The sequence below is a fragment of the Yersinia intermedia genome, from assembly GCF_900635455.1.
Classification (GTDB): domain Bacteria; phylum Pseudomonadota; class Gammaproteobacteria; order Enterobacterales; family Enterobacteriaceae; genus Yersinia; species Yersinia intermedia.
In genome coordinates, this window is the sequence record NZ_LR134116.1 from 3,402,489 (window position 1) to 3,460,159 (window position 57,671).

The window sequence follows — 57,671 nt, forward strand, 5'->3', positions numbered from 1 at the left end:
TTATTTGCCTTCTTATTCGCCGTAGCTGCTGGCACCATCATTGGCGGCCCTTTGGGTGATCGGATAGGGCGAAAATATGTTATTTGGGGGTCAATCTTGGGTGTAGCCCCCTTTACCCTTATTTTACCCTATGCTTCCTTGTATTGGACTGGGGTTTTAACTGTGATCATCGGCGTTATCCTCGCATCAGCCTTCTCTGCAATATTGGTGTATGCACAGGAGTTAATCCCTGGGAAAGTGGGGATGGTATCCGGCTTATTCTTCGGTTTTGCTTTCGGTATGGGCGGGTTAGGTGCGGCAGTACTAGGATATGTTGCTGATTTAACCAGTATTGAGCTGGTTTACCAAATATGTGCATTCCTACCATTACTGGGGATATTTACGGCCTTACTGCCTAATATAGAAGATAAGTAATAGTAACAGCCTTATAATCCCGACTGAGAGCGTTACTTTAGTCGGGATAGTTCCCTGTGTAATCTTGATGAAAACCGCAAATCCCCTACAAATAACCACTTCAGACAATTTCCATGCCAAACCAGACTTTTATCGATAAAAAATGAATTTTATCGCGCATTGATCGCATAAATACAATAAACTGGTGGCATTGTTGTGAAATGCTTGCTGCTCCGCATATCCAATATTCATTCAAAAGGCGGCAAGCCAGTGACAAATTTGTTGGGAGTAGATTTAAACGCTACTTGCAGCGGCCTAGCAAAGATCGGCCGAGTAACGAACGTAACCAACACACCTGCAATTTGAAAGATGGCAGGTATAACAAGAAGGAGTCTGGATGCACCACTCAACACCCTTAATCACCACGATCGTCGGAGGCCTTGTTCTCGCCTTCCTCTTGGGCTCTCTGGCCCACCGCCTGCGCATCTCACCCCTGGTGGGGTACCTTGCCGCAGGGGTGCTTGCCGGGCCATTCACGCCAGGGTTTGTTGCTGATACTTCATTAGCACCCGAACTGGCTGAAATTGGTGTTATTTTGTTGATGTTTGGTGTCGGACTTCACTTCTCGCTTAAAGACCTCCTCGCAGTAAAAGCTATCGCAATTCCCGGAGCCGTGGCACAAATAGCCGTCGCCACTCTACTTGGTATGGGCTTATCCCATTTATTAGGTTGGGATCTGGTCACCGGATTGGTCTTTGGGTTATGTCTATCAACCGCCAGTACTGTGGTATTACTGCGCGCACTGGAAGAACGGCAACTGATTGATAGTCAGCGAGGGCAGATTGCTATCGGTTGGCTGATTGTCGAAGATTTAGCAATGGTACTGACATTAGTATTATTGCCCGCGTTTGCCGGAGTCATGGGCAACGAAACCACCAGTTTGAGCCAATTATTTACAGAGTTAGCCATTACTATTGGTAAAGTGATCGCGTTCATAACCCTAATGATTGTAGTCGGCCGCCGGTTGGTGCCCTGGATACTGGCTAAAACAGCCAGTACCGGTTCACGAGAACTCTTTACGTTAGCAGTCTTGGTGTTGGCGCTTGGAATAGCCTACGGCGCTGTAGGGCTGTTTGACGTATCATTTGCTCTCGGTGCATTCTTCGCTGGAATGGTATTAAATGAATCGGAGCTGAGCCACCGTGCCGCGCAAGATACCTTGCCGCTGCGTGATGCCTTTGCCGTACTGTTCTTTGTTTCAGTCGGCATGTTATTCGATCCGATGATTTTACTGCGAGAACCATTAGCGGTGTTAGTGTCCTTGGCCATTATTATCTTTGGTAAATCAGCGGCTGCTTTCATACTGGTGCGGTTGTTTGGTCACTCAAAACGTACGGCTCTCACCATTTCCGTCAGTTTGGCACAAATCGGAGAGTTCGCCTTTATCCTGGCAGGGCTGGGTATTTCTCTTGGTTTAATGTCTGAACATGGCCGTAATCTGGTGCTGGCGGGGGCGATTCTTTCTATCATGCTCAACCCGTTACTTTTCACCTTGCTGGATCGCTATTTAGCCAAGAATGAAACGATGGAAGATCTGATACTGGAAGAGGCGGTAGAGGAGGAAAAACAGATCCCTGTCGACTTATGCAACCATGCATTATTGGTGGGATATGGCCGGGTAGGTAGCTTATTAGGGGCAAAACTTAACGCAGAAGGCATCCCGCTGGTCGTCGTAGAAAATTCACGCCCGCGTGTAGAAGCCTTACGTGAACAAGGTATTAATGCGGTATTAGGTAATGCTGCAAGCGCAGATATTATGTCATTGGCGCGTCTGGATTGTGCCCGCTGGCTCCTATTAACGATTCCAAATGGCTACGAAGCCGGTGAAATTGTCGCATCAGCCAGAATTAAGCGGCCAGATCTTGAGATAATCGCCCGCGCCCATTATGACGATGAAGTGGTTTATATCTCAGACCGCGGCGCTAACCAGGTTGTTATGGGAGAACGTGAAATCGCCAACAGCATGCTTAATATGCTAAAAATAGAAACGCTGACCGAAGAAGATAAAATGCCAGTTTGCCCGATTTAAAAACATATCTGTGTTTATAACTGAAGTTTTATACTCTAAATAATGCAAGTTGCGGGAAGGCAGCTACAAGCAAATCCCCAGGAGCTTACACGAGTAAGTGACTAAGGTGACAAATCTGCCGGGAGCAGATTTGAACGCCGCTTGCAGCGGCCTCGCCTTGCGAGGCCCAAGGATGGGCCGAGTAATAAGAGCAGCCAACGCGCATGCAACTTGAAGTATGACGGGTATCTTACCGCTCCCAGTACGACTCTTCTAAACTATCTTCCCGTTCAGGCAAGCCACGTGTTAAACGCGGCGAATGCTGGTTTAATACCTGATAACTGACCCGATTAGCATACTTGCACACTTGTGCCAACGAGGAGTAGCTAAGGTAACTTCGCACATGTTTGCTAGAGTTCGGAACGTTATTACGATGATAGCCATTAGCCGCAATATCATGCAGCACAGCGGACAATGCACCATCCCCTGCCCCGTTGGTATTCATTATTTTCTCAGGCCCGCCCATATAAGGCGCAATGTGAGAATAGATACGTAATGGATGATCACAATGCTCTTGGCGCATTGCCCGGCTAAATTCATACAGGTTAAATTCTGCGATAGCGCCAGGTAATAATGGATGCTGTGTTTGGCGCTTATTCGCCTCTTCAGTATATCCTGCCATATAAAGCCCATTCGGGCCGGCAGTACAAAGCACTAAATCCACCCAATTCAATGCCATATCAGAAGCCATCAACGGATCATTCAGGCCAGTAAGTTCATAAGCCTCATCTTCATTCATCGCCAATATAGAGACGTGCTCGCTGAGAAAATCACGCCACCACTGCGGATTATCTGCAATAACATATTTCGTCCCTAGGGTCATCACGACGGGAACATCATGTTTCTTCGCATAACTGATAGCCTGCATTGTAGCCGCCGGCATAGGTTCATCTGGCTTACAACGCACCAGATAAGCAGTCAGCACCAAAGCAGAAGCTCCCGCAATCACATCTTCAGGAATACTTTCAGGGCGTAGCTGATTCATTTGCCCCGGACTTATCGCAAAAGTCCGCTCACCATTATCGCTAATCAAGGTAAAACAGCGGCCAATAGCGCCATCAACTGCCTGCAAATAATTCAGATCGGTGCGACTTGAGGTATTACACAGATAACGATAGGCATAACTGCCAATTTTAATATTGCTACACATGGTGCCCAACAGGATGGAACGATCATCAGCAAGGACAGAATAGTTGTGCAACGTATTACCAATAGTTCCGCCAGCGAACTCATGAGTAATCAACCCATTAGCGGTTAGTTCCTGATAAAGGTTTTCAGCGATATCATCTTCAATCACTAAAGAGTGCCCTTGGCTCAGACCATAACGGGCAATAAATCCCTCATCAACCTTGGCTTCAATATCAACCAACGTCTGGTCAATACCAACGATATAAGAGGTGCTCACTTCATTTTCTGTTTGCGCCGGTTGCAATAAAGGGTCACGGGCATTAACCGGAAAATAGTGCTTAGATTTGCGTTTACCAGGAAATTTCATTGTTTTGAGTAAAAAATTGAAATGGGAAGATAAGGGATTTTAGCATATGAATTAACGTGAATCACAAGATAGGCAGTATTGTCGAAAGAAAATGATATCACATTAACATATTAAACTAACTCAATGGTTAGAAAAAATGGCGAGTAAAGATACTCATTCGACCACTGATTAAATCCAAGATAATCAACTTTACTCTTTGCTTTGAGCAAGCTTAGGAAGCTATTCCCCACGCGCACGCGCAAAGTGAGCAACCAAGACGAAACTAATTGAACCAATAAGGCCAGCAATAGCAAATAAAATTATAATCAAGCCACGCTTAGGAGCATCTCTTGTAGCCGGTTCTGTGGGTTGTTGTAAATACTTAAATGGCACTATATCCACTTTAGGGATTTCTAATGTATTCAGTTTATCCAAATATAGCTTACGGTTAAAAAGAGTCACATTTATGGATGCTAAATCAGTAATGGATTTCTCTATTTCCAGTTTGCTATTTAACACATCTGTGCCCATAAGGATAAGGAAGTCTGGGTCATTACTGACAACAGAACCGCTACTATAAATTGGCTTTTTAATACCAGCAGAATTTGCAATAGAATAGGCATTTTTTAAACGATTAATTTTCACTTCTTGATTGTTTTTGGCACGTAATAGTTCTTGAGAGTACTCATCCATTGCCATAGTTTTAGCAGAATCAACAGCACGCTGTATTTTTAGATTAATATCATTATTAACAATAGTCTTTATATAGTCAAGATAGCCTTGTAAAAGTTCATGAGCACCTTCCGGCGTAGTAGCACTAAAAGATAACTTATATCCTCCATCTATATTTCCGGGTTGGAGACTAACTAAACCAATACTACTATTAACTAACACACCAATTAATTCGCGCCTTACAAAACCATCACCTGTATTATTTTTTATCAGATACTTAAAGTAATCACTATTAAGTATATATTGTTCACGTAGATCTTCAGAATTGAAATTCTGAACGAAACTTGACATCAGATAAGCAGGTGTAATACCTAGTTTAATATCCAAGACGGTCAGACTGTTTGTTATTTTATCTAAAACCCGCATCTGTTCATTACCAGGAGGAGCAATGACTGTTACGCTAGTCCATTTTTGAGGGAGAAAGTAGGAAAAGACAAAACCACCAATCAAGAAAATCAATGTTATCAATATAATTTTAGTTTTTGATCTAAATACAATTTCAGACAACTCAAAGAGGTCAATTTCATTTTTTGAAGGTAATGTTCCAGAGATAATATAGCTACTTTTTATTCGAGTATCAACTTTGTTATTTACATATTTATCATTCATTAATTACTACCTATATATATTTATGAGTCAATATAAACCTAAACAAAGAATCAGTGCATACGAGCAGTTTAAGTGATTAACAAAAGAATTGCCACACAGAGTAAAATGGATTACGAGGCATGATTTGTTGATAGTACGAATGGTCATATCTCAACCAATAACTCTATCGTATACTCCCTCTGAGTCAGTTAGGTAGATTATTCTGCGGATCAGGTGGGTTTATGCAAATATGGCTTTGTGATGTTTTGAGTCCACGTACTTGATCGAGTAGCAGACTTGGTGAATTATCCATAGCTGAACCTCAGTTTGCAAGTCAGTCGGCACCAATGACCTGAAGTTAGCCCCTTAGTTTTCAGATAGATACAGTCCCATAGCCCCTTTTTTATCTTCAAGGTTGAGCGCCAGTACCGTATAAATGGTCTTACCGACATAACGCCCATTCTCTCGTATTTTATAGTGGATGGCATCTAGCCAGATGAAAGGGGAAATGGCTTCCTGAGGGCACTGTTACCACTGTTTAAGTTCGGGAATAACCTTATAAATTATCGCTCTAATGGCTGTACTCGAGATACTGAAGGCGTAAAGGCCTTCGATTTCCCGGCTGATATCGGTGTAGCTCATCCCGAGGACAAACAATCGGATAATCTTTTGTTCGATCTCGTTTGATAGCGTGGTCTGGTGTTTTCACCAACTGGGGTTAAAAAACCATTACGATCACGTGGAGTAGCCAGTTCGAAGCTAGCAGGGTTGGCTTGCCCGGCTGGATTAGCCTCAGTTCCACGCAGTGTTCGAAGGCCCACGGGTCCATTGCCCAGCAGGTAAATTCAGGTCCTGGTTCGGTTCTTATCGTCCCAGATATCCACGAAACAACGCAATACTGTCCAGAATGCACGTTACCCGAAGAGCGGAAATCCCGAAAACGACGGTGACTGTAAGGCATTCCTTCGTAAAATCATCCACGCAGGTCAAACATTTTATCCTACGTCCGGTTGCCAGCACGCCCATGACAGAATCCATTGACCAGGTCAGGTTAGGTGCCGTAGGACACAACAGAGACAGACGATCTGTTGCCAGTCCTTTACGGCGCCGTCTGCACTTTACTCCCAGCCCCTGCAGATGATCACTTGTGGTTAACATGAAGCACTCTCGCCTCAGAAACTGCCATATGCGCCGGTAGCCAAAACGTCTGCGCTCAAGTGCCAGTTCAGTGATGCGTCCAGATAAATGAGCATCAGTTCCCGAGCGCTGCACCTCATAGGGATGTCCTTATGTGGCTTATGAATACATTACTAACATCGCAGCGTATTAATCAACGGGGATCAGGTCAAACTAATGCCAACAAAAAACCAATTATATGTAATGGCACTAAATACTATATCCATTAGGATTATTTTTCTGCCAATTCCAGCTATCACGCATCATTTCATCGAGTCCACGTGTTGCCTTCCAGCCAAGCTTCTGCATTGCTAATGACGAATCAGACCAGCATTTAGCTACATCGCCAGAACGCCGTTCAACAATTTTGTAATTAATCTTAATGCCTGACACTTTCTCAAAGGTGTTAACAAGATCTAAAACTGAGTAGCCAATTCCCGTTCCTAAATTAAATATTTTAAAAGATGGGCCATCATCTTTATGATCTAAAGCAGCCAGATGTCCACTAGCGAGATCCATTACATGTATATAATCACGAACCCCCGTACCATCTTTAGTTGGATAATCACCGCCATATACAGGTAAGTAATCCAATTTCCCGATAGCCACTTGCGTAATATAAGGAAGTAAATTACAAGGTATCCCGTTAGGGTTTTCACCAATCATCCCAGATGAGTGAGCACCGACAGGGTTAAAATAGCGTAAGCAAGTAATTCGGAACTCTGGATTTACATGTGCAAGATCGCGTAATATTTGCTCAACCATCAGCTTGGAAGTTCCATAAGGATTCGTTGTTCCTCCAACTTTACAACCCTCATGTAAAGGAACTGTTTCAGGATAGCCATACACTGTTGCTGAAGAACTAAAGATAAAACTATTAATACCGGCCAAAATCATTTCTTGCAACAGAACTAGGCTGCCGGTCATATTATTCTCATAGTATGAGATAGGATCTTGTATAGATTCCCCAACTGACTTCAGACCTGCAAAGTGAATAACATCCGTTATCTGATGCTGTGTAAAGATCGCTTTGAGTGCATCCCTATTAAGAATATTTTCAACATAAAGCGTCGTTTTCTTACCAGCTAGAGCCTCGACACGACACAAAGACTCTCTCAGCGAGTTAGATAAATTGTCTATCACAATAACATCATCGCCTCGTTCTAAAAGAGCCAGTACGACATGAGAACCTATGTAACCAGCACCACCAGTAACCAGAATAGCCATTCCATCTCCAGAATTTTAGATCAACTTTATTTACAACTCGTTTAGTTGCACAATAAATTCAGGCTTCTATTATTCGTTTAAAAAGAAGTCCAGCCTCGAGTAATTTACTCTATTCACCCAATATATTTAACCAAGAGAAAATGACGAAATTTATTATTTCACGCTCTCCATAATATCTATAACTACAATCACACCATTCATATACAATATTTTATATTACTATAAGCAAATTATCTTTTTAATAAAAAAAAGCAATACCTCATTGGGAGAAAGTAAAACACCCACATTAGCAGCGGCCGCCAAGTCAATTTAATTATACGTCAAGAGAATTTATAATAACAATATATTCTCACTACCGACTTCATGAATGGTTTGTCTATGCCACATAGCGATATTGTGATAAAAATAGAGTTTTCATAATAGTTTATTGTTTTAATATATTGTCATGACTATTCTTTAAAATCTGCAGAAATAATTTCAATTAACCTCTCAGTGGCTTTATTTTCATCAAATTTCTCTACTGCAATCTTACGGCTTGCTTTTCCCATAGAAATAATGCGATTAGGGTTTTCAATATAAACAACCATTGCATTCACTAAAGCAGCCACATCCCATGGTGGGATTAAATATCCATTGTAACCATCAATAACTGTTTCCCGGCAACCAGGAACATCAGTAGTTATCACTGCTCTTCCTATCGACATTGCTTCTTGAGTACTTCTTGGAACTCCTTCTCTGTATGAAGGTAAGACAAAAACACTAACCTCCTCTAAAAAATGTTTAATTTCAACAAGTTGCCCTAAAAAACTAACATTACCTTCATTTTCCCATTCATCAACTTGAGCTTGATTTATTCCTCCTGGGTTATTATCAACAGAGCCTGCTATACTAAAACGTACCAATGGATATTTTGATTTTACTATTTTTGCAGCCTGAACAAATTCTCTTACACCTTTTTCAACAAGAAGCCGTGAAACCATTCCAAAATGAATACTCTTAACCTTGGGCTCAGTGTAAGCATATCCATCAAGATCAACTCCAATCCCACCGATAATGTCATAATCCTTAACTTTAATATTGCTGTGCAATATGAGATCACTATAATCATCTTTATTTAAAAATAAGACTTTATTTGCTAATGGAAGCGAAATTTTATATAACCAAGTTTGTACTTTCCTCAATACTTTTTTACGCCATGACTCCTCATGCGAATGTGAGGTGAAACAGAAACCTAACCCTTCCAGAAGTAAGTAAATATCATTTACACCTGCAACCTTAGCAGCAATTGAGCCAAAGATAACGGGTTTTGGAAAGAAACATAGGACAACATCAGGTTTTATTTTTTTTATTTTCTTCGACAATCTATATGTGTTTACAAAATCGGATAATGGATTCATTCCTGAACGTGAAAACTGATAAAAACTAGGTTTTGCTCCCATCTTTTTTATTTTATCAAAATTCTCTTGATCATTATCTATTGTCAATGTTTCAACACTTATACCACGCCCAGCAAGAACCTGAATAATTTTTTTCCTGAATAAAACTATCGTACTAGACTGATTTCCAATTAGTAGCACCTTCATATATTAAACCTTATAAATCTTCAGCCACTGTTGCACTATATTTTTTATAGAAAAATTATCAATAACTCTCTGTCTATTTCTTGATAAGATCGAACTAATTTCTTCGTCAGAATAATTAAGTACTTCAGTTATTTTTTCCGCCAGTGCTTTACTATCTGAAATAGGAACAACAAGTTGCGAGTTTCCCACAACTTCTGCAACACCTCCAGCATCAGTGACGACCAATGGTCTCTCACAAGACATAGCTTCCGCAACAACTAAGCCAAAGCCCTCCCAACGAGAGGAAAGTACAAATAAATCGCAGGCTGAATACCACTCTTCTACATTTTTCTGCATTCCAAGCCAATGGACACGTTCGTCGCAGTTTAAATTTATAGCCAATTTTTTTAACTGATCATCCAACTCCCCCGAACCGATTATTGCCAATTGAGCTTTTGGTACCATATCTAAACATGCAAATGCTCTAAGTAGGTTAGGATAATCTTTTGCTTCAGTTAATCGCCCAATAGCTAGTAACAGTGGCGTTGAATTTCCTACGCCTAGTTCGTTTCTTTTTATTTCGCGCCATTCAGAATTAAATATGAATTTTTTGTGGTCTATACCATTATGAAGTGCAACTATTTTGTCTTTCCTAGTAGCGCCTTTAGCGATGAACTCTTCCACTGCCTCCTGACTCACGTTCGTTGAGACATCGGCCAAAAAGTCAGTTAAGCGATATGCTAGCATTCGAATACGCCCCCCCTCATTTTTACTATGAGCGGTGCTTATCAAAATTGGAATATATGTAGTTAAACGTAATAAACGTGAAAAAATATTCGCATGAACCATATGGCTATGTATAATATCAGGAGAGAAACTTTTTATTATTTGACGGGCCTTCAGGTAGGACTTTACCACCCCCAGAAAAGTTCTTTTCATATTTAAATTAACTACTTTAATTTTCAAATTTTTAGGCTTACAAATCACCTCACCAGACAAACAAATAATCATGATATTATGCCCTTGGAAAGATAGCTCATCCGAAAGGTCACATAATTGCCTTTCAGCACCACCGAGACCAAGACCTGTAATTGTGAATAAAATATTCATAGTTCGTCATTACCTCGAACCTTTATCTTCTATTGAAGAAAGCCACTTTTCGTGTGCCAAATCATGAAGTCCATTATTATCATAGAATATATAAGAAGAATTCACTTCTAATTGATAAAATGATATAGGTGCATTTGGATTTCTAAAATAAGAAGCTAGATTAAAAACGATAAAAAGGGCAAATAAACAATATGCTCTAAATAGTTTGAGGCTTAACAATCTAGAAAACACATTACCTTGTAAAGAAAAGTATAATACAACAACAAAATAGAAGTAGTAAGAAATCCTGACCAAGAAAGGTATCGAGGAACTAAAAAGATGTATAATGGCACCAAGATAGATTAGTCTAACCAACAAGTCATCTTTATATTTTATATTTCTATGTTTTATATTAAAAAAACAAACTAGTATAAAAATAAAATCCAATATATTCAGAAAACCAAACTTCAATAAGACGCCATAAGACGATAAATAATAATTTATTTTTTCAAAAACAAAATTAAAACCCGCAAGAGAACTGAATAGATGACCAGATAAAAAAATCAAACAAAATAAGACTATAGCTAGCAGCAAAGAAATTAAAAAAAATGATTTATCATTTTTTATTTTCATGAGAAAGAATATAGGTATTATTGCTATAGCTGACGCATGAAAACATGATGCAACAATGACCCAGCGAAAATATCCTTTTTGTAAAAACACAAAACACAGGAACGAGTAAAACACTATAATACAAGCAATATACTGCCTAAGCTGTTCTAGAATCAAAGAGTAGCCAAAAACTAAAACTATAAAAGCAAAAAAATAAGGTTGATTACAGTTAACTTTGAAAAGAATAAAGGATAAAAGAAAAAAACAGATTAGATAGAATAGTAAAATTGAAGTTCCAAAATCTCCAAATGATAAATATAATAACAACTTGAAAAAATAAACAAAACCAAATTCAAAAATAGAAAATGGAGTACCTCCTTCAATGAAGGATAAAAAAATATATACTCCAATCATTTCCATTTAAATAGAATATAGAAAATGCCACAGATAACCATAGCACAGATAAAAATGAGATTACCACTTTAAGTCTAAAATTAACCTTATTCCATAGAGTAGAAAGAAGTAGTAAAGGAAACGAGACAAAAAGTATATACATTTTTATCGTCCCATTCGATCGAGTATATAGATCATTATATGCAGTGGATCAAAAAACTTTAACCACCGAGAATATTTAGGGAAACGAGAATTTAAATAAAAATAAAATTTATGATGTAAATAAGCTAAATAATGTTTTTTTTCCAATCTAAAATCATTTAGTCTAAATAAATCAGATAAAAGTTTTTTGTTAATTCCTAAACCACTTTGTGTGGTTACTTGATTAGAGTGTATTCTGTACTCTACAGTTATTACATCCAAGAAAACAACATCCCTCTTTTCACATATAAGCTTAAGCCAAAGGGGGAGGTCCTCTAATAATTCATACCTCTCATTAAAGATGACACCTTCATCTCTAAAAAGAGAGTTGTTAATAAATGCAGCTGGGGCAAGGTTATTCAGATGTAACATTGCTAAAAATTCTTTACACCAACTGGCTTTTAATTTTATTACATACTTTGTCCATCCTAATGGATAGATATTGCCAACTTCCACTCCGGAACCAAAAGTCTCAAATAAAGAAAAAATAACTATTGGCCGAATTTTAAACATATCGGAATACTTTACTAATTGGACAATTGCATCTGGTTTCATTATATCATCAGAACCAATAAATTTAACCCAATCTCCTTGGCAGTATGGAATAGCTTTATTCAAGTTTTTCGGTATACCTTCATTTTTACCACTGGTAATTAATATAATACGAACATTATTATTTGATTTTTTTTTATTTATCCACTCATTGCATATGTTTACAGTAGCATCGCTAGAATAATCATCAGTTATTATTATTTCAATATTTTTATATAGCTGATTGATACAACTATCCAACGTTTCTTCGATAAAATGCTCCGCATTATACGATGCAACTACTATTGATACTAATGGATTATACATAAAAATCTATTTCCAAAAAATAATCATACTGGTTAAAAATATTTGTGTCATTCCTTTAAAAGATATACTACGAATGTTATTAAAGATATTTTTTCGGTAACATTTCAAACCATATTGAATACCATTAGACCACGCATCTCTATCTATGCCTACATTTTTCCATTGATAGTATCTTGATGCTACTCCCCATAAAGTACCAGCTTGTAGCTTAAGAGCTTTTTTTATTAAGTGATTAGAGGAATCAAATTCAAAACAAATATATTTAAATAATATTTCAGAATTATAAATAACTTTAAAATAATTATCATTTATTCTGCGAACTGTAGAGTTAGGATTATTTACAAAAAAATATACTCCATCGCAATTAGTTACTACCAAGTTAGCCTTTGAATAACATATCCTAGCTATTACCTCATCATTATTTAAATAATTTACATTCTTAGTGTTCAACTTTTCGTAAGAAGCATAACTTTCTAATAGATTTTTTTTCCTGTATATTCCGAAACCATGCAACCCCCAAGAGTCTATACAAGCGTAAAATGCTTCTGCTCCTGAAACTAATGTTCTATCAGTATATAACTGAAAAGGTTTACCATTTTCAACTCTATCTGAATTACTTACATGTAATAACTTAAACAAAACAATATCAACCATAACTCCATTTTTTGAAAAAAAATAACTCATCGCGGAACTAATAGCATCTTGTGATAACGAGTCATCACAATCTACAAAAGCAATATAGTTACCATTTGCATTTTTAACTCCAGTTTTTCGTGCTTCGGCAGCACCCATATTATTTTGTTTAATATAGCGAACTTTATTGTCGTTTCTTTTTAAAGCTATTTTTTTTATTATATCCAGAGTATGATCTGTTGAACCATCATCAATAAATAAAATCTCAATAAATTTGTAACTCTGACTCAGTAGGACAGAACATATATGTTGTAAATTTTTCTCTTCATTAAACGTAGGAACAACAATAGTACATAACATATTACTCATTTGATATCTTTCCTAAATGAGCCATATAAACAAACACAACCACAATTAAATATAGTCCATAATTTAACATATAGGCTAAACTCACAGCTATCAAACCAGAAGAACTAATAAGTAGATATGTCAAAAGCGGAAACAGAGCACTGAATACTATTTCTAGAATTGCATTTATTTTAAAATAGCCTTTGGCAAGTAATATTGTCGCGAACAACCAACTGGTAATTCTTAGTACATCACCAATATTTTGATAGAAAAACAGAACATTTGCTCGATAAAAATCTTTTGAAAACAATAAATAAATAATAAAATCTCTCAAAAAATAAATAGTTAGAGACATTAAAACGGCCATTGGGATAACAACTAAAGCACCCTTTTTGAGAATACTTAGGTAGTCAGATCTTAATTTTGCGGCTGCTGTTTTTGGAAAATAGTACACAGTAAGGGCAGTTGTCAACACTGCCAGGTAAGCTTCAGATATTTTTGAAACAGCCTGCCAATAGCCAGCATCCGTTAATGATAAATGACTTGATAGTATAGAGCGAACTATAATTAGAGATATTGGCCCTGTAAATGCACCGATTACACCCATGAAAAAATAATTTCTCATTTCGAGTAATTTTTTTCGTTCTGTAGGCCCAAACCAATATTTAGCACTAAACCAATATTGTCGATACAGTAATAGCACTAACCAAAAACCTGCGATTGCATTATTTAACGCAGCAGATATAAGTGCACCAGTCAAACCATAAAAATAAACTAAAAAAGACATTGAAACGAGTGATGACAATATTGCGAGAACATTGGCAATAAAGTAACGCTTATAATCTGACAGCCCGTTTAATACACCTAGAAATAAGCTATTAGCCACATTCAGTGGTATAACTAGCAGAGCTAAAATAACTAACCAATAAAACTTCTCATTATGAAAAAGCCATATGGCTAATTTTTCTGATAATAAGACACCTATTATTATTATGACTGTACTTGCAGCAATCGATAACTTAAGAGCTGCACGCCAGAATAATGCGGCAGCACTATAGTCATGACTATTCTCAGCTGTATACCTATTTACACCTTGAGAAACTTGAGATGCAATAAATCCATTAATAAATGTAACAAAATTCTGTAACTGCCCCAAAGCAGCTAACCCCGAGGGCCCTGTATATACAGCTACTACCTTAGAAATAAAGAAACCACAAACAAGCCTTAACAAAGTCACAATCCCACTTAGGATAGTGACTTGCGTAAAATTCAATTTGGCCACCGGTTAATTACATTAATTACATGTTGAACATCAGATGAACACATACTTGGATCCATCGGAATAGATAGAACGCTTGCATGTAGTTTTTCTGAAATAGGATATGATAATGTCGCTAGCTCTTTATATGCGGCCTGCTTGTGTGGAGGGATCGGATAATGAACTAGAGTTTGAATATTATTGTCTGCTAGATACGCTTGAAAACTTTCGCGATTACTGACCTGAATAACAAACAAATGCCATACATGTGATAGCACCCCTCCATTCACGCTTGGTAGTATTATGCTATCAGAGATAATTTCGTTTAAGTAGCGTTTTGCAATTTCCATACGCTTTTTATTATTCAAATCTAGGTACTTAAGCTTAACACTAAGTACTGCTGCCTGAAGCTCATCTAACCGACTATTAACCCCTTGATATTTATTTTGATATTTTACGTGTGAACCATAATTTCTCAATGCATATAAAACCTGTGCTAAATCATCATTATTTGTAGTGATCGCTCCAGCATCGCCTAGTGCACCTAGATTTTTCCCTGGATAGAAGCTAAATGCACCAGCATCTCCCCATGCACCAACCTTCACTCCATCAACTACTGCGCCATGAGCTTGGGCACAATCTTCTAGAACCAGAAGACTATTTTCTTTAGCTATCAGAGTTAAATCAGCAATAGAACAAGCTTGCCCATACAAATGAACTGGCAATAATACTTTTGTCTTTTTAGTTATTAGTCGACGAATACAATTTGCATCAATATTGAATGTTTCAGGATTAGGTTCAACTAGTACTGGGATTAAATTATTTTGTGAGATAGCTAATATAGATGCAATATAAGTATTTGATGGCACCAAAACCTCATCGCCATCTTGCAAGAAACCGAGTTCTTTCCAAGCCCGCAATACAAGAATTAATGCATCCAATCCATTAGCCACGCCAATACAATATTTCACACCACAATAACTAGCAAATTCATGCTCAAATTTTTTAAGTCTCTCGCCCATTATATACCAACCAGAATCAAACACATCCTTCATAGCTAAGAGTATTTCATCTGACTGAGCCATGTTTATTCTTTTTAAATCTAAAAACTTTACCATTTCATTTACCATTAATTAAACGATTAAATTTTAATTTAAATTTTTCGTAACATGTACGTGTGAATTCGTAATTATTATTAATATCATCTTCACCGCAAAAAACCGCACCGGTTTTTTCGTGAAATGAAACAACTGTTTTATTTTTTTTATCCACTTGAAAATATGCGGAGTCAAATCCAATATGCTCGAAAGCGTACTGGTAAACTAAATATGCACTTTCTATTGCTGCTGTTCTAGTTTTGTTATTGTTTAATATCCAACTTCCCCAACAAAAACTTTTCCGACCTAAAAAATCATAGAGTCGCACTGTTCCAATGGAAAGTTCAGAGTCAAGCAACTCAATTATAAAATAAAATTCCTCGCCATTTTTTTCTCTATTTTTATATTTTTTCAACCATTCTCTTTGCTGTAATTCTGTACCAGTTACTTTTGATATATGCTCATTTAATTTCTCATCTATACGTAGTGAGTATATGAAGCTAGCATCATCAGGGCTTGCTAATCGAAGCTGAATAGTTTTGCCTTTTATCTTATCCATTCTTTTCAGCCTCTCTTATAAACTCGTCGTAATTTCGAATATAATCAGCCTCATCATAAAAATCATCAGCAAGAACCATCAAAACACAATCATCTGAAAAATCATACATCTCATGCCATATCATAGGCTCAATAGCAAGTCCTTGCGCCGGATTATCAAGGTAGACTTCTATTTTCTCGAACCCATCATCTAAAATTATTCTACATGCCCCACGAACAGGAATGGCCAATTGCTGAAGCTTATAATGAGCATGAAATCCACGGTGTACATCATTAATAGTTTCAAACATATAATACACGCGCTTGATAGAGAAAGGGATGTTTTTAGTTTCCTCAAGTGCGATAAGCTGACCTCTTTCATCACCATGCTTCTGTAATTGAATTAATTTGACGTCCATTATGTTCCTTAGAAATTAAACGTTTCAGGAAGAGACTACAAAAACCTCATAACAAGGACTGGTAGAAGATACTATTCATCTCTAGTCAAATCGACTTAAAAGTCCCTTTCCTGTAGCATATATACTGTTATGTAATGTACACCAGATTATAATATCAATTATATCACCAATTCTTATGCGACAATCTTCCTCACTCAAATACATCGCTATTATTTTTATAAAGCTCTTTCACTATTTTACTTTCAGTAATCTATAAAACAACGCAATTACTCTAATATACTTTATTTTTATTTCTAAGAGAAATAAAAATTATACAAAGTTCATTCAAAATAAACCATTAACATTTAAAATAGATAAGCTAATTTGGACATCAGCACCACAATTAATAGAGATTCCTCCCTCATTAATCTAATCTCTTTTATCGAAAAACGTTCAGAGACAGTCATTAGTTTTAGTTTAATTCTGCACCAGTTAACTAGCATTAATTATTATGTTAGATTTAGAATTTGAGCAATTAGTAAATATAAATCCATTGTAAACATTCTTATTAGTTATGACGCCATGTTGATTTTATTCTACTTCACCTGCAATTAATTTCTCCTACAAAAGAAAAAAGTACAGCATTCACAACTATATCCGATACTAATATCGTTACTGACACAGCATTGTTAAATTCAATTCCTAATAACTAAAATGTTAATTTAAAAATAGCATAAATTCAAACTCAGCTAATTTATATAAAAGGGGCATTAATATTTTGACTTTTCACACCAATAATATCGATATGCATGTCGAGTATAAAACTTTATTTAATTTCTAAAAGAAGAGATTATTCAATTAAAATCATGCAATTACGCCAAAAACATTGAATTATAGATATGCTACCGCCCTTGGCTTACAGCAACCAATGCGCTGATTTAAAAAAATATTGTAATCCAATGCCTTACCTAGAATCATATCACTGGTTCAGTTGACAAGACTGCTAAACGGCACTTTCTGAAAACATCAAAATTTGTGAAATTATAATATAGCCTTTAATTTTCTTACATATAACCCATTATTACAAGAAAAATCTGAAATATATCATTTTTGGATATTTCACTGTACTGGATAATTGACATCACGAAAATATGAAAATATCAATTCGGTTTATTCTGATTTAAAAATAAAAAACACTCAGTTAACTTTATTGAGTCTGAAAAATTTACTTCCACATGTAACTATTTCAACAAATATGAATATAGTCGTCATAACACCATTTTGCCACTAACACTACAAATGATCTCTAACTAGCTGTTCTAAAAGGTCTATATGCCCCTCATCGTCATTCAATGCTGGGATATACTCAAATTTCTCGCCACCAGCGTGCATGAAAATCTCCCTGTTCTGCTCCTTGATCTCCTCCAGTGTTTCAAGACAATCGGCAGAAAAACCGGGGCAGATAAGCTGAATATGCTTAATACCTTGAGCTGGAAGACTTTTTAGTGTCTCGTCTGTATAAGGGGTTAACCAAGGTTCGCGGCCAAAGCGAGACTGATATGTCATCATGATGTGTTCGGCTGGTAACGCCAACTTGCCACGTAAAGCACGGCTGGTATCTTCACAGCGTTGTGGATAATCATCCCCCAGTCGGGCATAGCGCTTAGGAATACCATGGAAGGAAAGGATTAATCTGTCAGGTTTACCATGCTGCACAAAAGTCCGTTCAACACTTTGTTGTAACGCCGAAATATAGGCGGGATGTTCTGCATAATCACGGATAAAAGAGACTGACGGCAACCGACGGTACCCTTTCAGAATACGGGCAACAGCGTCCCACACAGCCGCACTGGTTGAACAGGAATATTGCGGATAAAGCGGCAAAACCACCAGCTTAGTCACCCCTTGGGCTAACAACTTATCAATAGCATCTGGCAGATTTGGTGAACCATAACTCATGCCTAACTCAACGGGGATCTCTGGCATACGTGCCGCCAATGCTTTCTGTTGCCGCCGACTATAGACCAATAACGGTGACCCCTCTTCCATCCAGACTGATTGGTATAATTTAGCCACGCGAGGAGATCGAATAGGCAAAATGACGCCACGCAACAAAGGCCACCACAGCCATGGGGAAGTATCAACCACCCGGCGGTCACTCAGGAACTCAGCCAGATAGCGTTTTACTGCTTGCGGTGTTGGGGCGTCCGGTGTCCCCAAGTTGACCATTAATACGCCGAGCTTGCTTTGCATGATGCAAAATCCTTGTGGAGGATACTACGCCTATTATTCGAACTTACGAATAAGCCCGCAACCAGAACCGTAAAATGAGAAAGGCGACCTTAGGCCGCCTTAGCTATCTTACCATCCAGAATTAACCGAGGATAGTCGCCAGTTCTGCACTGACTTCTGCTACTTTACGGGTTCCGTCCAGTTTAAAATATTGCGTATTACCTGCATCAGCTTCTTTACGATAGTAAGAAACTAATGGTGCAGTTTGTTGATGATATTCGATCAGACGTTTGCGAACAGTGGCTTCCTGATCGTCTTTACGAATAGTAAGTTCATCGCCTGTCACATCATCTTTATTTTCAACTTTAGGTGGGTTGAATTTAATGTGGTAAACACGGCCTGAAGCAGCATGTACCCGACGCCCGACGATGCGTTCAACAATCAACTCGTCTGGCACATCAAACTCCAGCACATAATCAACCTTGATGCCGGCTTCTTTCATGGCATCAGCCTGAGGAATAGTACGTGGGAACCCGTCTAGCAGGAAACCGTCACGGCAATCGTCCTGGGTGATGCGCTCTTTAACCAATGCGATAACCAGCTCATCAGTAACCAGCTTGCCGGCATCCATTATTTCTTTCGCTTTCAGACCTAACTCAGAACCAGCTTTTACAGCGGCGCGCAACATATCACCAGTAGAGATTTGCGGAATACCGTATTTCTCCATGATGAATTGAGCCTGAGTACCCTTACCAGCGCCCGGAGCGCCCAGCAGAATGATACGCATTGCGTAAATCCCCTTGCTATGTAGTTTTTCTATGTGTTTTTACTTAGAGCCAGTCCATTAGAGCTATTTTATTTGCCATTTTGAACCAAGGCAGTGCTCAGAATCCTCACATACGATGTGTACGCTCCGGTTCTTCCGCGCTGCCCATGTCCAAACTGGCTGCAACAATGACGCTAACTGGGATAAGCTCTTAAAAAAATCGAAATTGCGGAAAACAAGCAACCATACCATTTTCAGGGGGGTTGGCTCAAGGCGCGCGAGGCCGGTTAGCGGGGGGGAATCTGTAATACCAAAGAGAAATAAAAAATTAACCTACTGAAAACAGATGAAAAAACGCCCCAGATAATGCACTATCCGAGGCGTTCTATTACTCAATTAAGCCGTTAATAACTGATTCATTCTGCGAATGAACTGATTAGGATCATCTAATGTTCCCCGTTCAGCTAATAGCGCTTGATCCAGTAATAACTCGACCCATTCAGCAAACTGTGTTTCGTCCGCCACATCAGCAGCGCGTTTAACCAAGCCATGTTCAGGGTTTAATTCAAAGATGTACTTCACTTCCGGTGCCTGTTGGCCGGCAGCAGCAAACAATTTCGCCATCTGTGTGCTCATTTCATCAGCATCAGTTGTCACTATCGCTGGAGTATCCGTCAAACGATGCGTCAGGCGGACATCTTTCACACGTTCACCCAGCAGGGTTTTAACGCGCTCAACGAATGGCTCCAACGCTTTGTCGGCCTCTTGCTGATCTGGACGCTCTTCATCTGCCAACTTATTCAGTGAATCATCTGCTTTGCTGACTGACTGGAAGACTTTACCGTCAAATTCGGTCAAGTAGCTCATCATCCATTCATCAATACGGTCAGATAACAGCAAGACTTCAATGCCTTTCTTGCGGAACAGTTCCAGATGAGGGCTGTTCTTCGCCGCAGCATAGCTGTCAGCAGTGATGTAATAAATCTTCTCCTGCCCTTCAGTCATACGGCTGACATAGTCTTCCAAGGACACAGTTTGCGCTGAGCTGTCGGTATGGGTTGAAGCAAAGCGCAGTAACTTGGCGATAGTTTCTTTATTGCTACCGTCTTCTGCTGGGCCTTCCTTAAGCGCCATACCAAACTGTTGCCAGAACTGCTGATATTTCTCAGCATCGTCTTTAGCCAGCTTTTCCAACATTTGCAGCACACGTTTAGTCAGTGCACTACGTAGATTCTGAGTAATGCGACTGTCTTGCAGAATCTCACGCGAGACGTTCAGCGGCAGATCATTAGAATCTATTAAACCACGAACAAAACGCAGGTAATTCGGCATGAACTGTTCAGCATCATCCATAATGAACACGCGCTGCACGTAAAGTTTCAAACCATGCTTATGATCGCGATTCCACATGTCCCACGGGGCCTGTGCCGGAATATACAGCAAGCTGGTGTATTCCTGCTTACCTTCAACGCGGTTATGGCTCCAACTCATCGGGTCGGTGAAATCGTGCGCGATATGCTTATAAAATGCTTTATATTCGTCGTCAGTTATCTCTGCTTTGCCGCGCGTCCATAATGCCTGAGCTTTATTGATTTTCTCCCAGGTGACCGTGCCGTCTTCTTCGTTTTTGCTTTGAATTTCAACTGGCAAGGCAATATGGTCTGAATATTTGCTGATGACTGAGCGCAAGCGCCAATCATCCAGATATTCGTCTTCACCTTCACGCAGATGCAGGGTTATCTCAGTACCACGCTCTTCTTTAGTGATATCAGCAATGGTATAGTCACCCTCGCCTGCTGATTCCCAAAATACGCCAGCATCAGCAGGCGCACCGGCAGCACGGGTACGGACGGTGACTTTATCTGCCACGATAAATGCGGAGTAGAAACCGACACCAAACTGGCCGATTAATTGGCTATCTTTGGCTTGATCTGAACCAATAGACTCAAGGAATGATTTAGTCCCTGACTTCGCGATGGTACCAAGGTTATCAATAACTTCATCACGGCTCATACCGATGCCGTTATCGCTTAGAGTCAAAGTACGCTTTTCTTTATCACAGGATAAACGCACTCTCAGCTCACCGTCGCCCTCAAATAATTCAGGATTAGACAGCGCGCGGAAACGCAGTTTGTCTGCCGCATCAGAGGCATTAGAGATCAGCTCGCGCAAGAAAATTTCTTTATTGGAATAAAGCGAGTGAATCATCAAATGGAGGAGTTGTTTTACTTCAGACTGGAATCCACGGGTTTCTTGACCTTTCATACTCATTAATTACCTCAATCCAAATTACCGACAGGTACATAAAATCGAACAATGAGTATCAGATGGGGCCAATAGGTGAAAGTTTCAAGTATGAGGGCAGAAAAAAACAGAGAATTGAGGGCGATTGACTTATTATCCCTAACGAATTTATTCGTAAGATAATCAATAACAAGACTGTCGCCCACAGTAAAGAATGGGATCAATACTTAATAGGATTACGCCCGGCCAGTGAATGCGATAATGTCGTACCATCAACCATTTCCAGTTCACCGCCTACCGGTACACCATGAGCGATACGGCTGGCTAATACGCCATACTGACCACACATCTGGCCGATATAGTTGGCAGTGGCGTCCCCTTCGACGGTCGGATTAGTTGCCAAAATGACTTCAGTGATGGTTTCAGTTTCAAGCCGTTTTTCAAGTAAATCCAAGCCAATATCGCCAGGACCAATGCCATCCATGGGGGATAAATGCCCCATCAGCACAAAGTAACGCCCGCCGAACTGGCCAGTTTGTTCAATAGCATGGATATCTGCCGGGCTTTCGACCACGCAGATCTGACCATTCTGCTGCCGGCGCGGGTTGGAGCAGATGGTGCAACGGTCTTGCTCGGTAAATGTACGGCAATCCGCACAGTGACCGATTTCAGACATCGCACGGGTCAATGACTGCGCCAGCCGCATTCCACCACTACGATCACGCTGTAGCAGTTGGAATGCCATGCGTTGCGCTGATTTCGGGCCAACGCCCGGCAGGCAACGCAACGCCTCCATTAATGATTCAAGGAGTGGACTGGTTTGCATCAGAACGGCATCTTAAAGCCTGGTGGTAATTGCATACCACTGGAGACAGAAGCCATTTTCTCTTTTTGCGTTTCATCGATACGACGAGCAGCATCGTTCAATGCCGCAGCAATCAAATCTTCCAGCATTTCTTTATCTTCTTCAACCAATAGGCTTGGGTCAATTTCAACCCGGCGGCAGTTGTGCGCCCCATTGATGGTTACTTTTACCAAGCCCGCGCCAGATTCACCGGTAACTTCCAATTTGGCGACTTCTTCCTGCATCTGCTGCATTTTTTCCTGCATCTGCTGGGCTTGTTTCATTAAATTGCCAATACCGCCTTTACCAAACATAGTCATCTCTCATAGCAAGGGGCCGCGTCAGTACACCATGCACTTATCGCAGCGGTTAAACCGGCCGGATACTCTCTTCATCCAATTCTGCATCGAAGAAACGACGCAGTGTCTGAATATTATTATCCGCAATAATCGACTGGCGTGCTTGTGCCAGTTTTTCTTCATAAATGGCCTGCCGCCATTCCAGCGGAGTACGTTCCGCCGGGTTGTCATCTTCGATAACGCTAAGTGTGACAGCATTACCGTGTAATTCACTCAATGCATCGCCCAGCGTTTTTTGTGCCGAGGGCGAATTTAAATGGCGCTGGCTAGAACGCAGGTGAAGGCAGATATTACCCGGTTCTATTACTTCTTTAAATGCATTCAGCGCAAGTTGCTGTACCAATTTCGGAATATGCAACTTATCTATCTCTGCCGCCCAAGGATCCCGCACCATAGCCTCTTCAGCCAACTTAGCAGAAAGCTCCGGTGTTTTTTCATGCTCTAACGCAGAGCGCAATGCCTTAGGCGTGGTAACTGGCTCAGCCACCGTTTCAGGCTGATTCTGCGCGGTCCAGCGATAAGCTTCTTTCTTGGCCGGTTTCTTTTCTTCGGTTGATTTAGCGGCCAGACGCTGCTGGCTGCGCTCAGTCACCGAAGCGAGACGCTCCAGTGCCGAGGTTGCCGGCCGCGCTTTTCCTGGCGCTGCCGGCTCATTCTTTTTTGGTGTGGTTGCCCCGGATTGCCGCAACAACTGGGTTCGCGCCTGAAGAAGCTGCGCAGTCGAATCGGGTAGTTGAGTACCCACGTCAGCGGCAAGCCCTAGCGGCGGTGCATCTTGCGATGGCACGGCTGAGTGAGTCGATACAGGTTGTTGGGTATTTTGGGCGTACTGAGGTGCGTTATTACCTGCAATGGCTGCTGGCGCACTGACAGGAACAATCTGCGGTTCAGCGATTATTGCTTTAGGATGAAAAGCCAGCGCACGCAATAAGGTCATTTCGACCCCCATGCGGCGATCTGGCGCATAAGCCAGCTCTTTACGGCCCATCAACAGTATTTGATAATATAGCTGGATATCTGTAGGCGGCAATGTGCGAGCCAGTTCGCGTAACCGAGGCTCAACCGTCGCATAATGGTTATCCAACATTGATGGCAGCAGTTGTACCATCGCAATCCGGTGCAGCAAGCTTAGGGTTTCAACCAATAAGTTTTCCCAATCAACACCACGAGATGCCGCTTGTTCTACCTGCGCCATCACTCGCGCACCATCAGCACTGACCAGCGCCTCGATAATCGCCAAGGGTTGCTCGTCATCCAGCGTTCCCAGCATTTGGCTAACAGTGGCTGTAGTCACATGCCCATCGCCCATCGCAACGGCCTGATCTGTCAGGCTGAGCGCATCGCGCATACTACCATCGGCCGCCCGTGCCAGTAACTGCAATGCACGAGCATCACTACTGATTTGCTCTGCCAGCAATATTTTTTCAAGCTGCCCACGGATAACCTCAACATCGATCACTTTGAGATGGAATTGCAAACAGCGGGAAAGGATAGTCACCGGCAGTTTCTGTGGATCCGTGGTCGCCAGCAAGAATTTCACATGAGCTGGCGGCTCTTCAAGCGTTTTTAGTAGCGCATTGAAACTGTGGCGCGACAGCATATGCACTTCATCAATTAAGTACACTTTGAAGCGGCCACGGGCTGGCGCATATTGAACGTTATCCAGCAGTTCTCGGGTATCTTCTACTTTCGTGCGCGAGGCGGCGTCTATCTCGATCAGATCAACAAAACGGCCTTGCTCAATCTCCAGACAGTTAGCACAGGTACCGCAAGGCGTCGCGGTAATGCCCGTTTCGCAGTTAAGACCTTTGGCTAACAGCCGGGCAATAGACGTTTTACCAACGCCACGGGTACCGGAGAATAGATAGGCGTGATGGATACGCCCTAATGAAAGGCCATTGGCCAGCGCCGTCAGGACATGTTCCTGACCAACGACGTCTGCGAACGTTTGGGGGCGCCACTTACGGGCAAGGACCTGATAGCTCATTAATACTTCATCATTGATTTATAAATAATATTTTAATCGCCAATAAAAAAACCACAATTTAACCTACATATATTGAGCGGTCTGTTTTTGAACACATTAACCCTGATAGCTACAGGCTGAATCTTAGTGTACCAGTACGCCCATCGTCATTCCCACAAATTTACTTTGTGGAAGTAGACTTGTCGATTCTTTGTGCCCTGCGATGCAGTAATAAATCATTCTTAGTTTCTGCAACAGAGAAAAAGGCATCCAAATCTATCGGCAAGATTTTAGTTGAGATCGAACAGCAGTAGCGTGTCATCACACTCTTGAATACCTGAAAGTACAGGCCAGAATGAACCGAGCGACCTGAGTATCAGACATTTAAAGCAAGGTGTGTGATGCTCAAACATTGGGTGAACGCTACGGTGCCCCTATCTGACCCGCAGATTGTAATGTTACGTCCCTGAACGCTGGATTTTGTACGGCATTTTAATGGATGCTGAAACAGGGCTACCAAGACGTTATAGTTAATAATCAGTAGTATCCAGTTTGGGTCAATTAACAATGGATGGATTTATGACAAGTAAAAAAAGAGGGATGGGCTACATTGCTATCGTAGTTGATGATTACGATAAAGCCATTGAATTTTATACCGAAAAACTGGGCTTTTTTCTGCGAGAAGATGAGATACAACCAGGGAAGCGTTGGGTGTCGGTCTCGCCGACAGAAGACAGTGAGTGTCGTTTATTGCTGGCTCGAGCATCCAATGACCAGCAAGCTGCGTTTATTGGTAATCAATGCGGTGGTCGAGTATTCCTTTTTCTTGAGACGGATAACTTCTGGCGTGATTATGAGTTGATGAAGTCAAAAGGAGTGACATTCTGCGAAGAACCTCGCAAAGAGGAATATGGCATGGTGGTTGTGTTCGAAGATATTTACGGTAATCGCTGGGATCTTTACCAAAAATAGTAAGCATAATTAGTATGTTAGGAACACAATAATGATAAAAATCATCTCAGTGAGAAGCCACCCTGAGTATAAAGATGAATCTATACGCTATTTTCAGAATAAGTGGGCCACGGAAGAGACTAAAATGCTTTATCAGGATTGCATCAGTCATTGTATTGAAGCTAAAAATCCTTTACCTCAATGGTATTTGATGGAGATGAATAATGAAGTTATTGGTTGCGCGGGGTTAATCACCAATGACTTTATTAGCCGTATGGATCTGTATCCTTGGTTATGTGCACTTTATATTGAAGAGCAACACCGGGGGCATGCTTATGGTCAATTACTGATCAAGCATATTGCTAAAGAAACCAAACAATTAGGTTTTGATACACTACATTTATGTACTGACCATATCGGGTTTTACGAAAAGTATGGTTTTACTTTTACTGGATTGGGTTATCACCCATGGGGCGAATCTTCACGTATTTATTCGCTGCCACTCTAATAAGTGAATAGCAGTTTGCATTGATAATATTTTTCCGATATTCATCGAATAATCTGGCGGTCACCGTTGATGACCACCAGATTGTTATACCTGGCATCTTTCAGTCCAGAGTGCTGTTGGCTGCATTCATTTACCAAAATCAACTACCTGGCGGGATATATTCACTTGCAGCCCACCTGCAACTCCACGTTCTTGGGAGGATAAAATCAATGCCCGCTGAACGAGACCAAACTATAGCAAGTGATCCCTTGCTGAGTTAGACGCGCTTCGCCGCCCAGTTCAGGTAAATCAATCACAAATGCGGCGTCAGTCACTTTACCACCCAGCCGACGGATAAGCTTAACCGTCGCCTCGATTGTGCCGCCAGTTGCCAGCAAATCATCAATCACCAAGACGTTATCGCCCGGTTTAATGCTATCGGTATGGATCTCAAGTTCGTCAGTGCCATACTCCAACTCATAGCTTTCGCTGATAGTTTCCCGAGGCAATTTACCGGGTTTACGCACCGGAACAAAACCGACACCCAGCGACAGGGCTACCGGCGCACCAAAGAGAAAACCGCGAGCTTCAGTACCCACTACTTTGGTCACGCCTTTATCCAGATAGCGCTCTACCAGCAATTCGATGCTGGCGGCATAGGCTAATGGATCTTCTAGCAAGCTGGTCACATCACGAAACAGTATTCCCGCTTTTGGATAATCGGGGATGGTTTTGATACTGTCTTTAATATATTGAAACTGTTGTGCTGTCTTAGGTGCAGTAGCGGTCATAATTTGTGCCTGATAAAACTGCTGTACATACTTAAGCGCGGTCAGTCGATGTTAAATGGCATCGGCTGAGTAACTTAGTCCCACTATCGATAATACTCCGATAGTCTACGTCACCGCATCCTTAACATTAAGGAGGCAACGAAGGATTACCCCGCGCACGAAAACGCTCAAATCTATGCAAACTGGCACTAAAATGCAACTGGTGTGAATTGCTCAGCGCCGTTTTTGTTGCGATAGGTCAATAACTGGCATTCGCCACATAAAGGCCAACAGTAGGGTTAACATGATAAGTAATATGCCTCTCACCCACCAGATTTTCACCAACCAAAGTGAAACAGCAAATGTAAGTATGGTAATGAATATTGCTTTCGACTTAGTGCCCGCAGGCAATGCTCGATGTTGTTGCCAGGTACGTATATAGCTGCCAAACCATGAACGATAGAGCAACCAGTGATGAAATCGAGGGGAGGATCGTGCAAAACACCAGGCAGCCAACAGCAAAAACGGCGTAGTAGGTAACAAAGGAAGCACGACACCTAACGTTGCCAATATCACTGCCAGCCAACCCACCGTTATTAAAAACCAACGAGACATAAGCTCCCTTTATTAGCACTTTAATGAGACGTTATCATTAACCCATGCGTTGACCATCATCAACAGATATTCTTGCCATAACTTACACGATACATCGGTATCTATTGTATTTCCCCTCCCTCGTGCTTGTATCTGCCACCATTCGAAGGCAAGCTGGCGGGAAATGCCCAGGAGAAGCGCCATGAGTACGGAAAAATTATTGCAGGTGCTTGAAAGCCAAATTGAAGCGCTGTCGGCACAAGTTGGCCCTCAGGCAAACACGCCGTCTCAGCAAGCCCGTTTTGATCTCAACCTGTTTGGTAATCATGGTAATCGGTTTCGCGATTATCTACAGGAAGTACGGAAAAATATGGCACAACTGAAGCAAGTAGTTGCAGAAAATCGCACACAACAGGTCGCTTTTCTGGCTGAAAAGCTGGTTGCTCAGATTTCTGCATTACAAAGAGAATTAGCCACTCAAAAATTAAGAAAATCAAATCCTGAGCCCAGGGATAACAAATTGGACCCTTACCATAAGCTGGCTGAGCATCAGGATTATGAGCGGCGGATACTGGCAATGATTCACGATAGAGAGAGCCAACTGGGTAAGCAAAGTTTGTTATCCGAGCAGCAGAAAATACAGAAGGAGCTCGCAGCACTTGAGGGGCGTCTAATGCGCTGCCGGCAGGCGTTGATAAGAATAGAGCGCAGTATTGAGAAAAAAGAGAACGGTTTTTGAATATTTGTCACATTTTTTGAATCATTGAGGTTCCGACAACAAATAGTTCTCTATAATGTTTTATGCCCGCCCTGTTTCAAGTGCAGATGTTGACGGCTTGCGCTCCCCCGAATTACTGACTGGAGTCAGCTCATCGGTGTTGCCTCGCTTATCACCTTCCAGCATGTTGAAATCTATTGGGTATGTTGAAATCTATTAGATATATAGTTTGAATCAGGTCAGGTGGAACCCGAGCAAGATATTCACACCTGACTTCCCGATTAACTGCAAATCAAATGTTGGTTAGATTATGTCAGTTGAAAAAGCACCACCAGAACTGCAACTGGCAGTAGATCTTATCTATCTGCTGGAATGCAATGAGATAGCGCCCGAGACAGCACTGGCGGCGTTAGCGATAGTGCAACTTGATTATCAGCGTAAGCTCCGCCACCAAAACTCAGATTGAAGATATCACTTCTGAGGTTCAACCAAGGCGATACACCAGAGTGTCGCCTCAGTGATACTCACTATATGAACCTACCCATAGCGACTCCATCAAGAATGGTGCGCTACTCTGTCTGTACAGACAAATACCTTAAGCAAGCGGCTTATTGATATCCGGTAAGTCAGGCTTGGTATCCCCCAAATCCGATTGCTCAGCCGGTAAGCCTTGTTTATCAAGCGGCCGACTGACTTCCTGAACCTCGGTACCATCCGGTTTGTGCAGATATACTTCCAACTGGTTAAAGGCGATATTAATGTCATTTTCACGACATAACTTATCAATAGCCCTGTTCAATTCATCCACCGTATAGCTGCGATCCCTGAGTTCACGGACATACAACCGTAACTCGTGATCAAGAGTGCTGGAGCCGAAGTTTAGGAAGAAAACTTGTGGTTCAGGATCAACCATAACGCGCGGATTCTCATGAGCGGCTTGCAACAGCACATCTTTTACTTTCGCCAGATCGGAACCATAGGCAACACCAACTTTAATGATGATACGCGTAATGGTATCTGACAGTGACCAGTTGATCAGGCGTTCGGTAACAAATGCTTTGTTTGGAATAATGACTTCTTTACGGTCAAAATCGGTAATTGTCGTCGCGCGGATGCGTATCTTGCTGACATTCCCAGAAAAAGTACCGATAGTAATGGTATCGCCGATACGAACAGGCCGTTCAAACAGAATAATCAAACCTGATACAAAGTTGGCGAAAATTTCCTGCAAGCCAAAACCCAAACCAACAGACAAGGCCGCTACTAGCCATTGCAATTTATCCCACGAAACACCGAGTGAGCTGAGCGCGGTTATCCCCCCGACAGCCGTAATAAAATAAGTCAGAATAGTAGTGATGGCATAAGAAGTCCCTTGGCGTAGTTGCAGGCGCGACAGCACCACGACTTCCAGTAAGCCTGGCAAGTTACGTGTCAGAACATAGGCAACCACCAATGCCATCCAAGCCACCAGCATATTCCCCAAAGTCACAGCCTGCGTTACGCTGGCACCGGCGACCGTCGAGGTGTAATGCCACAGAGATATACTGTCCAGATAGGAGATAACCGTTATCAGGTCCGCCCAAATCCAATAGAAACAAGTCGCAAAAATCAGGAAGAGCGCCATCGTTGTCAGGCGCAATGATTGTTGGTTAATTTGGTCCAAGGCCAATGGCGGCTCTTCAACCGGTTCACCACCTTCAGCCCCCTCTTTCACCAAACTTTGCCGCCGGGCAATTGCCCTACGATAGGCCAAACGCCGCGCAGCAACCCCTAAACCTCGAATTGCCGTCAGGTAAACGATATTCCACAGGAATAATAAATACAGACTATCTATCCAGCGGCCAGCCAGTTGCAACGTTGTATAGAAATACCCTGCCACCATTAATCCAATCAAAATGATGGGGGTTACCGCAACCGCAGTCACAATCACCAATCGCACCGCATGGGAATCTTTTTCACGCCAGCTATCACGACAGAATGGATAGACAAACAAGGCCAGCAGTGCCAGAGCAATAACAATAACAATTTGTCCAATGACATCATCGACCAATCGAAGCGGACTTTTCTCACCCAATTCTGACCAGAATATCACCGGCAACAATGCGCCCCCTAATCGCACCATTTGGCGGCGATAATGTGCACACCGGTCAGCCGCAATCATAAAGTGTCGCTCGGTAATTCCCCCTGGCGAGAGCATCCGATACGTCAGGTCAAATATCAGCCAGAACAGTGCCAAACGTTGGAAGAAGCTCCAGAGGAAGTCACTGAGATTAAAGTCTGAACGCAGACACCAGTAACCAAAACCTAGAATGATTAAGGCCCCTGGCAAGACTTTCAGTAAAGTCAGCATAATGGCATTTGGCGTATGCATTTGACTGTCGTGCTTAAGTTGCCCGACGTCAGCCGCCAGCCGATCCAAATGTTTATTGATAATGCTATAGCGTGACCGTATCACCCCCACCACAATCAACATAGGCAGTAGGAACATCACTGATTTGATCAACCCCGACAACACATCACCCGGTGACAGGCTAAAGTGAAAATTACTCAGTTCAGCTTTAAGCGCCCCCGGTAAGGCTTTTAGCCAAGACCAATCCATCGGTTTATTACTGCTAACCCAAAAAATCTGCTGTGTCAGGGTATGTTGCAGCGATTCATTGACGCTGAGTAACTGCTGTTGGTTTATTTGCAGATTGATAGCCAGTGTCAGTTGGTTACCCAACTGCTTATTCAACTGATCCAGTAGCTCACGGCGGATATCAACAATTTGCCCCAGAGCGTCTTCTACATCAGGGCTGATTTTCTCTTTACTGTCATTCATCAGGGTTTGGATATAGTCATCCCCCTGGAATAGCTGGTCACGTTGCTGGTTTATTTCAAATTGCTCCAAGCGCAAGTCAGCGATACGTGGCCCCATATTGGTTATCAAGCCAGCCGTGGGTAAATTGAGTTGCTGCTGGTACAGAATACGTGAAAGCAACAAACTACCGCGCAGTACGGTAATTTGTTCTTTTAAATTACGCTCCGATTGCAGTGCGCGATCCAGCCAGTTTTTAACTCTGATATTCTGTTGTACTAGAGTATTGCCTTCTTTCGTGGCATTAATCAGCCGCTGACTTAATTCTTTGTTAATCGACAGTTCTCGGCTAACTAACGGATCATTTTGGATGTCAGTGGCATCATTAGGTGCTTGTGCTTCTTTGGCTGTTTTTTCTGACAGGATTAACCGTTTACCGCTGACCACCTCTTGCAGTAGCTGAACATAACGCTCCAGTTGGTTTATGTGCGCAGTGGTGTAATCCCGTTGTTTTTGCAGCAAATCCTGTAGGGTCGTATTCGCTTCCAGATTTTTTCGCTGTAAATCCAACTGCGCATTTAACATCACTTGCTCAGTCAATAACTCTTGTTGCTGGGTTGGTCGCAAAACCTCTTGAGTTGGCGCTAATCCATTGAGTTGATTGCGAATTTGCATTAAACGCATTGATGCGTTATACATCGCACTCTGTACCCGCTCGGGCTGAGTTTGTAAGGAGATTAACTGGCTGTTATAAGCGGAGAGATCTTCCTGCGCTGATTGTAAATCATCCAGCGTTTCATTTAGCCGTGATTCCAATTGGCGCAATGAGTAACTTACCAAGGACTCACGGGTCAGCGTATCCGCAGTACTATTCTTAAGCGCATCCAGCCCCTCTGTTGCCTGACGTAATTTCACTGGTGCTTGTGCCAGTTGTTGTTTAAGTTGGCTGGCCTCTTGCTTAGTGCGCTCAATAGTATCGAGGTATTCCAACGTTTTCGTCAGATCTTGCTGTGCTAACTTTTCCGCGGGCGACAATATCTTTTGTTTTGATAATGCATCCAGTTGGCTTAATACCTCTGTGCGGGTCGGCACATCAATATTGATTCCCGATGCAAAAGTCGATGGCGAACATATAAAGGCAATTATAAGCAGGATAAGCATTACCTGAAGGCGCGATAAAAATGCACCCACTGGCGTCATAGCTGGTATGGATAAAGGTGATGAATATTGATTGTGGGATCTGCCGCTCATATTTGAACTTCATTTCAACAGAGAGACTGAAATCCTATCACGTTCAGTCCCGAGTCATAATAAGAAAAATCTTTCAGAGCGTTAATAGCTGTAATAATGCGGGCTGTTACGCAGTTGTTGCTGAATAGGATGTAACAGCCTGCAATATCGGTTGATTCGGGAATCATAGAGCAATCCCCCCACATTAATTAAAATGTGAGAACTTTATCCGCAGCTAACGTCCATTGAGCCAACTCAACCAACGTGCCAATTTCGACACCATCAACCAGCGTTAACCCACTCACCCCCCAGGCATCGGCGCAAGTTTTACATAACTTCACCGCAACATTTTGTGCTGTAAGAATCTCAAGCATTTGCTGTAAATTATAACCTTCGCGAGGCTGTTGCCCGTTAAGGCCAGCAATGACGGCGTCAGACATTAAAAACAGGCGTAAATCGAGATCGGCTTGTTGTTCTTTCAACGCAATAGATAAACGCAGTGCATTAAATAATGACTCATGGCCATAAGCGGCCCCATTGGCAATCACAACCAGTGAACGACTCATATAAACCTCCAGTTAATCTGATACCTTGCTATTTAGCCCTTTGCGCAACGCGCGGCTATGTCCTAGCATCTCCAGATAGGCATCAATTAATACCGGTGCCTCTTGTTTTATATCAAAACTTTCTGGCATAAAGAGCCAGTTTTCCATCAAACCTGTAATATAAGCTCTCATGATTATTGCAGCCTGGCGAGTATCAAGATTGACGGGCAATTGATTCGCATTAATACAACCTTGCAAAACCGACTCAATTCGCTCATAACTAGCTAAATCAAGAACTTTACGCGCGTCATGAACTGAGGTCATCTCACCGACAAACTCACATTTATGGAATACAATTTCCATTAGTGCGCGGCGTCGGCAATCCTCACGCGTAGAAACAAGAACATAGATAAGAATTTCACGCAGGATGCGGAGTGGATTATCAGGATATTTTGCCTGATACTCTAATTCGAGCTGATCAATTTTAGATTCTGATAGCTCCCAAACTTCGTTGAACAGGTCTACCTTATTCTTGAAGTGCCAGTAAATTGCGCCTCGGGTTACTCCTGCGGCGGCGGCAATATCGGTAAGAGAAGTGCCGGAAACGCCATGCGCAGAAAATTCCCGCACTGCGGCATCAAGAATTTGTTGCCGGGTCTCTTCGGCTTGCTGTTTGGTTTTTCGTGCCATAGCGTTGTTTTTTCGAGGGGGTGCGATTTACATACATTCACGAATGTATGTACCATAGCACGCACATATAATTTACGCAGCAATGGGTTTTAAAGCTTGTGATCCATTGGATTAAATTAAAAATCGGACACTTGAGGTTTATCTATGAGCAAAAACAGAGGGGTAATGCCTCTGGCTGCAATTCTGGTACTTTCAGGCAGCTTAGTACTTATAGGATGTAATGATAAAGATGCGGCGCAAGCCCATGCTCAACAGGCACCTGAAGTCGGTATTGTGACATTAAAAGCCGCACCACTGAATATCACAACCGATCTACCGGGTCGCACGTCCGCATTCCGTGTTGCAGAAGTTCGCCCACAAGTTAGCGGGATCATTCTTAAACGTAACTATGTTGAAGGCAGTGATGTCACCGCCGGAACATCACTTTATCAAATTGATCCAGCCACATATCAAGCCGCTTATGACAGCGCCAAAGGTGATTTAGCTAAAGCACAAGCTGCCGCTGAAATTGCCCGCTTGACGGTAAATCGCTACAAACCATTGCTAGGTACCAATTACATTAGTAAGCAAGAATATGACCAAGCCGTGTCTAGCTCGATGCAGGCTAATGCAAGTGTTCTGGCAGCAAAAGCTGCTGTAGAAACTGCACGTATCAACCTGGCATATACTCAGGTTACTTCGCCAATCAGTGGTCGTACCGGTAAATCTTCAGTCACTGAAGGTGCGTTGGTAACCAGTGGTCAGGCAACGGCAATGACGACAGTTCAGCAGCTTGACCCGATGTATGTCGATGTTACTCAATCAAGCGACGAATTCTTGCGCCTGAAAAAAGAGCTGGCTGATGGCACGTTGAAGCAAGAAAATGGCAAGGCCAAGGTTCGCTTGTTACTGGAAAACGGCGTTGAATACGCACAAACCGGTACATTGGAATTCTCAGGTGTCACCGTTGATGAAACTACCGGTTCAATCACCATCCGTGCCATCTTCCCTAACCCGAACGAGGCATTACTGCCTGGCATGTTTGTTCGTGCCCGTTTAGATGAAGGTGTCAGACCTGATGCGCTGCTGGTGCCTCAACAGGGAGTGACACGTAACCCGCGTGGCGAAGCAACTGCCATGGTTGTTGGCGCAGATGACAAAGTTGAAATGCGCACACTGGTTGCTAATCAAGCGATTGGGAATAAATGGTTGGTTACTGAAGGATTGAAAGCAGGTGATCGTCTTATTGTTTCCGGCTTGCAGAAAATCAGACCGGGCGTGCAGGTAAAAGTGCAGGAAGTTACTGACCCGGCGCAAAAAGCAGCTCCGGCTGATACAGCGAAGAAGTCTTAAAAGGAGCCGGTAATTCATGGCTAAGTTCTTTATAGATCGCCCTATTTTCGCTTGGGTTCTCGCCATCATTTTGATGTTGGCTGGTGCCCTTGCGATTATGAAATTACCCGTTGCGCAATATCCAACCATTGCGCCGCCGGCAATTACAATCTCCGCCAACTATCCTGGCGCCGATGCGACTACTGTTCAGAATACAGTAACGCAGGTTATCGAACAGAACATGAACGGTATCGATAACCTGCTGTACATGTCTTCCAGCAGTGATTCATCCGGTAACGTTCAGTTGACGTTGACCTTTAACTCAGGCACTGACCCGGATATCGCTCAGGTTCAGGTCCAGAACAAACTGCAATTAGCCATGCCATTACTGCCGCAAGAAGTGCAGCAGCAAGGTGTGAGCGTTGAAAAGTCCAGTAGTAGCTTCCTGATGGTTGCCGGCTTTATTTCTGAAGACGGCACCATGCAACAAGAAGATATTGCGGACTATGTGGGTTCTAACGTTAAAGATCCCATTAGCCGTACCCTCGGTGTGGGGGATGTTCAGTTGTTTGGTTCCCAATACGCAATGCGTATCTGGATGGATCCGCACAAACTGAATAACTTCAAACTGACACCGGTTGATGTTATTAACGCCATTAAAGTACAGAACAACCAAGTGGCGGCAGGTCAGTTAGGGGGGACACCACCTGTACCCGGTCAAGAACTGAACTCATCAATCATTGCGCAGACCCGCTTAACCAATGCAGAAGAGTTCAGTCAGATCTTGTTGAAAGTGAATACTGACGGTTCTCAGGTTCGACTAAAAGATGTGGCTATCGTTAAACTGGGGGCTGAAAGCTATAACATCATCGCCCGTTATAACGGTAAACCTGCGGCAGGGATCGGTATTAAACTGGCAACCGGTGCTAACGCCCTGGACACCTCTGCGGCAGTAAAAGCTGAACTGGCGAAATTACAACCCTTCTTCCCTAATGGGTTAAAAGTGGTTTATCCGTACGACACCACGCCATTCGTTAAAATCTCCATTAACGAAGTGGTTAAAACACTGATTGAAGCCATCATCTTGGTGTTCCTGGTCATGTATCTGTTCTTGCAGAACTTCCGGGCAACGTTGATTCCAACGATTGCAGTACCGGTCGTATTGCTGGGTACTTTCGCTATTCTCTCCGCCTTTGGCTATTCGATAAACACCCTAACGATGTTCGGGATGGTGTTGGCGATAGGTCTATTGGTCGATGACGCCATCGTGGTGGTAGAGAACGTCGAACGTGTGATGCAAGAGGAAGGGTTACCACCGAAAGAAGCCACCAAAAAGTCTATGGAGCAAATCCAGGGCGCATTGGTGGGGATCGCGATGGTACTGTCGGCGGTATTTATCCCGATGGCCTTCTTTGGCGGCGCAACTGGGGCAATCTATCGTCAGTTCTCTATCACCATCGTTTCTGCCATGGTGCTTTCGGTTCTGGTGGCATTGATTCTGACACCCGCACTGTGCGCAACAATGCTGAAACCGATTACCAAAGGTGAACATGGCCCGAGTACCGGCTTCTTCGGCTGGTTTAACCGCATGTTTGAGAAAAGCACCCATCATTACACTGACAGCGTTGCCAATATTTTGCGCAGCACTGGCCGTTATTTGGTGATCTATCTGGTGATTGTGATTGGTATGGGTGTGTTGTTCCTGCGCTTACCGACATCATTCTTACCAGAAGAAGATCAGGGTGTGTTCCTGACCATGGTGCAAATGCCTGCAGGGGCGACGCAAGAACGTACTCAGAAAGTGCTTAATCAGGTTACTGACTATTATCTCGACAAAGAAAAAGACGTGGTTAACTCAGTATTTACCGTTAACGGCTTCGGTTTCAGTGGTCAGGGTCAGAACACCGGTCTGGCATTCGTCAGTCTGAAAAACTGGGATGAGCGCCCAGGTGACCAGAACAAAGTTCCGGCAATCGTCGGCCGCGCATCTGCTGCCTTCTCGCAAATCAAAGACGGTTTGGTATTCGCCTTTAACTTGCCAGCGATTGTGGAGCTGGGTACCGCTACCGGCTTTGACTTCCAGTTAATTGATCAAGGTAACCTTGGGCATCAAAAATTAACTGAAGCGCGTAACCAACTGCTCGGCATGGCGGCGCAACACGCAGATATGCTGGTCGGAATGCGGCCGAACGGACTGGAAGATACACCTCAGTTCAAAGTGGAAGTTGATCAGGAAAAAGCACAAGCTCTTGGTGTTTCTATTTCCGATATCAATACCACGCTCGGTTCAGCAATGGGCGGCAGTTACGTAAACGACTTTATCGACCGTGGTCGTGTGAAGAAAGTTTATGTACAGGCTGATGCGCCTTTCCGTATGTTACCGGATGATATTGATAAGTGGTATGTCCGTAACAGCACGGGTCAAATGGTGTCGTTTAATAACTTCTCCACCGCGAAATGGGAATACGGCTCACCTCGACTTGAACGTTACAACGGTCTGCCATCCATGGAAATTCTGGGACAAGCAGCGCCGGGTAAGAGTACCGGTGAGGCAATGGACCTGATGCAAGAGCTGGCGGCTAAATTGCCAAGCGGCATTGGTTATGATTGGACAGGCATGTCTTATCAAGAACGTCTGTCAGGTAACCAGGCTCCAGCGTTGTATGCCATCTCACTGATTGTGGTGTTCTTATGTCTGGCTGCGCTGTATGAAAGCTGGTCGATTCCATTCTCAGTTATGTTGGTAGTGCCACTGGGTGTCGTGGGTGCGTTACTGGCGGCCTCGTTGCGTGGCCTCAATAACGACGTTTACTTCCAGGTCGGCTTATTGACCACTATCGGGCTATCGGCTAAGAACGCCATCTTGATTGTTGAGTTTGCTAAAGACTTAATGGACAAAGAAGGTAAAGGCTTGGTGGAATCAACGTTGGAAGCAGTACGTATGCGTCTGCGCCCAATTCTGATGACATCACTGGCCTTTATCCTAGGGGTTCTGCCACTGGTTATCAGTAGTGGCGCAGGTTCTGGTGCACAGAATGCGGTAGGTACCGGTGTGATGGGCGGGATGATAACCGCAACTGTACTGGCTATCTTCTTTGTTCCGGTATTCTTCGTGGTAGTTCGCCGTCGCTTTAGTCGAAAAAGCGAAGATGTAGAGCACTCACATGCGGTTGACCATAAGGCCAAGTAAACCTTACGTCACCACAATTGATGCAATACATCATTAAGAAAACCCGCAGACTTAGGTTTGCGGGTTTTTTATTTTCTGTACTTGAAACTCAAAAGTGAATAGCGCATAATTATTGTTATAGTATAACATAACAATTGGAGCTTTTATGAAACCCGCCATCCACCCTAACTACCGGACAGTGGTTTTCCACGACACTAGCGCAGATACCTATTTCACCGTGGGTTCCACCATTGCCACAGCACGCACGATTGAGCGCGATGGGCAGACCTATCCTTATGTCACACTGGATATCTCCTCAGCCTCACATCCGTACTACACCGGTAAACAAAAAGAGTTCTCCAAGGAAGGCAGTACTGCGCGCTTCAATCAGCGTTTTGGTCGCTTCCTGACTAAAAAACCAGCCAATTCTGAGAGTTAATCATGCAAGTACTGAGTTCATTACGTTCAGCTAAAAACCGTCATCCCGATTGTAAAATCGTTCGTCGCCGTGGTCGGGTATACGTTATTTGTAAAAGTAATCCACGTTTTAAAGCAGTTCAGGGAGGAACTCATAAGAAACGTTGATTTCCAGCCCGTCAGTGGATGGTTTTGATAAGCCCCGTTGCTGCCCAACGGGGCTTTTTTCAGTTAAAGAAGAGGCGCATCAAAAACGATTAAACGCCCAGCCTCTGAATACAATCAAAAGCTGAGCGGTAGCCGCTTGGTTTATGGTAAAAAATATCTTCTACGGCTACTTCATACTGCCCACAATGGTATCGACATTGTGTTTAAATGCTTCAGCATAAGTTGCTGCCGGGCCTCCGGCAGGTGATAAGGCTTCAGGATACAGTTCCCCCCCTGCTTTAGCACCACTGGCTGTGGCAATCTGTTTGACTAAACGTGGGTCGGTCTGATTTTCAATAAAATACGTTTTTATTTTCTCTTGTTTGATCTGTTTAATCAGCGCGGCTACATCGCTGGCACTGGCTTCTGCTTCAGTTGAGAACCCGACTGGCGACAAGAAGCTAACCCCATACTCTTGGCTAAAATAGCCGAAAGCATCATGACTGGTCAGGACTTTACGCTTATCCAGCGGGATCGCAGCAAACTGCGCTTTTGCATAAGCATCCAGTTTTTCCAATTGCTGGATATATTCTCCACCACGTTTACGGAAATAATCCGCATCCTCGGGATCGGCAACAATCAATGCATTCATTACATTGTTGGCATATTTGATACCATTCGCCATGCTGTTCCATGCATGCGGGTCCGTCACCATTTTGCCCTCTTCATCCATTTTACGCGTATCGACTCCCGTTGAGGCGACCACAACCTGCCCTTTATAGCCGGAAGCGCTAATCAGCCGCTCCAACCACCCTTCCAGCCCTAACCCACTGACAAACACCACATCAGCATTAGACAACTGTTTGCTGTTTTTCGGCATCGGTGCAAAACCATGTGGATCCCCATCCGGCCCAACCAATGTCACCACATTGACATGCTCGCCCCCCACCTGCTGGACGATATCGCCTAAAATAGAAAAACTGGCAACAGCTTCAACAGTTTTTGCCATCGCCAATGGGCTTGACAGCAGGGCAGCTACCGCCAGGCTAATAGGTAAACGCTTCATTTAACTCTCCTTTAATGACAGATACTTCTTAACGGCGCGCGGTTGCAAAAACACCACCACGCGTTCCAAATAGAATAGAAATAAAGAAAATCAGGCTGGCGGTAAGAACAATGGCTGGCCCGGCAGGTAAGGAGGCGTAATAAGACCACAACAAGCCAACAAAACTGGCAACCATGCCGATAACCATGGCAATACCCAGGGTATGAGGGAGATTTTTGGCCCAAAAACGGGCACTGGTGGCCGGCAACATCATTAGCCCTACCGACATCAGGGTGCCAAGGATCTGAAACCCAGCAACCAGATTGATAACCACCAGCGATAAAAACAGAGCGTGAACCACCATCAGCCAACGGCCCATACTGACCCGGAGAAAGACAGGATCGAACGATTCAATCACCAGTGCGCGATAAATCGCCGCTAAAGCCAACATCGACGCAGTCGTGATAACACCAACCATGGTCATGGCGCTGCTATCAATAGCTAAAATAGAACCAAATAACACATGGAGCAGATCCATACTTGAGCCACGCAGAGAGACCAACGTGACCCCCAAAGCCAGAGAACCAAGATAGAAACCGGCAAAGCTGGCATCTTCTTTTAATAGTGTTCGGCGACTGACCCAACCGGATAACATGGCGACAGCTAATCCGGCAATAAACCCACCAACCCCCATGGCAACTAATGACATACCCGAAATAAGGTAACCGATAGCCGCTCCTGGTAATACCGCGTGAGACAGGGCATCCCCCACCAGGCTCATGCGCCGTAATAACAAGAAAACGCCCAAAGGGGCTGAACTGAGTGACAAAGCCAGACAGGCGACCAATGCCCGTCGCATAAAGCCAAAATCCAAAAAAGGATCAGTAAGTAAATAAAGCAATGTCATAGATTGATAACCCTTTGCTGTTCGGGTTGCGGAACCAGAGAAGAGAGTGCACAAGATGAGCTGTGGCAGTGATGCCATTGTGCCAAAACCTGTTCAGATTGCTGCCAGCAGTAGGCTTGAGGCGTCAACCACAAAGCGCGGGGGAAATGCTCAGCAACCATCGCCATGTCGTGTAAAACAGCAATAATTGTGCGCCCCTCATCATGTAACTGACGAATAACGTCGAGCAGAAGTTGTACTGTTTGGCTATCAATGCCGGTAAAAGGCTCATCCAGTAAGATCAGTGGTGCCTGTTGAACCAAAAGACGGGCAAACAGCACTCGTTGCAACTGCCCCCCAGAAAGCTCACCTACAGGTTGGTGCGCCATATCCTGCATACTGACCGTACTTAATGCCTGTTTGATTCGTTGTCGCGATTGATAATTAATGCCACCCAGCAACCCACTTTGTGGCCAGCATCCCATCGCCACCACATCTTGCACGACGATGGGAAACTGCTTATCCAACTCAGCCTGCTGAGGGAGGTAAGCTATTTGAGGCCGAGTTTCTCCGCTAAAGGTTATTTTCCCCGCGACTGCGGGTTGTAAATCGGCCAATGTCTTGAGCAAAGTTGACTTACCTGCCCCATTTGCGCCGATGATGGCGGTTAGAGAGCCCGCAGCAAAACAACCATCAATTGGCGGAGTAAGTGCTTGCCGATCATATCCGATCTCAATATTTCTCATATTTATCATGGCAATATATTCGCCCAATAAATAGCGCCCCACAGCAGCAAGCAAAGTAAGGCGACGCCAAAGATGCGCTGTAGTGAAGAGAGTGAAAACAATGTCCAATAAGAAAGAGGGTTTACCCGAGTAAAAAAAGCGTATTTATTCATGATAGAACAGATCGCGTGTGTTTTGTTATATTATAACATCACATAAAATGAGTAAGTTCAAGAAAACATCAATAATTGGCGGGTTTAAAAAGTAACAAGCTTTAACGCTATAGCCAGGCCTTCCCCGGTGAACGGAAGCAAACCTGCCGCTGGTGACAAAACAGGCAATATAAACATGCTTAGTAACAGTAAATTAAACTATTTTTACTGTTACCTTACTGGTGCGGTCAGACATGGTTTTGGTATTCTAACCTTTACATTGTTCGATAACGCTCGCAAAATGATAAATTAAACAATCGAAAACGCGCAATGTCGCCCCCTTCTCTTGACCAAACCCGCTGAGCATTCTAGGTTAATAAGGAGTGGTTGAATTAATCGAGAGTAATAACTCTAAATATGAAAAACCCTATTTAGGTGGCGTTATTTTATTGGAAGAGGCTGTTATTGCGAGAAAGTGCACTAAATAACATCACAACACGTAACTGACAGTATTAGTTGCAAAATCGCCTTAAACTTGATTTTTTTGATTCAAATCATGCTCGTAGTTGTTGAAAAACAAATGCCAACGCACTTTTTGTTACAATAACCATGCAGGAATGAATTAATCTTACCACCATGAGCGGACAATTAATGAACAATGAAATAGCTGGGGACTTCACCTCAGGGTGTTACGCGATTTCATTACTCAAGAGTGTTATCAGTAATAATATCGGTGAAATTGAAGGAAGTTTAGTTTCCGGTTTAATGTATTATTCAGAAAATGCCAGGTACACGGAGGGTTCATTAGAAATTCTTGATATTTCTCACTTAGAAGAGAACTATTATTCAATGACTTACTGTTATCAATGGCATATCTTTAACCCCTGTTTAGATATCAATACTGAAGAATCCTTAACAGGTGCTGTAACATTTATTGTACATCCAGAAAAAATCACTTTTGATATAATTAACAATGATAGGCCTTCAACCGCCGATGAATTGTAAGATTAAGTAATAAAGTTGCGCGGTGAGCGAAGAAATGATTTATATTCATATCAAGACAAGTTTATTTGCGTTAACGATAAACTTATACAATTATATGATTATCTATCTACTCACATTGTGTTATCAACACCGAATTAAGACTTTACGGAGGGGATGATATGGATGAGTACTCGCCTAAACGGCATGACATTGCCCAGTTGAAGTTTCTATGTGAGAGCCTGTATGATGAAGGCATTGCTACCCTTGGTGACAGCCATCATGGCTGGGTAAATGACCCAACATCTGCCGTAAATCTGCAACTCAATGATTTGATCGAGCATATAGCTTCATTTGTGATGAGTTTTAAAATAAAATACCCGGATGACGGCGACCTTTCAGAGTTAGTGGAAGAATATTTAGACGATACATATACTCTGTTTAGTAGTTACGGAATCAATGATCCTGAATTGAGGCGCTGGCAAAAAACCAAAGAGCGCTTATTCAGACTTTTCTCAGGGGAATACACCTGTACCCTGATGAAAACTTAAGGGATAGCTACCCTATATTAATTTGTATATCGAGAAGAAAAATTACCATGACAAAAACTGACTACCTGATGCGTTTAAGAAAATGTACGACTATTGATACATTAGAACGTGTAATTGAAAAGAATAAGTACGAGCTTTCCGATGATGAGCTGGAATTGTTTTACTCAGCAGCAGACCATCGCCTGGCTGAACTCACAATGAATAAGCTTTACGATAAAATTCCTCCTACGGTTTGGCAACATGTGAAATAGTCCGCTTAACGCTGGTTAAGACACACAACGTTGAGCCGATAAACGTTATCGGCTTCAATGAACCAGGTGATTTGATCGTGTTTTAATTTGAGATAAATGCGTTGATAGGCCCACGGTATTGAAGGTTAACTTGAATCCCGCGATTTTGCATGCGGGTACTTAGGTAAAATCCGGTGAGTTATCAGACTAATGGAAGGGTATTTAAGTGAAATGCTTCGTCGATCTAATTTATTAAAACTCACCCTTATTGCTAATAATTGCACGATATTATTAGTCACTTGCTAGATCTCAAATGTAAATAGAAAGCCAACCCAATAAATAAAATAAGAAAATTCTTATCTTACCCTTCGCTAGTTCATTTGTATGACAATTACAACTAAGTAGTATAAGAAACTTAAGGTAGGGAGCCATCAACAAAAGCCGGCACTTTAGGTAAGCAAATAAAAGAAATAAACAGGAGAAAAAAGATAACGTCAGGAGCAGAAATGGTGGAGGCCCTGCCAGCTACATCCCGGCACACACCTCGCCTGCTACGGCTGCTTCCTTCCGGATCTGACCGAGTTCACAAGTTAGTGTTGCGAGAGAACCAACAGGACCTCCATTGACGTTAACGGCCCCTTGTACTCTGGAGCGGTGGGCATTATCGACCATGGCCCACCAAATAGCAAGACAACACGCGCTAACCGCTGGTTTCTTGCCCACTCGCCCTCAGGTTAGGGCTAAATCTATTTTCTGCTGGCACAAAAAGCATTGATGATGTTATTTATTCATCTCATTCTATTTATTCACCCTATTTTTCTATAGCGTCGCACTATCCGCCCATGCAGATAAAAAAGAGAATGCTGTGACATCATCAAAAATAGACAACCAAAGCCAGCATGAGCCTGAAGTATCAGATTCGCCCACTGAACCGAGTAACCCAACGTTCATCGACAGCTTTCGCCAACGGGTATTCCATGTGGTTGCCGCTATCCCTTATGGGCAGGTGACCACTTATGGCGACATCGCTCGGTTGATTGGTTCCCCCAGAGCCGCACGCCAAGTCGGTGGGGTGCTCAAGCGCTTACCGGAAGGTTCTGCCTTACCCTGGTATAGGGTGATTAATCGCCATGGCGAAATATCATTAATTGGTGATGATTATCTCAGACAAAAAAAGGCACTACTTGCTGAAGGTATTGATATTGATGGTTCGGGCCGGATTGATTTACAACGATATCGCTGGCAATACCGCTAATGAAAACGCCACAGAATAATGGCTATCCTGTGGCGCTATTGCCAAATTAATGGGCAATGACTGATCAACCAACTCATGGTCGGTTAAACATTACTGTATGGTTGCAGAACCCGTTATGGCAGGCGCGCCCTGTATTGTCGCAGGCCCCCCTGGGGTTGTTTCTATAGCAACAGAGGTTGCTGGAACCAGCAGCAGATTAGCCTGAGTCCCCGCACCACGGTTAATCACTTCCGCAATAGTATCGGTGATAAACAGTAACTGACCATTACGCGTGATCGCTGCACTTACAATAATACGTGCGTTTGGCTGAATGTCGGCTGGGTTAAACGGCAAAGCAAAAGTAAACGGTGCCTGTTTACCCTCAGTACGAATCGCCTTCTGGGCAATAACCCGTGATGGGGCATCAGCCAGTGAGGCATCCGACAGCGTAACCGTGACTACCGCATCCGGTGGTAAGGCAATGCGCTCGCGGATATTCACTGTCCCCTGTACAGCAGGCTGTGCAATGGGGGCGGCGGCAGCCGTAACACCTGCTGGCGCGGGAACTGGAACATCAGCACCTTTATGAGCACACCCGGCCAAACTCACCACTAATGCTGCCCCACCCGCGATCTGCCAGAATTTTATTGATTGCCAAGGTTTCATAGGTCGCACTCCTTCTTATTATTAAGATGCGGGCTATCTACCAAAAAGCCCGCGTTTAATAAGTGGCTTCAACCACCTAGCAAGACAATTATAGCACAATATTCTACTCCCCGCCGGTTTTTACCCAATAGAGGCATTTATCAGACTATTCCTTATCTGCTAATCCCTCAATTGAACAGCGCTTTCACAGCAATATATTGACGACCACCCAACTGATTCAGCACACTGTGTATGAACTCAAACATCAGGGGCCACAACATGAGTCAAGCATTAAAAAAACTACTCGATCTGCTCTTCCTTGAGAAAATTGAAGAAGGGATCTTTCGTGGCCAAAGTGAGGATCTGGGCTTGCGCCAGGTATTTGGTGGTCAGGTAGTGGGTCAGGCTATCTATGCAGCAAAACAAACCGTACTGGCGGAGCGGGCAGTACATTCATTCCACAGCTACTTTTTGCGGCCAGGGGACAGCAGCAAGCCCATTATCTACGACGTAGAAACGCTACGCGATGGTAACAGCTTCAGCGCCCGCCGGGTCAGTGCGATTCAGAATGGTAAACCCATCTTCTATATGACGGCGTCGTTCCAGAGCCCAGAGGAGGGATTTGAGCACCAAAATACCATGCCAGACGCCCCCCCACCGGAAGGATTAATGTCCGAAACAGACATTGCTCGCCAATTCGCACATATGATCCCCGAAAAAGTACGGGAAAAGTTTATCGGCCATCAACCAATTGAAATGCGCCCGGTGAAATTCCACAACCCATTACAAGGCTCGGTAGAAGAACCCAATCGCTATGTCTGGTTCCGCGCCAACGGCACAATGCCAGATGACCTGCAGGTTCATCAGTATTTACTGGGTTATGCCTCTGATTTTAATTTCCTGCCAACGGCCTTGCAGCCACATGGGATTGGTTTCCTTGAGCCAGGAGTGCAGATTGCCACGATAGATCATTCTATGTGGTTCCATCGGCCATTCCGCCTGGACGATTGGCTGCTGTATGCAGTAGAAAGTACTTCCGCTTCCGGCGCGCGCGGCTTTGTCCGTGGTCAGATCTACGACCGGGAAGGGATATTAGTGGCTTCTACCGTGCAGGAAGGTGTGATTCGTATGCATCGATAGCCGTTCTCAAAATAGAACAGGGGCGATGTTATATCGCCCCTATTGTTATCATCATTATTATTTTACTGCTATTTCTAGCTTACTGGTTGTATGCATTTTCACCGTGGCTATTAACATCCAGACCTTCACGTTCTTGCTCTTCGGGTACCCGCAGACCAACCAACAGGTCAGCAATTTTAAAGGCAACGAAGGCAACAACCCCAGACCAGACTAAACACACACCTACACTGAACAGCTGAACCCCCACCTGATGGCCCATAGTGACGCCAGCAGCGTAACCTGTACCACCCAGTGACGCAGAGGTAAAGACACCCGTCAGGATACAACCGATAATCCCACACACGCCATGTACACCGAATACGTCACAGGTATCGTCCACCCGCAGCCATTTCTTCAGCAGGACTACCCCCCACAGACCGGCAACACCACCTATTAGACCAATAATCAATGCACCACCAACACCGACTGTACCTGCCGCTGGCGTAATCGCAACCAAACCTGCGATACAACCAGAACACGCACCCAGCAATGAAGGCTTGCCACGTAAAACCCACTCGGCAAATACCCAAGACAAGATAGCACCCGCAGTTGCGACTACTGTGTTCAAGAAGGCTAGTGCAGCTATTTCGTTAGCGGCGCTGGCTGAGCCGGCATTGAAGCCAAACCAACCGATATACAGAATCGCAGTACCGGTAAATACCATAGGTAAGTTATGAGGCTTGAACGCTTCTTTACCAAATCCAGCGCGTTTACCCAGTAAGTAAGCACCCACCAAACCAGCAATCGCGGCGTTGATATGCACAACGGTACCACCGGCGAAGTCTAGCGCGCCATCCATTGCCAGGAAGCCACCACCCCACACCATATGTGCCATTGGCAGGTATGAGAAGGTGAACCACAGGACGGCGAAAATTAATACCGCAGAGAAACGAATACGTTCGGCGAATGATCCCACCACCAGTGCAACCGTGATACAGGCAAATGAAGCCTGAAACACCACATGGATATATTGATAGAAGGTGCCGCTCAGGCTGGTCAAACCAATACCTTTTAGCATCGCCATATCGAAACTACCGAAGAACGCATTACCGGTGCCAAAAGCCAGGCTATAACCGTAGAGTACCCACAGCACACAGATCAGAGCAAAGCTCACCATAACCTGAGTCATCATCGATAATACGTTTTTGGAACGCAGCAGGCCGCCGTAGAACAGGGCAATACCGGGAACAGTCATAAACAGCACCAGAGCGGTGCAAATCATCATAAAGGCATTATCAGCTTTGTCAGCTACAGCCGGCGCTGCGGCCATTGCCAAAGAAGGCAGCATCGCTACCGAACTCAGGCCCAACACGGATAAAAGTTTTTTCATCATCAACCCATCCCTATTCACTAAATTTGAGCCTGCAAATTACAGTGCTGCTTCGTCGGTTTCGCCGGTACGGATGCGAATAACACGTTGCAATTCAGCAACGAAAATTTTGCCATCACCAATTTTGCCGGTATAGGCCGCCTTACTGATCACGTCAATCACTTCATCCAATTGATCATCGGCAATTGCAATGTCAATTTTCACTTTGGGTAAAAAATTGACACTGTATTCAGCTCCCCGATAGAGCTCTGCGTGCCCTTTCTGGCGACCAAATCCTTTCACTTCGGTTACGGTCAGCCCCTGAATACCCACAGAGGACAAGGCTTCACGCACATCCTCCAGCTTAAATGGTTTGATAACCACGGTAACCAGCTTCATATTTGCCCCTTCTCGAATTAAGTCGAATTCATGTCTGCCACAAATGAAGTAAAGCAAAGGCTATGCCATAAGTAATGATAGATATAATTTAATGCGGAAATGGCGACGCTAGGGCAGTTAAGATACATGAGCCAGCCGTGTTGCGGCTGGATTCATGGCGTTGAATGATTTTTGTGCACCAAAATAGTGCGAGGCGCGTCACAGAAGTGCACAGCAGCATCAACGACCTATTGCACTGCCAGATTATGGTGCAGTATGGCAGCGGAATGGGCATTAACAGGGCCATTCATTGGCGATTTGGCTTAGGGAAACACTGAAAATAATGCGGGGCCGTGTAGCCCCACAGTTTATTAATTAACTCACCGCCGTTTCCACCTGATCAATGGCGGCTAAATCTTCGCTAACTAATTGCAACTGATACATTTGATAATAACGCCCATGGGCGGCCAGCAACTCTTGATGCTTACCCTGCTCCACTGCCACACCACGGTGCAACACCAATATGGTATCTGCATCAACAATGGTTGAAAGGCGGTGAGCAATCACCACCAGCGTGGTATTTTTTCGGATTAACTGCAATGCCCGCTGAATGGCTTGCTCAGTACCAGAGTCAATATTGGCAGTCGCTTCATCTAAAATCAGGATTTGCGGTGCCTGTACCAACACTCGCGCCATCGCTAGCAACTGTTTTTGCCCAACTGATAAGGTATTCCCCTGCTCACCAAGCAGGCTGTGCAGTCCATCGGGTAGTGCATGGACTAAGGGGGCCAGTTGCACCGTTTCCAGCGCTTCCCACACTTGCTGTTCAGAGATATCGCGGCCTAAAGTCACATTGGCAAAAAAGGAATCAGCCAAAACGACTGGGTCCTGTTGCACCATGGCCACCCCTTGGCGCAAGGTCTGATGGGATAATGCTGACAGAGGACGACCATCCAACAGAATCTCACCATGTTGCACCGGGTAGTAGCCCATCAGCAGGTTAGCCAGCGTGCTCTTTCCGCTGCCGGTATGGCCGACCAGAGCAACAAACCCATGCGAAGGCACATCAAGGGAGATATTTTGCAGCACCATTTTATCGCTACGATAAGCAAAGCTGACATTATCCACCTGGATACGGCCACTGGTCAGAGGGCGATCATCGGTACCATATCCTTGCTGGGCGCGGTCCATCAGATCAAAAATACGTTCTCCGGCCACCACCGCTTGCTGCATGATTGACTGCTGTGATGTAAGCTCAATCAAGGGTTCATTCAAGCGCCCCAGATAATTAATGAACGCATACAGTACACCCACCCCCACTGAACCCTCTGGACTGAAACCGAACAACAGTAACAAGCCGCACAGCACCAAAGCAGAAAATAGGCTCAGCAGTGGGCGCAACAAAAACCCTTCTAAGCGCAAAGTTTGCATACGCGCCATATAGTGCGCACGGCTGGCAGACTCCATACGCTCGCCAAAACGTGCTTGCTGGCGAAACTGCTGAATGACGCCCATACCGCTGATAACTTCATTAAAACCGTCGTTAATATCAGCCAAATAAGCCCGGACTCGCCGAACCACGGGGGTGCTGTAACGTTGATAAATAGCCATAACCACCAGTACTGCTGGGAAGATGCAAATAGAGATCAGCGCCATACGCCAATCCAGACTGAACATCGCCACCAACATCGCACCAATTAATGCCGCGCTTTTCAACACGGTTGATACCACCATTACATACAAATCTTTAATGACTTCGGTATCATTTGTGACGCGAGAAATCAATTGCCCGACCGGTTGGGTATCAAACGCACTGAGAGGTTGACGCAAAGCGGCATCCATCACTTCAATACGTAGGCGCTGCACCACACCTACGGCAGCTCGGTTAAAAAGCAATGCCTGAAAATAGTGCAATGCGGCTGCCAACAATTGCAACAGCAGGTAAGCCAATGCCAACCCACTGACCAAGCCAAGAGGTAAGGTACCTTTTGCGACCACATGGTCAATAAAATAGCTTATCAAGAGTGGGCCACTGACCTCAGCGGCGGCGGCAATCCATAACATCAATACCGCCAGTCCCAACGGCTTACGATAAGGAGAGCCATAGGAGAGCAAGCGCTTAAGTGTCGGCCAAAGTTGCTGAACTTTACTCATCGGTTTTGGCCTCCGACTCACCATCATCCAATGCGGCTTCAAGTTGTTGATAACGGTACATCTCCCGATACCAACCAGATTGACTGACTAATACGTTATGTGTTCCGCGCTGCATTATGCCGCCATGTTGCATCACTAAAATTTCGCTGGCTTCGGTCAACGCAGAAAGACGGTGCGCACTGATAATCACAGTACGATGCTCACCCCATTCACGCAGATTTTTTAGAATTTCATATTCAGTCTGACCATCCACTGCGGACAATGCATCATCAAGAATCAGGATTTCAGTATCCAGCAACAGTGCGCGGGCGATGGAAATCCGCTGTTTCTGCCCACCAGATAGCATAACGCCGCGCTCCCCCACCTCAGTGTCATACCCTTGAGGAAGACGTAAAATATCTTCATGCACGCTAGCTAAACGAGCAGCCCGTTCAATTTGTGCCTGCGTGGCATCGGGTTTACCCAGTGCAATATTACCCGTAACCGAAGCAGAAAAGAGGAAGGGCGTTTGGCTGACTACGGATAAACGGCCACGCCAGTCATGCAACCTAATATCAGCCAGCGCATGCCCTTGATAACAAATCTCACCATCATCAATATCAAATTGCCGCTGAATTAATGCCAACAAGGTGCTTTTACCAGACCCGGTAGGCCCGCATAGCCCCAGCATCTGCCCTGGCGCTAATTTCAGTGCTACATCATGTAACGCAGGCTGTTCGCTACCCGGATAATAGAAATGGCGAATATTCACCGCGAGCGTGCCGCGCCCATCGGTTAACTCAATATCACCATCTTTAACAACGGGTGCTTCTTCCAGCAAACTGCGAATACGGCTGTAGGCAGCACTGCCACGTTCAACGATATTGAACATCCATGCCAAAGCCAGCATTGGCCAAATCATCAACCCCAGATACATAACAAAACTGGTAAGTTGGCCCAAGGTAATGCTGTGATTAACCACCATCCAACTGCCGCCACCAATCGCCAATAAATTCGCAATCCCGATAGCAATATAGATAGTGGGATCAAACCGGGCGTCGATACGTGCGACATACATATTCTTGGCACCGGCTTCTGCTGCTACTTGAGCAAACTGGCGTGATTGATGATCTTCCAGGCCAAAAGCTTTAATCATGCGAATACTGGTCAGGCTTTCTTGTGCCTGATTATTCAGCGTAGAAAATGCCCCTTGGGCCGATTTGAAACGTTGATGCAGTTGGTCACCGTAATATTTGATCACCACCGCCATGACGGGCATAGGTAACAATGACAACAATGTTAATTGCCAGCTAATTTGGGTGCTCATCACAATCAGTACAGCACAACCCATCACCAGCGAATCCACCAGCGTCAGCACCCCCTCACCGGCGGCAAAGACCACGCGATCGACATCATTCGTCGCACGGGCCATTAAATCGCCGGTACGGTGACGTAAATAGAAACCAGGGGCCTGGCGGCTGAGTTGACGATAAAAGTTTGACCGCAATTCCACAGCCAATTGATAAGAGGCACCAAATAATAAAACACGCCAGACATAACGCAGCAGGTAAACCACAATAGCGGTTACCAGCATCACACCAATCCATAGCAGTAACATATTGGTAGACATCTGTTTTGTGCTGATGCCATCCACAATTACCCCTACCAGCTTAGGCGGCAACAATTGTAGGATAGCGATAATAATCAGCAGCAACACCGCTCCTACGTAGCGGCGCCATTCACGGCGGAAATACCAGCCTAGTTGTACAAACAATCTCACTCAGTTTTATTCCTGGTCTGACACCGAATTACATCGGTATTTCTCGCTACACGCGATAAGGGGGTAGAATTCCCCAGTAAAGTGGTTTTTAATCCAAGTATTCACTCAGGAACAGGTAACATGGTTGTATATTTAATTTTTTCCATCGCAAAGCTCGATGTCACATCAATCAGCCCCGGAACGCCATTAACCATGCGTTTGTAAAAATTGTCGTAACTTTTCATATCGGCAACTTCAACCTGCATCAGATAGTCATATTCTCCCGCCATCCGATAGAACGCCAATACCTCAGGCATTTGCTTAGTAAATTCAACGAATTTCTGATACCAGTCACTATTATGCTGCTGAGTTTTAATCAGTACAAATGCCGTAAGCCCCAAACCTAACTTTTCGCTATCCAGCAATGCCACTCGGCCACGAATAAACCCTTCATCCTCAAGGCGTTTTAAACGTTTCCAGCAAGGTGTGGAGGTAAGATTGACGGCTTCCGCCAGTACTTGCAGTGATTGAGTACAGTCTTCTTGCAACATACAGAGGAGTTTACGGTCAGTTTTATCTAACATATCGATAAACCATAGAATAAATTTCTACCATTTGGCGATAAAGAAGGAAAAATGGCAACGTTTTTTTTCTTTAATAACCGTTAATCTAGTCATCATTAGTTTACTACCTACATCGCAGGCCATGAAATGACCAACACTTGGGTAAAAAATGCTATCAGTGAAATAGAAGCTGACTTCCAACGCTCCGCTGATACTCACCTGATCCGCCTCAACCTGCCGGCTTTCCCCGGCATTTATCTCTATTTAAAAGATGAGAGTACCCATCCAACCGGTAGCCTAAAGCACCGTTTAGCCCGTTCACTGTTTCTTTATGGCTTATGTAATGGCTGGATTACAGAAGGAACAACGATAATCGAGGCATCCTCAGGAAGCACGGCAGTGTCCGAAGCCTACTTTGCCCGCCTGATTGGCCTGCCCTTTATTGCAGTTATGCCAAGTTGCACCGCCCGACGGAAAGTCGAACAGATCACATTCTACGGTGGCCGCTGCCATTTTGTTGAAAGCGCAGGGCAAATTTATGCAGCATCAGAACAACTGGCTCGTGAGCTGAATGGCCACTATATGGATCAGTTCACTTATGCTGAGCGCGCAACCGACTGGCGCGGCAATAACAACATTGCTGATAGCATCTTCCGCCAAATGGCGCGTGAGCCTTTCCCGGTACCTGACTATATCGTCATGAGTGCTGGTACTGGTGGCACATCGGCGACCTTAGGCCGCTATATCCGCTACCAAGGGCATGATACCCAACTGATGGTAGTCGACCCAGAGAACTCGGTATTTTATGACTGCTTCTGTAACCGCGACCGTACCGTTACCGGCAGTTGTGGCAGTCGCATTGAAGGGATAGGCCGCCCACGGGCTGAACCTTCGTTTATTCCAGAAGTGATCGACAGTATGTTGCGCGTACCCGATGCTGCCAGTGTTGCAACGATTCATTGGTTAGAGGGTATTTTGGGGCGCAAAGTTGGGGCATCAACCGGCACTAACGTCTGGGGCGCATTACAATTAGCCAAACAGATGCGTGAGCAAGGTAAAACAGGTGCGATTGTGACGTTGCTCTGCGACAGCGGCGAACGCTATCTTGATACCTATTACAATACCGAATGGGTCAGCAATAATATTGGTGACTTAGCGCCATTTAGTAATGAACTAAATAACCTGTAATTATCTGATAAAATTCGGTTTTCCCATCATGAATGACACAGGAAAACCGAATTTTGGAAGAAAAAAACCGGATGGTTATCCGGTTGGCTAATAGCTATCCTCAAGTCATCAGAGGGTGCAGTTAGGCAGCAAGCGAGTGATCGCACTGAGCTGATGCCAATCAGTGATTCAGGTGAGGGAACACCGTCAACACTGCTACAACTCCAAGTACCAAGGGGATAAACCTCAGAATTCGGGGGAATAGGTGAGGTGTGGTGAACTTAGCCAATGTTGCAAATAGTGAGCGACGCCTTGTTGTTCACAGCGCCCGATAACCTGTAACTGGGGTAACTCTTGCTTCAATTGCGGTAATGCATTTCCCATCACTAACCCAAGCCCAACCCGCGATAGCATCTCTTTATCATTCATTGCATCACCAAATGCCATGCAATCGGCCAGCGTTAAATTGAGACGATGGCTTAATCGTTCTAAAGCCGCCCCTTTGTTACATCCACGGGGTAACACTTCAAGGCAATCAACCGCTGAAAAACAAAAATCGGCTTCGCCGCCCATTTGCTGCTCAAGCTGGGTTTTAAGCTCGATTAACTCCTGATGTGAGGCAATAAAACAAATTTTATGGTTGCCGGTTAGAGGCAATGCACTCAGTGCCGTGAGTTGAAACTGGAAGCCACTGGTTTTATGCGCAGTCAGCAGCGCAGGGTCATTACAATCAGTAAACCAGCCATCATCACGGAAAATATGGATACTGGCGCGAGTCTGCCATGGGGTTCGTAACACAAACTCCACCAGTTCTGCCGGCAAATCCATACCGTATAATGCTTCACCCTCAACATCACAGACACGGGTACCATTGCCGGTAATCAAATAACCATTAATACCCGAATGGGATAAAATCCCTTTCATATCAAGATAATGTCGACCAGTAGCAAAGGTTAGGATCATCCCGTTTTCCACTAACTGATGTAACACATTCAATGTAGCACCACCAATTTTATGGTCGCGCATCAGTAAGGTTCCATCCATATCAAAAGCGGCTAAACGGTACATTTAAAACCTCGGAGAGAGTAAAACTGGTGGTATGAATAAAATTATGACGTACTATTTACGGAACTAATAGTGAACAATTAAATTAAACTATTCCGTATTTATAAACAGCCCGAATAGGCGTAATGGATGCTATCAGTTTGAACATGCACTGCACTGAGAGTGCCGGATCACGTTGTAACTCATCGCCACATGAGAATGAACCGTGCGGTCCCCTAGGTCCGTTAAAAATACAGGCACTTGATGAGCTCGTCCAAGAGTTAAAATAGCCAATAAAATAGCCAATAAAATAGCCTTAATGGGATAACATCTTAATTATGCGCATTATTCACCGACTAACCCAATATCAGCGCTTGTACCAAAAGTTCGGCGATCAACCGGCGGCTACCACCGTCAGTGAACTGGCAAGCCTACTATTTTGCAGTGAGCGACATGCCCGCACTCTGATTCAACAGCTACAAGCGAATGACTGGCTCAGTTGGCATTCACAAGTTGGCCGAGGAAAACGAGCACAACTGCAATGCCTGAAAAAACCTGATGCACTGCGCGCAACCTACCTGCAATTATTCCTTGAGCAAGGTGACCATCAGGCCGCTCTCGCACTCGCCCAACTGGAACCTGAACGCCTTCAAGCCTTACTAAACCCTCACATGGGTGGGCAATGGCAGGCAGATAGCCCAATACTGCGAATCCCTTATTACCGGGAGCTTGAGCCGTTAAACCCGATGACTGTTAGTGGCCGGGCAGAGCAGCATCTGATTTATACTTTACACGCAGGCCTGACCCGATTTAACACTGGGGACCCACTACCAAAACCGGATCTGGCTCATCACTGGCAAGTCAGCGATGATGGTTTAACCTGGCAATTCTTCTTGCGCAGCCAATTACGTTGGCATAACGGGGAACATATTCGCAGCGAACAGTTGTTGCAAACGCTGGCACTGTTGCGGGCAAATCCGCGCAACCAACCAAGTTTTGCTAATATCACCACAATTACCCTGCCCCATGCTTTATGCCTGCAATTTACGCTGCTGCATCCTGATTACTGGCTGGCACATCGGCTGGCAGATTTACCCTGCAAGTTGTTTCACCCCGACGCCCCGCTTCTGGGGGCAGGCCCATTTAAGTTAGCGACGTTCAACCCACATCTGGTTCGGCTGGTGCAGCACGAATTTTATCATTTGCAGCATCCTTATCTGGAAATCATCGAATACTGGATAACCCCAAGCCTTGTCGTGCAGTCCGCCGACGGGAGCTGCCAACATCCGGTACGTATCACGATTGGACAGGAGGATGAGTTTCCTTTAGCCCGCCCCGTTCAGCGCAGTATGAGCCTCGGTTTTTGCTATCTGGCTATTAATCGACATCTCAATAATCTTACTCCCCAGCAAATAGCCAAATTGCTGATGCTAGTGCAAACTTCCGGGATATTAGAAGAGCTGTCAATTCGCCGTGGTGTGATAACCCCCAGCCATGAAATGCTGCCTGGCTGGCCTATCCCCCAGTTTACATCCGATGAAAATCCACCATTGCCTGCCCATCTGATACTGACCTATCAACCGCCGATGGAGCTTGAGAGCGTTGCCGAACAACTAAAAACAGTATTGGCAACCCATGGTTGCACATTAGAAATCCGCGCCAGTCGCAATAAGCAGTGGAAAGATACTCATCAAATTGAAGAGGCAGACTTATTATTAGCAGACCATTTAGTCGGGGAATCACCTGAAGCTGCGATGGAAAGCTGGCTCCAACTTGATCCGCTGTGGCGAGGAATTCTTTCCCCAGAACAATTGGAACAGCAACAAAAAACACTGATCCAAATTCAGCAAACTGAACTTGCTGCTGAACGTTTCCGCCAATTACGGGAATATTACAATGATCTGATGCTGACAGGGCTGATTCTCCCGTTATTCAATTATCAATATCAGGTCAATGCCCCGCCACGGATTAAAGGTGTTACCCTAACCGCATACGGCTGGTTTGACTTCAATCAGGCATGGCTACCACCGGCGACCAATTGACAACCAAACGCAGGTTACTACCCTTTCGTCCGTGAACTGAGTAACATACTGCCAGTTCTTAATTTTGCTGTGGGCTGGCTCTTTCAACGCCCACTGCCGTACGAGGTCACAGCATGAAACGCGCCGTCGTTGTCTTTAGTGGTGGACAAGACTCCACTACCTGTTTAATTCAAGCATTACAACAATATGATGAAGTCCACTGCATTACATTCGATTACGGACAGCGCCACCGCGCAGAAATAGATGTTGCTCGCGCCCTTGCCACGCAGCTTGGTGCTAAAGCGCACAAAGTGCTGGATGTTGGCATGCTCAATGAGTTAGCGGTGAGCAGCCTGACCAGAGACAGTATCCCTATTCCTTCTTTTGATGAAGAAGATGCCAATACGGTTCCCAGTACGTTTGTCCCCGGCCGTAATATTCTATTCCTGACCTTAGCCGCAATTTATGCTTATCAGGTGCAAGCTCAGACGGTTATCACCGGTGTTTGTGAAACCGACTTCTCCGGCTACCCTGATTGCCGCGATGAGTTCGTAAAGGCACTTAATCATGCAATCGACTTAGGTATTGGCCGAGATATCGCTTTCGTTACCCCTTTAATGTGGCTGGATAAAGCAGAAACCTGGGCACTGGCAGATTATTATCAGCAATTGGAGCGTGTTCGCCATGACACCCTAACTTGCTACAATGGGATTCAAGGCGATGGTTGT

General features: G+C 44.0%; 51 protein-coding genes, 1 other RNA gene, 2 pseudogenes and 1 other annotated feature (2 of these 55 cut by a window edge). Of the genes and pseudogenes, 18 read left to right on the forward strand and 36 right to left on the reverse strand.

All coding sequences use genetic code 11. From position 1 onward, the window contains the following. Both rosA and ybaL read left to right on the forward strand, forming a co-directional pair. Nucleotides 1-414: the 3' portion of an MFS transporter RosA gene (gene rosA / locus EL015_RS15695; protein WP_032905625.1), read on the forward strand. It extends 801 nt beyond the left edge of the window; only the last 414 of its 1,215 coding nucleotides appear in the window; its start codon lies beyond the left edge, outside the window; its stop codon occupies nt 412-414. 376 nt (nt 415-790) lie between these two features. Continuing rightward, nucleotides 791-2,482 carry a YbaL family putative K(+) efflux transporter gene (gene ybaL, locus EL015_RS15700; RefSeq protein ID WP_032905624.1) on the forward strand — a complete coding sequence of 564 codons (1,692 nt, stop codon included), beginning with the start codon at nt 791-793 and terminating at the stop codon, nt 2,480-2,482. A 229-nt stretch (nt 2,483-2,711) separates the two neighbouring features. Here ybaL and EL015_RS15705 read toward each other — a convergent pair whose 3' ends face one another. The 20 genes and pseudogenes from EL015_RS15705 to dnaX all read right to left on the reverse strand — a co-directional run bounded on the left by EL015_RS15705 (nt 2,712) and on the right by dnaX (nt 25,136). Further along, nucleotides 2,712-4,016 (reverse strand): inosine/guanosine kinase, encoded by a 1,305-nt coding sequence (locus tag EL015_RS15705; RefSeq protein WP_005182364.1) that lies wholly within the window; start codon nt 4,014-4,016, stop codon nt 2,712-2,714. Between the two features lie 219 nt (nt 4,017-4,235). Further along, nucleotides 4,236-5,336, reverse strand: a complete 1,101-nt coding sequence (wzz(fepE), locus tag EL015_RS15710) for an LPS O-antigen length regulator Wzz(fepE) (protein WP_005182354.1) — start codon at nt 5,334-5,336, stop codon at nt 4,236-4,238. 222 nt (nt 5,337-5,558) lie between these two features. Next, a pseudogene (locus tag EL015_RS22105) lies at nt 5,559-6,091 on the reverse strand (transposase); the annotation flags it as partial. Next, nucleotides 6,082-6,593, reverse strand: a pseudogene (locus EL015_RS15720) (DDE-type integrase/transposase/recombinase); the annotation flags it as partial. The pseudogenes EL015_RS22105 and EL015_RS15720, both read right to left, overlap by 10 nt. 108 nt (nt 6,594-6,701) lie before the next feature. Then, nucleotides 6,702-7,718 (reverse strand): UDP-glucose 4-epimerase GalE, encoded by a 1,017-nt coding sequence (gene galE / locus EL015_RS15725; RefSeq protein ID WP_005182349.1) that lies wholly within the window; start codon nt 7,716-7,718, stop codon nt 6,702-6,704. A 449-nt stretch (nt 7,719-8,167) separates the two neighbouring features. Then, complete coding sequence (locus EL015_RS15730; RefSeq protein ID WP_005182344.1) at nt 8,168-9,301, reverse strand: glycosyltransferase family 4 protein; 1,134 nt, start codon at nt 9,299-9,301, stop codon at nt 8,168-8,170. 3 nt (nt 9,302-9,304) lie between these two features. Further along, nucleotides 9,305-10,390, reverse strand: a complete 1,086-nt coding sequence (locus EL015_RS15735) for a glycosyltransferase (RefSeq protein WP_005182342.1) — start codon at nt 10,388-10,390, stop codon at nt 9,305-9,307. A gap of 9 nt (nt 10,391-10,399) precedes the next feature. After that, nucleotides 10,400-11,401 carry an EpsG family protein gene (locus tag EL015_RS22180; RefSeq protein ID WP_126286795.1) on the reverse strand — a complete coding sequence of 334 codons (1,002 nt, stop codon included), beginning with the start codon at nt 11,399-11,401 and terminating at the stop codon, nt 10,400-10,402. 138 nt (nt 11,402-11,539) lie between these two features. Beyond that, entirely contained in the window at nt 11,540-12,433 is an 894-nt protein-coding gene (locus tag EL015_RS15745) for a glycosyltransferase (RefSeq protein WP_053012085.1), read from the reverse strand. Between the two features lie 6 nt (nt 12,434-12,439). Continuing rightward, the gene (locus tag EL015_RS15750; RefSeq protein ID WP_053012084.1) at nt 12,440-13,435 is read right to left on the reverse strand and encodes a glycosyltransferase family 2 protein; all 996 of its coding nucleotides are present in this window, start codon (nt 13,433-13,435) and stop codon (nt 12,440-12,442) included. Beyond that, a complete protein-coding gene (locus EL015_RS15755; protein WP_086018932.1) occupies nt 13,428-14,696 on the reverse strand; it encodes an O-antigen translocase in 1,269 nt (422 codons plus the stop codon). Before EL015_RS15755 ends, EL015_RS15750 begins: the two co-directional genes overlap by 8 nt. Then, complete coding sequence (locus EL015_RS15760; RefSeq protein ID WP_005182321.1) at nt 14,684-15,790, reverse strand: DegT/DnrJ/EryC1/StrS family aminotransferase; 1,107 nt, start codon at nt 15,788-15,790, stop codon at nt 14,684-14,686. Before EL015_RS15760 ends, EL015_RS15755 begins: the two co-directional genes overlap by 13 nt. Nucleotide 15,791: 1 nt before the next feature. Continuing rightward, nucleotides 15,792-16,328 carry a GNAT family N-acetyltransferase gene (locus tag EL015_RS15765; protein WP_032905623.1) on the reverse strand — a complete coding sequence of 179 codons (537 nt, stop codon included), beginning with the start codon at nt 16,326-16,328 and terminating at the stop codon, nt 15,792-15,794. Then, nucleotides 16,321-16,725 carry a sugar 3,4-ketoisomerase gene (locus EL015_RS15770; protein WP_005182319.1) on the reverse strand — a complete coding sequence of 135 codons (405 nt, stop codon included), beginning with the start codon at nt 16,723-16,725 and terminating at the stop codon, nt 16,321-16,323. Before EL015_RS15770 ends, EL015_RS15765 begins: the two co-directional genes overlap by 8 nt. A gap of 1,272 nt (nt 16,726-17,997) precedes the next feature. Next, entirely contained in the window at nt 17,998-18,960 is a 963-nt protein-coding gene (gene hemH / locus EL015_RS15775; protein ID WP_032905621.1) for a ferrochelatase, read from the reverse strand. Between the two features lie 118 nt (nt 18,961-19,078). After that, on the reverse strand, nt 19,079-19,723 hold the full coding sequence (adk, locus tag EL015_RS15780; protein WP_005182317.1) for an adenylate kinase: 645 nt from the start codon (nt 19,721-19,723) through the stop codon (nt 19,079-19,081). Nucleotides 19,724-20,098: 375 nt separating this feature from the next. Beyond that, nucleotides 20,099-21,967 (reverse strand): molecular chaperone HtpG, encoded by a 1,869-nt coding sequence (htpG, locus tag EL015_RS15785; RefSeq protein WP_005182315.1) that lies wholly within the window; start codon nt 21,965-21,967, stop codon nt 20,099-20,101. A 199-nt stretch (nt 21,968-22,166) separates the two neighbouring features. Then, nucleotides 22,167-22,772, reverse strand: a complete 606-nt coding sequence (gene recR / locus EL015_RS15790; protein ID WP_005182314.1) for a recombination mediator RecR — start codon at nt 22,770-22,772, stop codon at nt 22,167-22,169. Beyond that, nucleotides 22,772-23,104 (reverse strand): YbaB/EbfC family nucleoid-associated protein, encoded by a 333-nt coding sequence (locus EL015_RS15795; protein WP_019081276.1) that lies wholly within the window; start codon nt 23,102-23,104, stop codon nt 22,772-22,774. Before EL015_RS15795 ends, recR begins: the two co-directional genes overlap by 1 nt. Before the next feature lie 55 nt (nt 23,105-23,159). Continuing rightward, on the reverse strand, nt 23,160-25,136 hold the full coding sequence (gene dnaX / locus EL015_RS15800; RefSeq protein ID WP_005182310.1) for a DNA polymerase III subunit gamma/tau: 1,977 nt from the start codon (nt 25,134-25,136) through the stop codon (nt 23,160-23,162). Beyond that, nucleotides 23,766-23,829 (reverse strand) — a sequence feature (DnaX frameshifting element). Its footprint overlaps the gene before it by 64 nt. Before the next feature lie 558 nt (nt 25,137-25,694). On the opposite strand from dnaX, the gene EL015_RS15805 reads away from it, so the two are divergent. Both EL015_RS15805 and EL015_RS15810 read left to right on the forward strand, forming a co-directional pair. Next, a complete protein-coding gene (locus EL015_RS15805) occupies nt 25,695-26,087 on the forward strand; it encodes a VOC family protein (protein WP_032905617.1) in 393 nt (130 codons plus the stop codon). Nucleotides 26,088-26,118: 31 nt separating this feature from the next. Continuing rightward, nucleotides 26,119-26,574 (forward strand): GNAT family N-acetyltransferase, encoded by a 456-nt coding sequence (locus EL015_RS15810; protein ID WP_005182303.1) that lies wholly within the window; start codon nt 26,119-26,121, stop codon nt 26,572-26,574. 206 nt (nt 26,575-26,780) lie between these two features. Here EL015_RS15810 and apt read toward each other — a convergent pair whose 3' ends face one another. Together apt and EL015_RS15820 are read right to left on the reverse strand one after the other, a co-directional pair. Then, nucleotides 26,781-27,344: an adenine phosphoribosyltransferase gene (apt, locus tag EL015_RS15815; RefSeq protein ID WP_005182300.1), complete on the reverse strand. Its 564-nt coding sequence runs from the start codon at nt 27,342-27,344 to the stop codon at nt 26,781-26,783. 213 nt (nt 27,345-27,557) lie between these two features. After that, nucleotides 27,558-27,938, reverse strand: coding sequence for a DUF454 family protein (locus EL015_RS15820; RefSeq protein WP_032905615.1), 381 nt, complete (start codon nt 27,936-27,938; stop codon nt 27,558-27,560). Nucleotides 27,939-28,119: 181 nt separating this feature from the next. Between EL015_RS15820 and priC the strand changes: the two genes are divergently transcribed. Continuing rightward, nucleotides 28,120-28,656, forward strand: coding sequence for a primosomal replication protein PriC (gene priC, locus EL015_RS15825; protein WP_005182293.1), 537 nt, complete (start codon nt 28,120-28,122; stop codon nt 28,654-28,656). Between the two features lie 289 nt (nt 28,657-28,945). Next, nucleotides 28,946-29,101 (forward strand): pleiotropic regulatory protein RsmS, encoded by a 156-nt coding sequence (gene rsmS / locus EL015_RS15830; protein ID WP_005182289.1) that lies wholly within the window; start codon nt 28,946-28,948, stop codon nt 29,099-29,101. 129 nt (nt 29,102-29,230) lie between these two features. On the opposite strand, the gene mscK is transcribed toward rsmS, so the two are convergent. From mscK to acrR, 3 genes are all read right to left on the reverse strand, one after another. Then, nucleotides 29,231-32,632: a mechanosensitive channel MscK gene (gene mscK / locus EL015_RS15835; RefSeq protein WP_005182288.1), complete on the reverse strand. Its 3,402-nt coding sequence runs from the start codon at nt 32,630-32,632 to the stop codon at nt 29,231-29,233. 239 nt (nt 32,633-32,871) lie between these two features. After that, nucleotides 32,872-33,228 (reverse strand): DsrE/DsrF/TusD sulfur relay family protein, encoded by a 357-nt coding sequence (locus tag EL015_RS15840; protein ID WP_005182287.1) that lies wholly within the window; start codon nt 33,226-33,228, stop codon nt 32,872-32,874. A 12-nt stretch (nt 33,229-33,240) separates the two neighbouring features. Continuing rightward, a complete protein-coding gene (gene acrR, locus EL015_RS15845; protein ID WP_005182286.1) occupies nt 33,241-33,897 on the reverse strand; it encodes a multidrug efflux transporter transcriptional repressor AcrR in 657 nt (218 codons plus the stop codon). Nucleotides 33,898-34,041: 144 nt separating this feature from the next. Here acrR and acrA point away from each other — a divergent pair, with 144 nt between their 5' ends. From acrA to ykgO, 4 genes are all read left to right on the forward strand, one after another. After that, nucleotides 34,042-35,229: an efflux RND transporter adaptor subunit AcrA gene (gene acrA / locus EL015_RS15850; RefSeq protein WP_032905611.1), complete on the forward strand. Its 1,188-nt coding sequence runs from the start codon at nt 34,042-34,044 to the stop codon at nt 35,227-35,229. Between the two features lie 16 nt (nt 35,230-35,245). Beyond that, nucleotides 35,246-38,398, forward strand: coding sequence for an efflux RND transporter permease AcrB (acrB, locus tag EL015_RS15855; RefSeq protein WP_032905610.1), 3,153 nt, complete (start codon nt 35,246-35,248; stop codon nt 38,396-38,398). A 145-nt stretch (nt 38,399-38,543) separates the two neighbouring features. Then, the gene (locus EL015_RS15860; protein WP_032905607.1) at nt 38,544-38,816 is read left to right on the forward strand and encodes a type B 50S ribosomal protein L31; all 273 of its coding nucleotides are present in this window, start codon (nt 38,544-38,546) and stop codon (nt 38,814-38,816) included. Between the two features lie 2 nt (nt 38,817-38,818). After that, entirely contained in the window at nt 38,819-38,962 is a 144-nt protein-coding gene (gene ykgO / locus EL015_RS15865) for a type B 50S ribosomal protein L36 (RefSeq protein ID WP_002208618.1), read from the forward strand. A 166-nt stretch (nt 38,963-39,128) separates the two neighbouring features. Here the strand turns inward: ykgO and EL015_RS15870 are convergent, their stop codons facing one another. The 3 genes from EL015_RS15870 to EL015_RS15880 are packed head-to-tail and all read right to left on the reverse strand — an operon-like array spanning nt 39,129 to nt 41,627. Beyond that, nucleotides 39,129-40,007 (reverse strand): metal ABC transporter substrate-binding protein, encoded by an 879-nt coding sequence (locus EL015_RS15870; protein ID WP_005182278.1) that lies wholly within the window; start codon nt 40,005-40,007, stop codon nt 39,129-39,131. 28 nt (nt 40,008-40,035) lie between these two features. Beyond that, complete coding sequence (locus tag EL015_RS15875) at nt 40,036-40,893, reverse strand: metal ABC transporter permease (RefSeq protein WP_032905605.1); 858 nt, start codon at nt 40,891-40,893, stop codon at nt 40,036-40,038. Then, complete coding sequence (locus tag EL015_RS15880; protein ID WP_050073470.1) at nt 40,890-41,627, reverse strand: metal ABC transporter ATP-binding protein; 738 nt, start codon at nt 41,625-41,627, stop codon at nt 40,890-40,892. The genes EL015_RS15875 and EL015_RS15880 overlap by 4 nt, the downstream gene beginning before the upstream one ends. 773 nt (nt 41,628-42,400) lie before the next feature. Between EL015_RS15880 and EL015_RS15885 the strand changes: the two genes are divergently transcribed. The 3 genes from EL015_RS15885 (at nt 42,401) to ymoA (ending at nt 43,532) form a co-directional block, all read left to right on the forward strand. Further along, nucleotides 42,401-42,754 (forward strand): hypothetical protein, encoded by a 354-nt coding sequence (locus tag EL015_RS15885; protein ID WP_032905603.1) that lies wholly within the window; start codon nt 42,401-42,403, stop codon nt 42,752-42,754. 158 nt (nt 42,755-42,912) lie between these two features. After that, complete coding sequence (gene tomB, locus EL015_RS15890; protein ID WP_005182270.1) at nt 42,913-43,281, forward strand: Hha toxicity modulator TomB; 369 nt, start codon at nt 42,913-42,915, stop codon at nt 43,279-43,281. Nucleotides 43,282-43,328: 47 nt separating this feature from the next. Then, nucleotides 43,329-43,532 (forward strand): expression modulating protein YmoA, encoded by a 204-nt coding sequence (gene ymoA / locus EL015_RS15895; RefSeq protein ID WP_002208622.1) that lies wholly within the window; start codon nt 43,329-43,331, stop codon nt 43,530-43,532. A gap of 495 nt (nt 43,533-44,027) precedes the next feature. Here ymoA and ffs read toward each other — a convergent pair. Further along, nucleotides 44,028-44,124, reverse strand: an RNA gene (gene ffs, locus EL015_RS15900) — signal recognition particle sRNA small type. A gap of 336 nt (nt 44,125-44,460) precedes the next feature. Between ffs and EL015_RS15905 the strand changes: the two genes are divergently transcribed. Further along, a complete protein-coding gene (locus tag EL015_RS15905; protein ID WP_186004081.1) occupies nt 44,461-44,766 on the forward strand; it encodes an MGMT family protein in 306 nt (101 codons plus the stop codon). A 90-nt stretch (nt 44,767-44,856) separates the two neighbouring features. Here the strand turns inward: EL015_RS15905 and EL015_RS15910 are convergent, their stop codons facing one another. Next, entirely contained in the window at nt 44,857-45,411 is a 555-nt protein-coding gene (locus tag EL015_RS15910; protein ID WP_005182263.1) for a YbaY family lipoprotein, read from the reverse strand. 258 nt (nt 45,412-45,669) lie between these two features. Here EL015_RS15910 and tesB point away from each other — a divergent pair, with 258 nt between their 5' ends. Continuing rightward, nucleotides 45,670-46,530 carry an acyl-CoA thioesterase II gene (tesB, locus tag EL015_RS15915; RefSeq protein ID WP_005182259.1) on the forward strand — a complete coding sequence of 287 codons (861 nt, stop codon included), beginning with the start codon at nt 45,670-45,672 and terminating at the stop codon, nt 46,528-46,530. A 79-nt stretch (nt 46,531-46,609) separates the two neighbouring features. Here the strand turns inward: tesB and amtB are convergent, their stop codons facing one another. The 5 genes from amtB to EL015_RS15940 all read right to left on the reverse strand — a co-directional run bounded on the left by amtB (nt 46,610) and on the right by EL015_RS15940 (nt 52,732). Next, complete coding sequence (gene amtB / locus EL015_RS15920; protein ID WP_032905738.1) at nt 46,610-47,899, reverse strand: ammonium transporter AmtB; 1,290 nt, start codon at nt 47,897-47,899, stop codon at nt 46,610-46,612. Nucleotides 47,900-47,938: 39 nt separating this feature from the next. Continuing rightward, entirely contained in the window at nt 47,939-48,277 is a 339-nt protein-coding gene (gene glnK, locus EL015_RS15925) for a P-II family nitrogen regulator (protein WP_002208627.1), read from the reverse strand. A gap of 354 nt (nt 48,278-48,631) precedes the next feature. Then, nucleotides 48,632-50,410, reverse strand: a complete 1,779-nt coding sequence (locus tag EL015_RS15930; protein WP_032905601.1) for a SmdB family multidrug efflux ABC transporter permease/ATP-binding protein — start codon at nt 50,408-50,410, stop codon at nt 48,632-48,634. Continuing rightward, nucleotides 50,403-52,169, reverse strand: a complete 1,767-nt coding sequence (locus EL015_RS15935) for a SmdA family multidrug ABC transporter permease/ATP-binding protein (protein WP_032905600.1) — start codon at nt 52,167-52,169, stop codon at nt 50,403-50,405. The genes EL015_RS15930 and EL015_RS15935 overlap by 8 nt, the downstream gene beginning before the upstream one ends. Before the next feature lie 101 nt (nt 52,170-52,270). After that, the gene (locus EL015_RS15940) at nt 52,271-52,732 is read right to left on the reverse strand and encodes an Lrp/AsnC family transcriptional regulator (RefSeq protein ID WP_005182239.1); all 462 of its coding nucleotides are present in this window, start codon (nt 52,730-52,732) and stop codon (nt 52,271-52,273) included. A 126-nt stretch (nt 52,733-52,858) separates the two neighbouring features. On the opposite strand from EL015_RS15940, the gene EL015_RS15945 reads away from it, so the two are divergent. Further along, nucleotides 52,859-53,899 (forward strand): PLP-dependent cysteine synthase family protein, encoded by a 1,041-nt coding sequence (locus EL015_RS15945; protein ID WP_005182236.1) that lies wholly within the window; start codon nt 52,859-52,861, stop codon nt 53,897-53,899. 225 nt (nt 53,900-54,124) lie between these two features. On the opposite strand, the gene cof is transcribed toward EL015_RS15945, so the two are convergent. After that, a complete protein-coding gene (gene cof, locus EL015_RS15950) occupies nt 54,125-54,946 on the reverse strand; it encodes an HMP-PP phosphatase (protein ID WP_005182232.1) in 822 nt (273 codons plus the stop codon). A gap of 314 nt (nt 54,947-55,260) precedes the next feature. Here cof and EL015_RS15955 point away from each other — a divergent pair, with 314 nt between their 5' ends. Beyond that, nucleotides 55,261-56,964 carry an SgrR family transcriptional regulator gene (locus tag EL015_RS15955; RefSeq protein WP_005182223.1) on the forward strand — a complete coding sequence of 568 codons (1,704 nt, stop codon included), beginning with the start codon at nt 55,261-55,263 and terminating at the stop codon, nt 56,962-56,964. A gap of 113 nt (nt 56,965-57,077) precedes the next feature. Beyond that, a protein-coding gene (gene queC / locus EL015_RS15960; RefSeq protein ID WP_005182218.1) for a 7-cyano-7-deazaguanine synthase QueC crosses the window boundary here: on the forward strand, nt 57,078-57,671 show its 5' portion. The gene runs 105 nt beyond the window's last position; 594 of the gene's 699 nt are visible here — the first part of the coding sequence; it begins with the start codon at nt 57,078-57,080; its stop codon lies off the right edge, out of view.

What these genes read in the sequence shown, in the direction of transcription:
- ybaL (WP_032905624.1), top strand. Translation starts at nt 791, where the DNA reads ATGCACCACTCAACACCCTTAATCACCACGATCGTCGGAGGCCTTGTT.
- EL015_RS15705 (WP_005182364.1), bottom strand. Translation starts at nt 4,016, where the DNA reads ATGAAATTTCCTGGTAAACGCAAATCTAAGCACTATTTTCCGGTTAAT.
- galE (WP_005182349.1), bottom strand. Translation starts at nt 7,718, where the DNA reads ATGGCTATTCTGGTTACTGGTGGTGCTGGTTACATAGGTTCTCATGTC.
- EL015_RS15730 (WP_005182344.1), bottom strand. Translation starts at nt 9,301, where the DNA reads ATGAAGGTGCTACTAATTGGAAATCAGTCTAGTACGATAGTTTTATTC.
- EL015_RS15735 (WP_005182342.1), bottom strand. Translation starts at nt 10,390, where the DNA reads ATGAATATTTTATTCACAATTACAGGTCTTGGTCTCGGTGGTGCTGAA.
- EL015_RS22180 (WP_126286795.1), bottom strand. Translation starts at nt 11,401, where the DNA reads ATGGAAATGATTGGAGTATATATTTTTTTATCCTTCATTGAAGGAGGT.
- EL015_RS15745 (WP_053012085.1), bottom strand. Translation starts at nt 12,433, where the DNA reads ATGTATAATCCATTAGTATCAATAGTAGTTGCATCGTATAATGCGGAG.
- EL015_RS15750 (WP_053012084.1), bottom strand. Translation starts at nt 13,435, where the DNA reads ATGAGTAATATGTTATGTACTATTGTTGTTCCTACGTTTAATGAAGAG.
- EL015_RS15760 (WP_005182321.1), bottom strand. Translation starts at nt 15,790, where the DNA reads ATGGTAAAGTTTTTAGATTTAAAAAGAATAAACATGGCTCAGTCAGAT.
- EL015_RS15765 (WP_032905623.1), bottom strand. Translation starts at nt 16,328, where the DNA reads ATGGATAAGATAAAAGGCAAAACTATTCAGCTTCGATTAGCAAGCCCT.
- EL015_RS15770 (WP_005182319.1), bottom strand. Translation starts at nt 16,725, where the DNA reads ATGGACGTCAAATTAATTCAATTACAGAAGCATGGTGATGAAAGAGGT.
- adk (WP_005182317.1), bottom strand. Translation starts at nt 19,723, where the DNA reads ATGCGTATCATTCTGCTGGGCGCTCCGGGCGCTGGTAAGGGTACTCAG.
- htpG (WP_005182315.1), bottom strand. Translation starts at nt 21,967, where the DNA reads ATGAAAGGTCAAGAAACCCGTGGATTCCAGTCTGAAGTAAAACAACTC.
- recR (WP_005182314.1), bottom strand. Translation starts at nt 22,772, where the DNA reads ATGCAAACCAGTCCACTCCTTGAATCATTAATGGAGGCGTTGCGTTGC.
- EL015_RS15795 (WP_019081276.1), bottom strand. Translation starts at nt 23,104, where the DNA reads ATGTTTGGTAAAGGCGGTATTGGCAATTTAATGAAACAAGCCCAGCAG.
- dnaX (WP_005182310.1), bottom strand. Translation starts at nt 25,136, where the DNA reads ATGAGCTATCAGGTCCTTGCCCGTAAGTGGCGCCCCCAAACGTTCGCA.
- EL015_RS15805 (WP_032905617.1), top strand. Translation starts at nt 25,695, where the DNA reads ATGACAAGTAAAAAAAGAGGGATGGGCTACATTGCTATCGTAGTTGAT.
- EL015_RS15810 (WP_005182303.1), top strand. Translation starts at nt 26,119, where the DNA reads ATGATAAAAATCATCTCAGTGAGAAGCCACCCTGAGTATAAAGATGAA.
- apt (WP_005182300.1), bottom strand. Translation starts at nt 27,344, where the DNA reads ATGACCGCTACTGCACCTAAGACAGCACAACAGTTTCAATATATTAAA.
- EL015_RS15820 (WP_032905615.1), bottom strand. Translation starts at nt 27,938, where the DNA reads ATGTCTCGTTGGTTTTTAATAACGGTGGGTTGGCTGGCAGTGATATTG.
- priC (WP_005182293.1), top strand. Translation starts at nt 28,120, where the DNA reads ATGAGTACGGAAAAATTATTGCAGGTGCTTGAAAGCCAAATTGAAGCG.
- rsmS (WP_005182289.1), top strand. Translation starts at nt 28,946, where the DNA reads ATGTCAGTTGAAAAAGCACCACCAGAACTGCAACTGGCAGTAGATCTT.
- mscK (WP_005182288.1), bottom strand. Translation starts at nt 32,632, where the DNA reads ATGACGCCAGTGGGTGCATTTTTATCGCGCCTTCAGGTAATGCTTATC.
- EL015_RS15840 (WP_005182287.1), bottom strand. Translation starts at nt 33,228, where the DNA reads ATGAGTCGTTCACTGGTTGTGATTGCCAATGGGGCCGCTTATGGCCAT.
- acrR (WP_005182286.1), bottom strand. Translation starts at nt 33,897, where the DNA reads ATGGCACGAAAAACCAAACAGCAAGCCGAAGAGACCCGGCAACAAATT.
- acrA (WP_032905611.1), top strand. Translation starts at nt 34,042, where the DNA reads ATGAGCAAAAACAGAGGGGTAATGCCTCTGGCTGCAATTCTGGTACTT.
- acrB (WP_032905610.1), top strand. Translation starts at nt 35,246, where the DNA reads ATGGCTAAGTTCTTTATAGATCGCCCTATTTTCGCTTGGGTTCTCGCC.
- EL015_RS15860 (WP_032905607.1), top strand. Translation starts at nt 38,544, where the DNA reads ATGAAACCCGCCATCCACCCTAACTACCGGACAGTGGTTTTCCACGAC.
- ykgO (WP_002208618.1), top strand. Translation starts at nt 38,819, where the DNA reads ATGCAAGTACTGAGTTCATTACGTTCAGCTAAAAACCGTCATCCCGAT.
- EL015_RS15870 (WP_005182278.1), bottom strand. Translation starts at nt 40,007, where the DNA reads ATGAAGCGTTTACCTATTAGCCTGGCGGTAGCTGCCCTGCTGTCAAGC.
- EL015_RS15875 (WP_032905605.1), bottom strand. Translation starts at nt 40,893, where the DNA reads ATGACATTGCTTTATTTACTTACTGATCCTTTTTTGGATTTTGGCTTT.
- EL015_RS15880 (WP_050073470.1), bottom strand. Translation starts at nt 41,627, where the DNA reads ATGATAAATATGAGAAATATTGAGATCGGATATGATCGGCAAGCACTT.
- EL015_RS15885 (WP_032905603.1), top strand. Translation starts at nt 42,401, where the DNA reads ATGAACAATGAAATAGCTGGGGACTTCACCTCAGGGTGTTACGCGATT.
- tomB (WP_005182270.1), top strand. Translation starts at nt 42,913, where the DNA reads ATGGATGAGTACTCGCCTAAACGGCATGACATTGCCCAGTTGAAGTTT.
- ymoA (WP_002208622.1), top strand. Translation starts at nt 43,329, where the DNA reads ATGACAAAAACTGACTACCTGATGCGTTTAAGAAAATGTACGACTATT.
- EL015_RS15910 (WP_005182263.1), bottom strand. Translation starts at nt 45,411, where the DNA reads ATGAAACCTTGGCAATCAATAAAATTCTGGCAGATCGCGGGTGGGGCA.
- tesB (WP_005182259.1), top strand. Translation starts at nt 45,670, where the DNA reads ATGAGTCAAGCATTAAAAAAACTACTCGATCTGCTCTTCCTTGAGAAA.
- amtB (WP_032905738.1), bottom strand. Translation starts at nt 47,899, where the DNA reads ATGAAAAAACTTTTATCCGTGTTGGGCCTGAGTTCGGTAGCGATGCTG.
- glnK (WP_002208627.1), bottom strand. Translation starts at nt 48,277, where the DNA reads ATGAAGCTGGTTACCGTGGTTATCAAACCATTTAAGCTGGAGGATGTG.
- EL015_RS15930 (WP_032905601.1), bottom strand. Translation starts at nt 50,410, where the DNA reads ATGAGTAAAGTTCAGCAACTTTGGCCGACACTTAAGCGCTTGCTCTCC.
- EL015_RS15940 (WP_005182239.1), bottom strand. Translation starts at nt 52,732, where the DNA reads ATGTTAGATAAAACTGACCGTAAACTCCTCTGTATGTTGCAAGAAGAC.
- EL015_RS15945 (WP_005182236.1), top strand. Translation starts at nt 52,859, where the DNA reads ATGACCAACACTTGGGTAAAAAATGCTATCAGTGAAATAGAAGCTGAC.
- cof (WP_005182232.1), bottom strand. Translation starts at nt 54,946, where the DNA reads ATGTACCGTTTAGCCGCTTTTGATATGGATGGAACCTTACTGATGCGC.
- EL015_RS15955 (WP_005182223.1), top strand. Translation starts at nt 55,261, where the DNA reads ATGCGCATTATTCACCGACTAACCCAATATCAGCGCTTGTACCAAAAG.